The organism is Salmonella sp. NW1250, from assembly GCF_051812965.1.
GTDB lineage: Bacteria > Pseudomonadota > Gammaproteobacteria > Enterobacterales > Enterobacteriaceae > Salmonella > Salmonella enterica.
In genome coordinates this window covers 1-57,671 of record NZ_JAMNDD010000014.1, presented here as the reverse complement: position 1 = coordinate 57,671, position 57,671 = coordinate 1, and the positions used below count along the sequence as shown (strand labels likewise).

At 51.3% G+C, this 57,671-nt stretch carries 53 protein-coding genes and 1 pseudogene (1 of these 54 running past the window's edge); 32 read left to right on the top strand and 22 right to left on the bottom strand.

The window, feature by feature from the left end; translation table 11 throughout:
- On the top strand, positions 1-578 hold the 3' portion of the coding sequence (locus tag NBA72_RS20355; RefSeq protein WP_000683586.1) for an AzlC family ABC transporter permease. 82 nt of this gene lie to the left of the window's left edge; the window shows 578 of its 660 coding nt (coding positions 83-660); its start codon lies beyond the left edge, outside the window; it ends in the stop codon at positions 576-578.
- The gene (locus NBA72_RS20350; protein ID WP_000527677.1) at positions 578-901 is read left to right on the top strand and encodes an AzlD domain-containing protein; all 324 of its coding nucleotides are present in this window, start codon (positions 578-580) and stop codon (positions 899-901) included. Before NBA72_RS20355 ends, NBA72_RS20350 begins: the two co-directional genes overlap by 1 nt.
- A gap of 355 nt (positions 902-1,256) precedes the next feature.
- Here the strand turns inward: NBA72_RS20350 and NBA72_RS20345 are convergent, their stop codons facing one another.
- The 4 genes and pseudogenes from NBA72_RS20345 to NBA72_RS20330 all read right to left on the bottom strand — a co-directional run bounded on the left by NBA72_RS20345 (position 1,257) and on the right by NBA72_RS20330 (position 8,726).
- Positions 1,257-2,357, bottom strand: coding sequence for a YiiG family protein (locus NBA72_RS20345; protein WP_000828043.1), 1,101 nt, complete (start codon positions 2,355-2,357; stop codon positions 1,257-1,259).
- Positions 2,358-2,941: 584 nt separating this feature from the next.
- Positions 2,942-5,251 carry a hypothetical protein gene (locus tag NBA72_RS20340; RefSeq protein WP_042948956.1) on the bottom strand — a complete coding sequence of 770 codons (2,310 nt, stop codon included), beginning with the start codon at positions 5,249-5,251 and terminating at the stop codon, positions 2,942-2,944.
- Between the two features lie 2 nt (positions 5,252-5,253).
- A pseudogene (locus NBA72_RS20335) lies at positions 5,254-7,089 on the bottom strand (ATP-binding protein).
- Positions 7,090-7,748: 659 nt separating this feature from the next.
- Positions 7,749-8,726: a YiiG family protein gene (locus NBA72_RS20330; RefSeq protein WP_042948955.1), complete on the bottom strand. Its 978-nt coding sequence runs from the start codon at positions 8,724-8,726 to the stop codon at positions 7,749-7,751.
- 182 nt (positions 8,727-8,908) lie between these two features.
- Between NBA72_RS20330 and NBA72_RS20325 the strand changes: the two genes are divergently transcribed.
- Positions 8,909-9,940, top strand: a complete 1,032-nt coding sequence (locus NBA72_RS20325; protein WP_042948954.1) for a YiiG family protein — start codon at positions 8,909-8,911, stop codon at positions 9,938-9,940.
- Positions 9,941-10,207: 267 nt separating this feature from the next.
- Here the strand turns inward: NBA72_RS20325 and fdhD are convergent, their stop codons facing one another.
- The gene (gene fdhD / locus NBA72_RS20320) at positions 10,208-11,044 is read right to left on the bottom strand and encodes a formate dehydrogenase accessory sulfurtransferase FdhD (RefSeq protein WP_024154442.1); all 837 of its coding nucleotides are present in this window, start codon (positions 11,042-11,044) and stop codon (positions 10,208-10,210) included.
- A 194-nt stretch (positions 11,045-11,238) separates the two neighbouring features.
- On the opposite strand from fdhD, the gene fdnG reads away from it, so the two are divergent.
- The 4 genes from fdnG to fdhE are packed head-to-tail and all read left to right on the top strand — an operon-like array spanning position 11,239 to position 16,762.
- On the top strand, positions 11,239-14,289 hold the full coding sequence (fdnG, locus tag NBA72_RS20315) for a formate dehydrogenase-N subunit alpha (RefSeq protein ID WP_077917559.1): 3,051 nt from the start codon (positions 11,239-11,241) through the stop codon (positions 14,287-14,289).
- 12 nt (positions 14,290-14,301) lie between these two features.
- Complete coding sequence (gene fdxH / locus NBA72_RS20310) at positions 14,302-15,204, top strand: formate dehydrogenase subunit beta (protein WP_000331361.1); 903 nt, start codon at positions 14,302-14,304, stop codon at positions 15,202-15,204.
- Complete coding sequence (gene fdoI / locus NBA72_RS20305) at positions 15,201-15,836, top strand: formate dehydrogenase cytochrome b556 subunit (protein WP_000829025.1); 636 nt, start codon at positions 15,201-15,203, stop codon at positions 15,834-15,836. Before fdxH ends, fdoI begins: the two co-directional genes overlap by 4 nt.
- The gene (gene fdhE / locus NBA72_RS20300) at positions 15,833-16,762 is read left to right on the top strand and encodes a formate dehydrogenase accessory protein FdhE (protein ID WP_000027730.1); all 930 of its coding nucleotides are present in this window, start codon (positions 15,833-15,835) and stop codon (positions 16,760-16,762) included. The genes fdoI and fdhE overlap by 4 nt, the downstream gene beginning before the upstream one ends.
- 46 nt (positions 16,763-16,808) lie before the next feature.
- Here fdhE and NBA72_RS20295 read toward each other — a convergent pair whose 3' ends face one another.
- A complete protein-coding gene (locus NBA72_RS20295) occupies positions 16,809-17,099 on the bottom strand; it encodes a helix-turn-helix domain-containing protein (protein WP_000362050.1) in 291 nt (96 codons plus the stop codon).
- Complete coding sequence (locus tag NBA72_RS20290; RefSeq protein ID WP_023138876.1) at positions 17,100-17,411, bottom strand: hypothetical protein; 312 nt, start codon at positions 17,409-17,411, stop codon at positions 17,100-17,102.
- A 217-nt stretch (positions 17,412-17,628) separates the two neighbouring features.
- Between NBA72_RS20290 and NBA72_RS20285 the strand changes: the two genes are divergently transcribed.
- The 3 genes from NBA72_RS20285 (at position 17,629) to NBA72_RS20275 (ending at position 19,398) form a co-directional block, all read left to right on the top strand.
- On the top strand, positions 17,629-18,558 hold the full coding sequence (locus NBA72_RS20285) for an alpha/beta hydrolase (RefSeq protein WP_001127698.1): 930 nt from the start codon (positions 17,629-17,631) through the stop codon (positions 18,556-18,558).
- Between the two features lie 85 nt (positions 18,559-18,643).
- Positions 18,644-18,955: a type II toxin-antitoxin system HigB family toxin gene (locus NBA72_RS20280; protein ID WP_000558166.1), complete on the top strand. Its 312-nt coding sequence runs from the start codon at positions 18,644-18,646 to the stop codon at positions 18,953-18,955.
- The gene (locus NBA72_RS20275) at positions 18,952-19,398 is read left to right on the top strand and encodes a helix-turn-helix domain-containing protein (RefSeq protein WP_001259010.1); all 447 of its coding nucleotides are present in this window, start codon (positions 18,952-18,954) and stop codon (positions 19,396-19,398) included. The genes NBA72_RS20280 and NBA72_RS20275 overlap by 4 nt, the downstream gene beginning before the upstream one ends.
- A gap of 14 nt (positions 19,399-19,412) precedes the next feature.
- Here NBA72_RS20275 and fabY read toward each other — a convergent pair whose 3' ends face one another.
- The 6 genes from fabY to NBA72_RS20245 all read right to left on the bottom strand — a co-directional run bounded on the left by fabY (position 19,413) and on the right by NBA72_RS20245 (position 24,222).
- Entirely contained in the window at positions 19,413-20,354 is a 942-nt protein-coding gene (fabY, locus tag NBA72_RS20270) for a fatty acid biosynthesis protein FabY (protein ID WP_001518251.1), read from the bottom strand.
- A 44-nt stretch (positions 20,355-20,398) separates the two neighbouring features.
- The gene (dtd, locus tag NBA72_RS20265) at positions 20,399-20,836 is read right to left on the bottom strand and encodes a D-aminoacyl-tRNA deacylase (protein WP_000560969.1); all 438 of its coding nucleotides are present in this window, start codon (positions 20,834-20,836) and stop codon (positions 20,399-20,401) included.
- Entirely contained in the window at positions 20,833-21,705 is an 873-nt protein-coding gene (locus NBA72_RS20260; RefSeq protein WP_000921423.1) for a virulence factor BrkB family protein, read from the bottom strand. Before NBA72_RS20260 ends, dtd begins: the two co-directional genes overlap by 4 nt.
- Positions 21,699-22,298, bottom strand: a complete 600-nt coding sequence (yihX, locus tag NBA72_RS20255; RefSeq protein WP_000965695.1) for a glucose-1-phosphatase — start codon at positions 22,296-22,298, stop codon at positions 21,699-21,701. Before yihX ends, NBA72_RS20260 begins: the two co-directional genes overlap by 7 nt.
- 190 nt (positions 22,299-22,488) lie before the next feature.
- Positions 22,489-23,292, bottom strand: a complete 804-nt coding sequence (locus NBA72_RS20250; RefSeq protein ID WP_000059693.1) for a DeoR/GlpR family DNA-binding transcription regulator — start codon at positions 23,290-23,292, stop codon at positions 22,489-22,491.
- A gap of 33 nt (positions 23,293-23,325) precedes the next feature.
- A complete protein-coding gene (locus NBA72_RS20245; RefSeq protein ID WP_001520529.1) occupies positions 23,326-24,222 on the bottom strand; it encodes a sugar kinase in 897 nt (298 codons plus the stop codon).
- 164 nt (positions 24,223-24,386) lie between these two features.
- Between NBA72_RS20245 and yihU the strand changes: the two genes are divergently transcribed.
- The 14 genes from yihU to NBA72_RS20175 all read left to right on the top strand — a co-directional run bounded on the left by yihU (position 24,387) and on the right by NBA72_RS20175 (position 39,785).
- Positions 24,387-25,283: a sulfolactaldehyde 3-reductase gene (gene yihU / locus NBA72_RS20240; protein ID WP_042948952.1), complete on the top strand. Its 897-nt coding sequence runs from the start codon at positions 24,387-24,389 to the stop codon at positions 25,281-25,283.
- Positions 25,284-25,305: 22 nt separating this feature from the next.
- Positions 25,306-26,184 (top strand): sulfofructosephosphate aldolase, encoded by an 879-nt coding sequence (gene yihT / locus NBA72_RS20235; protein WP_023213020.1) that lies wholly within the window; start codon positions 25,306-25,308, stop codon positions 26,182-26,184.
- A 15-nt stretch (positions 26,185-26,199) separates the two neighbouring features.
- Positions 26,200-27,441 (top strand): sulfoquinovose isomerase, encoded by a 1,242-nt coding sequence (yihS, locus tag NBA72_RS20230; RefSeq protein ID WP_042948951.1) that lies wholly within the window; start codon positions 26,200-26,202, stop codon positions 27,439-27,441.
- 3 nt (positions 27,442-27,444) lie between these two features.
- Entirely contained in the window at positions 27,445-28,302 is an 858-nt protein-coding gene (locus tag NBA72_RS20225) for an aldose-1-epimerase (RefSeq protein WP_042948950.1), read from the top strand.
- 43 nt (positions 28,303-28,345) lie between these two features.
- Positions 28,346-30,382, top strand: coding sequence for an alpha-glucosidase (locus NBA72_RS20220; RefSeq protein ID WP_042948949.1), 2,037 nt, complete (start codon positions 28,346-28,348; stop codon positions 30,380-30,382).
- A gap of 45 nt (positions 30,383-30,427) precedes the next feature.
- Complete coding sequence (locus NBA72_RS20215) at positions 30,428-31,810, top strand: MFS transporter (protein ID WP_000084250.1); 1,383 nt, start codon at positions 30,428-30,430, stop codon at positions 31,808-31,810.
- Between the two features lie 45 nt (positions 31,811-31,855).
- The gene (locus tag NBA72_RS20210; RefSeq protein WP_042948948.1) at positions 31,856-33,277 is read left to right on the top strand and encodes an MFS transporter; all 1,422 of its coding nucleotides are present in this window, start codon (positions 31,856-31,858) and stop codon (positions 33,275-33,277) included.
- A gap of 67 nt (positions 33,278-33,344) precedes the next feature.
- Positions 33,345-34,037: a porin OmpL gene (ompL, locus tag NBA72_RS20205; protein WP_042948947.1), complete on the top strand. Its 693-nt coding sequence runs from the start codon at positions 33,345-33,347 to the stop codon at positions 34,035-34,037.
- Between the two features lie 156 nt (positions 34,038-34,193).
- The gene (locus NBA72_RS20200) at positions 34,194-35,042 is read left to right on the top strand and encodes an STM4015 family protein (RefSeq protein WP_042948946.1); all 849 of its coding nucleotides are present in this window, start codon (positions 34,194-34,196) and stop codon (positions 35,040-35,042) included.
- A 12-nt stretch (positions 35,043-35,054) separates the two neighbouring features.
- Positions 35,055-36,080: an STM4014 family protein gene (locus NBA72_RS20195; protein ID WP_077917558.1), complete on the top strand. Its 1,026-nt coding sequence runs from the start codon at positions 35,055-35,057 to the stop codon at positions 36,078-36,080.
- Complete coding sequence (locus NBA72_RS20190; RefSeq protein WP_001728059.1) at positions 36,073-36,948, top strand: STM4013/SEN3800 family hydrolase; 876 nt, start codon at positions 36,073-36,075, stop codon at positions 36,946-36,948. Before NBA72_RS20195 ends, NBA72_RS20190 begins: the two co-directional genes overlap by 8 nt.
- Position 36,949: 1 nt before the next feature.
- The gene (locus NBA72_RS20185; protein WP_042948944.1) at positions 36,950-38,191 is read left to right on the top strand and encodes an STM4012 family radical SAM protein; all 1,242 of its coding nucleotides are present in this window, start codon (positions 36,950-36,952) and stop codon (positions 38,189-38,191) included.
- Positions 38,188-39,066 carry an STM4011 family radical SAM protein gene (locus NBA72_RS20180; RefSeq protein ID WP_042948943.1) on the top strand — a complete coding sequence of 293 codons (879 nt, stop codon included), beginning with the start codon at positions 38,188-38,190 and terminating at the stop codon, positions 39,064-39,066. Before NBA72_RS20185 ends, NBA72_RS20180 begins: the two co-directional genes overlap by 4 nt.
- Positions 39,051-39,785: a Cof-type HAD-IIB family hydrolase gene (locus tag NBA72_RS20175; RefSeq protein WP_042948941.1), complete on the top strand. Its 735-nt coding sequence runs from the start codon at positions 39,051-39,053 to the stop codon at positions 39,783-39,785. Before NBA72_RS20180 ends, NBA72_RS20175 begins: the two co-directional genes overlap by 16 nt.
- Positions 39,786-39,839: 54 nt before the next feature.
- Here NBA72_RS20175 and typA read toward each other — a convergent pair whose 3' ends face one another.
- The gene (gene typA / locus NBA72_RS20170) at positions 39,840-41,663 is read right to left on the bottom strand and encodes a ribosome-dependent GTPase TypA (RefSeq protein ID WP_000572060.1); all 1,824 of its coding nucleotides are present in this window, start codon (positions 41,661-41,663) and stop codon (positions 39,840-39,842) included.
- Between the two features lie 375 nt (positions 41,664-42,038).
- On the opposite strand from typA, the gene glnA reads away from it, so the two are divergent.
- The 4 genes from glnA to NBA72_RS20150 all read left to right on the top strand — a co-directional run bounded on the left by glnA (position 42,039) and on the right by NBA72_RS20150 (position 46,413).
- Positions 42,039-43,448: a glutamate--ammonia ligase gene (gene glnA, locus NBA72_RS20165; RefSeq protein WP_001271699.1), complete on the top strand. Its 1,410-nt coding sequence runs from the start codon at positions 42,039-42,041 to the stop codon at positions 43,446-43,448.
- Positions 43,449-43,722: 274 nt separating this feature from the next.
- Complete coding sequence (gene glnL / locus NBA72_RS20160; RefSeq protein ID WP_000146190.1) at positions 43,723-44,772, top strand: nitrogen regulation protein NR(II); 1,050 nt, start codon at positions 43,723-43,725, stop codon at positions 44,770-44,772.
- An 8-nt stretch (positions 44,773-44,780) separates the two neighbouring features.
- On the top strand, positions 44,781-46,190 hold the full coding sequence (glnG, locus tag NBA72_RS20155; protein ID WP_001188782.1) for a nitrogen regulation protein NR(I): 1,410 nt from the start codon (positions 44,781-44,783) through the stop codon (positions 46,188-46,190).
- Between the two features lie 112 nt (positions 46,191-46,302).
- Positions 46,303-46,413 carry a YshB family small membrane protein gene (locus tag NBA72_RS20150; RefSeq protein ID WP_001578131.1) on the top strand — a complete coding sequence of 37 codons (111 nt, stop codon included), beginning with the start codon at positions 46,303-46,305 and terminating at the stop codon, positions 46,411-46,413.
- An 89-nt stretch (positions 46,414-46,502) separates the two neighbouring features.
- Here the strand turns inward: NBA72_RS20150 and hemN are convergent, their stop codons facing one another.
- The 3 genes from hemN to NBA72_RS20135 form a co-directional block, all read right to left on the bottom strand.
- Positions 46,503-47,876, bottom strand: a complete 1,374-nt coding sequence (gene hemN / locus NBA72_RS20145) for an oxygen-independent coproporphyrinogen III oxidase (protein WP_000003528.1) — start codon at positions 47,874-47,876, stop codon at positions 46,503-46,505.
- A 188-nt stretch (positions 47,877-48,064) separates the two neighbouring features.
- On the bottom strand, positions 48,065-48,580 hold the full coding sequence (yihI, locus tag NBA72_RS20140) for a Der GTPase-activating protein YihI (RefSeq protein ID WP_000743292.1): 516 nt from the start codon (positions 48,578-48,580) through the stop codon (positions 48,065-48,067).
- Positions 48,581-48,698: 118 nt separating this feature from the next.
- Positions 48,699-48,923, bottom strand: a complete 225-nt coding sequence (locus tag NBA72_RS20135; protein ID WP_001541209.1) for a hypothetical protein — start codon at positions 48,921-48,923, stop codon at positions 48,699-48,701.
- Positions 48,924-49,162: 239 nt separating this feature from the next.
- Between NBA72_RS20135 and yihA the strand changes: the two genes are divergently transcribed.
- Positions 49,163-49,795 (top strand): ribosome biogenesis GTP-binding protein YihA/YsxC, encoded by a 633-nt coding sequence (yihA, locus tag NBA72_RS20130; protein WP_000183327.1) that lies wholly within the window; start codon positions 49,163-49,165, stop codon positions 49,793-49,795.
- A 120-nt stretch (positions 49,796-49,915) separates the two neighbouring features.
- Here the strand turns inward: yihA and NBA72_RS20125 are convergent, their stop codons facing one another.
- On the bottom strand, positions 49,916-49,963 hold the full coding sequence (locus tag NBA72_RS20125; protein WP_071892919.1) for a spot 42 RNA, inhibition of DNA synthesis: 48 nt from the start codon (positions 49,961-49,963) through the stop codon (positions 49,916-49,918).
- Between the two features lie 166 nt (positions 49,964-50,129).
- Complete coding sequence (gene polA / locus NBA72_RS20120; RefSeq protein WP_000249972.1) at positions 50,130-52,916, bottom strand: DNA polymerase I; 2,787 nt, start codon at positions 52,914-52,916, stop codon at positions 50,130-50,132.
- Positions 52,917-53,303: 387 nt separating this feature from the next.
- Here polA and NBA72_RS20115 point away from each other — a divergent pair, with 387 nt between their 5' ends.
- Positions 53,304-54,212: an acyltransferase gene (locus NBA72_RS20115; RefSeq protein WP_000196900.1), complete on the top strand. Its 909-nt coding sequence runs from the start codon at positions 53,304-53,306 to the stop codon at positions 54,210-54,212.
- Positions 54,213-54,224: 12 nt separating this feature from the next.
- Here NBA72_RS20115 and dsbA read toward each other — a convergent pair whose 3' ends face one another.
- The 3 genes from dsbA to NBA72_RS20100 form a co-directional block, all read right to left on the bottom strand.
- Positions 54,225-54,848: a thiol:disulfide interchange protein DsbA gene (dsbA, locus tag NBA72_RS20110; RefSeq protein WP_000725364.1), complete on the bottom strand. Its 624-nt coding sequence runs from the start codon at positions 54,846-54,848 to the stop codon at positions 54,225-54,227.
- A gap of 16 nt (positions 54,849-54,864) precedes the next feature.
- The gene (locus NBA72_RS20105) at positions 54,865-55,851 is read right to left on the bottom strand and encodes a serine/threonine protein kinase (RefSeq protein ID WP_000999260.1); all 987 of its coding nucleotides are present in this window, start codon (positions 55,849-55,851) and stop codon (positions 54,865-54,867) included.
- Positions 55,852-55,927: 76 nt separating this feature from the next.
- A complete protein-coding gene (locus NBA72_RS20100) occupies positions 55,928-56,197 on the bottom strand; it encodes a YihD family protein (protein ID WP_000649858.1) in 270 nt (89 codons plus the stop codon).
- 69 nt (positions 56,198-56,266) lie between these two features.
- Here NBA72_RS20100 and mobA point away from each other — a divergent pair, with 69 nt between their 5' ends.
- A complete protein-coding gene (gene mobA / locus NBA72_RS20095) occupies positions 56,267-56,851 on the top strand; it encodes a molybdenum cofactor guanylyltransferase MobA (protein ID WP_042948940.1) in 585 nt (194 codons plus the stop codon).
- On the top strand, positions 56,848-57,363 hold the full coding sequence (gene mobB, locus NBA72_RS20090; protein WP_010989085.1) for a molybdopterin-guanine dinucleotide biosynthesis protein MobB: 516 nt from the start codon (positions 56,848-56,850) through the stop codon (positions 57,361-57,363). The genes mobA and mobB overlap by 4 nt, the downstream gene beginning before the upstream one ends.
- Positions 57,364-57,671: the final 308 nt, after the last annotated feature.

Sequence of the window (57,671 nt, the reverse complement as noted above, 5' to 3'; positions counted from 1 at the left end):
TGTCCTATGGCTCACTGGCGATGGCCTACGGTTTCCCTCTGTGGGTGCCGTTTGTCCTCTCTATTTTTGTGCTGGCGGGCGCGTCCGAATTTATGTTTATCGGCATTGTTGCCAGCGGCGGCAATCCGTTAGCGGCGGCGGCGGCAGGACTACTGGTGAATGCGCGCCACGTGCCGTTTGGCGTAACGGTGCGTGATTTGGTTGGCACCCGCGCCGCCAGCTTTTTCGGCTGCCATATCATGAATGATGAGAGCGTGGTGTTCGGCCTGTCGCAAAAAACACCCGAACAACGTAAAGCCGCCTACTGGCTATGCGGTCTGGGCGTCGCCCTATTCTGGCCGATTGGCACACTGATTGGCGCAGGTGTCGGCAAACTGCTCCCTGCCCCAGAAACCATCGGTCTGGATGCCGTATTCCCGGCAATCTTACTGGCGCTGGTGATCCCGGCGTTTAAAAACCGCACCACATTGATTCGTGGTTGCAGCGGCGCCGCGCTGTCGCTTGCCGCCGTTCCCTTTGTGGCTGCCGGATTGCCGGTGTTGCTTTCGCTGCTTGGCCTACTGGCGAGGAAAAAATAATGGGCAATATGACGCTATTTATTATCGGTATTGCTCTTTTGTCTGCGGGAACCTATTTGATGCGCCTCGGCGGCGCGAAACTTGGCAGCCGTCTGGCGCTGTCTGAGCGTTCACAGGCGCTGCTCTCGGATGCGGCAACGGTGCTGCTATTCTCCGTCGCGCTGGCGACCACCTTTTACGAAGGCGAACATTTTGCCGGAATGGCGCGCGTTCTTGGGGTTGGCTTCGCCGTATTTTTAGCCTGGCGTAAAATGCCGCTTATTGTGGTGATTATCGCCGCTGCAGTGGTGACCGCGTTATTACGAATGGCGGGTATTAATTAACGTCTTACAGAACAGTTGGACGTGACACCCTATAAGTGATGAAGGCTGGGCCGCCCTATGCTGAAGTGGCTCAGAATTTTCGCATCAGGCGGGATAAATGCTTTCCATATAAATGCCGATCCTCAATGACACTACCAGTACCTTCCAGCGTGACGTCAACATCTTGTGATAGCTTCAGATTACTGGTTTTTCTAATAGCTCTCTTTAGTTAATGTTTACGTCAGCTATTTTTACGGATATTGCCTGATGAAGAATACATAAACGAAAAAAGCGCCTGATCGGCGCTTTTTATTGGCGTTATAGCGTAATTTTATAGGCACTTGCGCCAGCCTGTGCGCAGTTAATGTGCCGTCACTCAACGCAGGCGGTTATAATCATCCACCATCTCGTTATAACTTCTCAACGACGCCGGATAAGAATCCGCAACCATCCATCCTGTTGCAGGGTCCTGCACCCGTTTCTTTTCAAAATCAGAATACTCAACATTGTCTCTGATGCGACGAATATATTTTTTAGCTTGTAGCTGATAATCAGCCGCAGAGCTGATGAAAGAAGAATTACGGCCATCAGTATTCACTTCTTTCAATTGCGCAATCATTGTTTCCAGTTCCGCGACTTTTTTCATCATCGCTTCGGCATCAAAGGTATCGGCAGAAATAACCTTGTTGATCTGCTTTGCCGAAATCATGACAGCCAGAGAATAATAGTTAAATGTTTTACCTTCCGCTTCTTCTATTCTCTTCAACTGTGTCAATTGCCGCCTGTCATTTATTTCCTGAATAGCCTCATGATATTTTTCCGAGACGGGTTTAAAATCCTCGATATTCTTCAGTAATGTCTGATGCAGCGCCTTACCTTTAGCAAAGGCATCATCTTTATAGTTTTCCTGGGTATAATATTTTTCCATTTCGTTAATGGTATTACCCAGCGCGGCGGCGCTATCAATATAGCTAACGGCAACGCCATCAATAGGCTCAAGTAATGGCGTTAAGGCGGCCACCTGTTTCATCTCTTTCTGGCAATTCGTTATGTAAGACTCCGTAATACCATAAATGCCATAAACCAGGCTCTCTTTCCCTGTCGGACCTTTTTTAAAGTCTTTCACCCAATCCGCGTAACGCGCCAGACTGTGCTGAACGGGCAATTGAAGTTTATTAAAACAATCGATATAGACATCCATTTTTTCACTATAAACTTCTTCAGCGTCAACCTCCGGCTGAGCTGGCGTTTCTGGTTTCGCCGCCGGGGGCTGAGTTGCCGTTTCTGGCTTCGCTGCTGGGGGCTGCGCTGGACTTTCGCCAGATTGCGTTTCCGGCGTCTGAGAAGGCGCTGGCGTCGCAGGCTGACTGCTGGCGGCCGGCGTCGCCTCGGTTTTAACATTATTGTCATCACATCCTGTTGCGCCCAGGGTCATTAGCGCAATGATTATCGCTGAGGATAATAAATTCCTTTTCATTTAATTGCCTTTTGTATATTTACGTTGGGGTTCTCTTATTTTAACGAATATATTGATATTGATAATGTTAATTATAATGAAATATGGATTAAGTATTTTTCGTGTTGAATAAATCACATACCTATTTTCTTCATTAAAATGAATCTGTAAATTTCAATAATGTTATTTATAGGTTACTCTAATGAAAGAGAATTTGTTATCACCAATCTGGCCGGATCTCAAAAAATGCATAGAACTAAAACGGGTCTATTTACAGTAAGACTTGCCGGGACCCAACTCTCGCCCAGCGCCTACGGTGGCGGATGTTGAATGTTGGGTTTCGCTTCGCGCCACCCTGTCTACAAAGTCCGCAATATCAATATGTTGTAAAACGATCTCGCAAGCCTTAAAGCTGCGCTCCATCAGGTACTGAGTTTGTCATCACAACAGACAGCGGGAGCATTTCCCGCTGTCTCAGATGATTGACAAGCCTTGCCTGAGTTTTGCCGGATGGCGGCGCTTGCGCCTTATCCGGCCTACAAACAACGCTAATTTCAACAAATTACACTATTTCTGACAGTATTCGGGGAATATAGCCCCGCAGGTTACATCCCGTACCGTTCAGCAATGGCGCGGTGTTTCTCTTCATTTACGCCTGCGGCCTGCGCCAGCCGCCACCAGCATAGCGGATGCTCCCAGTCGGCGGTCAAACGCGTCAGAGTTTTATCGATATCCGCCTTCGTTACCGACTGCGGCGCGCTGATAACAAAGTAAAATCCAGGGAGGGGAGCCGCATCGTCGCCCTGATGGCTATCGGTTAAGGTGTAATCATCCGGGCTACTGCTCCAGTAATACCACCCCAGCTCCCTGATAGCCTCACGGAAAGCATTGTACTGCGCTTCTTCCGGCATGACGCCGTCGCAAAACCAGGATTCGCCGTACTCCGTTGGGATCACCGTTTTCAGGCTGGCATACAAAGGCGTGAAGTTCTTCCGCTCTTCTTCGTCTTCCGGCGGCGTATTCAGCCGCTCGGCGTCAAAGACCACGATTTCACCGACATGCTGCGGGTAATCAGTACGATAAGTGGGTTCAACCACTCTTGCCGTCACCGGCCCAATGCGCTGGGCGAAATAGTATCGGTATTCGTAATCTTCGCGGAAACGCAGGTTTATTAGCCCCCAGTTTTCATCAATAAAACCTTCGCCTTCGGTGAGTTCAATCTCCAGCTCCGCCGCAAGCCTGCGCACGATATCCCATTTCTGCAAAATGCTGGCCGCCGCCATCATATCCCACTGGGTGTTGCGGGGATCTTCTTCGCGCCGTGTGAGCAGTGCCAGTAGCTGCTGTAAATATTCCAGTTGCCTGTCGTAGGCTTCCTGTTTTTGCGCCGCCCACGCGCACATCCGGTAAGCGCCAATCCACTCGCCGCCAATTTTAGTTTGCAGCAGTTTTTGCCCTGTCGTTTCCAGCTGCGCCCAGTCTTCCTGCGAGCCGAGAACCCGCGCACGGAACCACAGCGCCATATGCTCCTGCCCGGATGCGTCATACTGCCGGGCCAGTTGTTCAATCTCCTCCAGTTCGTCTTTCGCCAACAGCAGGTCCAGCAGATCAAAAGGAAGGCCGTTGTCCTCTTGCAGATGGTTTTCAACATAATGGCGCAAAAGCGCGATCGACTCGTCCCGCGCGTAACAGGCGTTCAGCGCATTGACCAGTCGGCCAAGTAACTCCGCATCCTCAGGTGACTGCATAAAGGCGCGGCGGAACTCTTCAACATCTTTTTCTGGATCGGCCTCTGCGTCTTCCGCCGTATTTTCAGTTTGTGGCATAACGGGGCGCGCCGACAGTTCTGCTTCTTTGGCGGCAATTTTCTCGCTGAGTTCCAGATACTCCCGGTCAACGCCCAACAGGGTGCGCAGTTTTGGCATATGCCGCTGGGCAAGTTTAAACGCCTGCTTCGCGACCCAGACGGATTCACGATCCAGCGCCAGGTTAATCTGCATTTTCGCCAGATCCACCAATTTACGGTGCGCCCCCACCTTAGAATAGTGTTCCAACATGTGCTGGAAAATTCTCGCCAGCCGCCAGTGGTTACGTTCCGGATAACGGGGAAGCAACACAATCAAAATATCCAGCCACAGATCCCAGGAGTAAGGCGTAAGGTCCGACCAGGCGGGTAACGCTTCCCAGACCTCCTCGTCCTGCCCGCCGCTCAGCGCCATGATGTACAGCTTTTTCAGCGGATAACCGATGCGATCGCGCCCCCAGTAGTCATTTTCAGCGATCAAATGTTCAACCAGCTCACGCGCCTCTTCATAGCGTTGCAGCGCGATCAGGATATCGACTCGCGTCGAGAGCAATGCCTCAACGTATTCCTCTCCTGAATCCTTCACCGCCGCAATCTGTTTATCCACATACGCTAACGCTTCTTCGTGCCGATGGGTGTCCATCAGGGCGCTGGCATATTCCGTGGACAAACACTGAAAACAGTTCCAGGTGGGGTCGATGCGCGCAATCGTCTCTTCGCAGACCGCCATTCGCTCTGCCGCCCAGCCAGGGCCATCTATGTTTTCATAGCAGGCGGATAAATCCTGGGTGACGCAGATGGATTGCGGACAATCTTTCGCTTCTTCCCGGTGCGCTTTTTCAAACAGGGCGACAACGTCAGGCAGAACTTTTTCGCCTTCGCTATAATTCGTCAGGCGGTGACGCATCTCCCAGTGCCCGATAAATATCTCCAGCCACGGATTTTTGGCGACCTGATTCAGGGCTTTCATTTCTGGCAACAGCGCATCACACTTTTCCAGTTGTAAATTTAGCGCGCCTTCAGAAAAGTCATCAATTATCTGGGGAATATATCCCTGCCCGGCATCCCGCAACTCTTTACTGTAGTTGTTGTACCACTCCCATGTATCCATTCTTACATTCCTTGCTTAATTAATGAGGGGATAATCTGCGTGAAATCTTCCAGTGCCTGATGCAAATCCCATTGCTGTTCTTTATTCCCATTACTACATAAAATAACTTTCAGGGATTTTAATAACCGCAGCGCCGCCACCGGTTGCTGATGATTCTACAATGCCGTAACTAATTGTTTGACGCAGGCGTTATTCAAATTGAGATATAAGCTGGAGGTTTTGGTTTGTTTAATCTGCGAAGTAAACTGGCGCGCCAGCATTAATGCGGCGGTACTCATTCGCTTGTCCGCATCGTCCTGTTCAAGGATTTGTTTTAATTCGGCTTCACGATCGAGGGTCACCACCAGCGGCAAAACATCCGGGTCAAAGCGGGAGATAATTAATTGCTCGCCGTCGCATAAATGCGCTTCCAGATAATCGACCTGTTCCGCCGGTAAATCGGCGAGCGTAAAGAGTTGCTCGTTGCCGCTTTGCGTGCCGACTTCAATAATCCGACAATGGTATAACAGCGCCCAGCGTCGTAAAAACGGGACCACAGCATAGCGATCGCCTCTGGCGACGGGCCGTTGCAGAATATGGAATAGCATCTCTTCAAAGCCGCCATCAGCGCCCAACAAAATATGGATGCTGTTATTAATGCGGAGTTCCTTCGCCAGCACCGCGCCTTTCGACGTGGGCACCTGCAACCGATCCTTCAGCAGATCAAAAAGACGATCATCACACAGCGCCGCGCCCAGCAGCGCTTCGTTATGACGCATTAAAACGCGTCGCCATATCTCCGGCTGGTTTTGCGCGAGATCCGACAAACCGGTAATCAGCGCTTCTTTCAATGCCTCCTGTACCGCAACCCAGGTTTCGTCCCGCTGCAAATCTTCCCGGCTTGCCGTCGGCGTGAGTTTCGACGATTCAATCACGCCGCCAATAAACCCCGCCCACGGCGGCAGGAGTTCACGCGCTTCGTCATCAAGCAGCATTCCGCGTAAAAAGAGGGATAGATTACGGTTGTCGCTGGTGCCGTAAGTCGCGCCGTCCTGAATCCACAGAATGCCCACGGCATCGCTGCCCCCCTGCGGAACCACCGGCAGGGTGCAGATAGGTTCGAAGGACGATTCGAACTGCGCGGCGAACGCGAGGTTTTTACGCTGGACCAACGCACGGTGCATCGTCACGCCTTCCGGCGTCGATTCGCGCCAGGGCGGCTGGAGTTTATTTACCGGTTCGGTCGCATCGCCGACAAAAACTGGTTCATGCAACAAAATGCAGTACCTTGAGAGTACGCGATTAAGCAGATTATTACTGGCAAGATGGCTGTATTCTTCTTTCAGCGTCAGGATCACCTGGGTTCCCGGCGCGACGGCGTCAGAAGGCGTAACGGTATAGCGCTGCCCATCAACAGAGTGATATTTCCAGCCCTGGTCCGGCGTTTGCCAGGACGTAGTCAGCACGGTGACATCTTTCGCCAGCACAAACGCCGACAAAAAGCCCAGCCCGAACATGCCGATTAACCCTGTGTCATCATCCTGCTGGCGCAGCATCCGGGTATAGCCCACCCCGACGGTCGCCAGAAAACCATGAATTTCGCTTTCCGTCAGGCCCGCGCCGGTGTCAGATATCGTTATAGTCGATTTTGCCACATCCGCCACAACGCGGATGTGGTTATCCTGCGGGGCATCGGGCTGTTCGATTCGTCTGCGGACAATCGCATCGTGCCCGTTCTGCACCAGCTCCCTTATCGCAACAACGGGCGTTGAATAAAGATGCTTACTGAGAACTTCTATTAATCCATTTAAATTGACTTCAGTAGAAAAAGAACTGTCGGATAGCTGCAATGCACTCATTTTTCAACACTCATAATCCATCACCTGCTGTTGAAAAGTTTTATTTTTACAGTCGGTGCGTAACTTTCGGTTTAACACGCAATCATCGCATCCAGCTCATATTCATTATTGATACGATGATTGTTTCTTGGCTATACATTTCATCCTTCAAGCTGCCTCTGCGTTGGCTGCGCTCATTCACCCCAGTCACGTACTTATGTACGCTCCAGGGGATTCATTCCCTTGCTGCCTTGATGCAACTTGAATGATTTCGTGTATATGTAAAAATCGGACAAATAATTAATGTTACCGTCATGATGCTAAAGCATCATGACGAGGCGCAATGAGTATATACATAATCGGGAATAGTTACGATATTAACGATTGTATTAATAATGTAAAAATTATTGTAACTTATTCAACATAATTATATTTTCAAAAAAAAATAAACAATATAAATCACATGAATATCATTAACAAATTTCAATAAAAAATAAAATCGTTCATTAACCAAGCCGTGCGGAAATGCTGATATTGTCACAATAACCAAATAATATTTAATGTTTTTTAGTCGCTGGTACATTCCGTTCTATTTACGAGGTTAACGGACCATCAGACGTTTATCACGTTGCTTAAGTAATTCTTCCCAATAAAAACACTTTACCTGAAAGTTTAATCATTCAGTTCATTAAATTAAACCTTGTCACTAAATCATTATAACCTCTGATTACCTTATCAAAAGAACCCTCAGCCCATGCCGGATTCTCTTTATCGCTGTCGGTCAAAGGGATGTGATCTCGTTCACGACGAACTCGCGTTTTTACAGCCAGCACATATTTGTCTGCAGCCTCAAGAAACTGCTCGCGCTGAAAAGAACCACTTTTGGTGTCATTTTGTTTGGCTTTCAGTTGCGCAACATGCTCATTCAACGCCTGTACTTGCTTCATCGCGTCATCCACATTAAACCCGTCATTTTGCAAAAGCTGATTAGTTTTCTTACTAATTAACATCATTGACAGTGAATAGTAGTCAAACGACTTACCTTCTTTAGCTTCAATCTTCTTCAACTGTAACATCTGGCGTTGGTCATTCATTGTACGAATAGCATCTTCATAGGCCTCTGATGCCGGTTTGAATACCGATAATGTCTGCATAAACTGAGTATGCAGAGTTTTCGCTTTCGTGAAAGCATCATCCTTGTAGTCTTCCTGGGTATAGTAACTATTCATTTCACGTATTATTTTCTTCATGTCTATTGAAGAATTAATATAGTTTAGCGCCAGAGTATCGATGGGCTTTAGTTCAGGTTTCAATGATGAAACTTTTGTTATTTTTGCCAGACATCTATCTAAATCGACAGTAACATCTCCCATCCCTCTGATATACCGTTCTTTACCCGTTGGACCTTTATCCATGTCCACCCAATCGGCATAGCCTTTAACACTCGAAAGAATCATGGGATTAATATCATTATAGCATTCAACATAAACATTCATTTTTTGTGCCAATATTGCATCCGAATCATTCTGATTCACGGAGGTACTGGTGGCTGAAGAGTCTGTTAACGTACTTTTCTGGGATTTTTGGTCGTCGCATCCCGTTGTCCCTAACGCTATTAATGCAATGATTATCGCTGAGGATAATAAATTCCTTTTCATTTAATTGCCTTTTGTATATTTACGTTGGGGTTCTCTTATTTTAACGAACACATTGATATTGATAATGTTAATTATAATGAAATATGGATTAAGTATTTTTTGTGTTGAATAAATCACATACCTGTTTTTTTTCATTAAAATGAATCTGTAAATTTCAATGATATTATTTATAGGTTATTCTAATGAAAAAGGATTTGTTATCATCAATTATTATCGCTATGCTGATGACTGCCGGGCTAAGCGCTTGTGATGAAAAAAAAGCGGACGAACAACCTGTAGCTCAAAGTGCGGATTCATCAGCGAGCAATACACAATCCACATCAGCGGAAAGCGCAGATGCGAACGATGTTCTTAACCAAAAGCTGAATGTTTACATTGATTGTTATAATAATCTCCAGGCAGATATTTACCGTGCTGTAAATCGTTATGCTAACACATTCGACGATTTCCGCGCCGGCCCTACCGGTAAGGAAGACGATCCCTCTCCGCTGGTTCCTGTGTATCCTGCATTTATCCAGGACTGCCGGAAAGACATCAAGGCGGCGGCTGAATTAAAGCCGGCGTTTGCCTCTCTGGATAGTGCTGCTCTGGCATTTATTAATGCGGCTGGGCCACTAGCTGAAACAATCAATAGTATGAATAAATACTATGATCAAGATAACTTCAAGGATGATGCCTTTGCTGGCGCTAAAGCGTTCCATAAAACGTTTATAAAACAGTTCGATGAGTTTGATCCCATTGCGAAGAAATATATCGCCGAGATTACCATTATGAGTAAGCAGCATGCGGCTAATGAAATTAAGGTGACCGAGAAGAAAGAAGGTAAATCCATTAAGTACTATACGCTTTTGACGATGCAGGAAGCCGAGACGCTTAATGACGCTGTAGCTGATGCTTCTTTTGATGTGGCGGCAGTAAGCAAACAGCTCGCTGATTTTGAAGAGCATACTCAGAAGCTAAACGAGAAGATCAACGTTGATATAGATAAACATCGTAGCTTCCCTGGTTTTATTTCTGAGCTGGAAAAATTCCAGGGCAAGGTGAAAAAACGCATTCGGCGCGTGCGCGATAACGTGGCGTATACCTCGCATGAGCAGGACTACCTCAATAGCGGCAGCGGCGATATGGTAGATGGTTCTTATGAGGCTGTGGTTAAAGCTTATAACGAACTCATCGATACCTATAATGGCTATCATCTTGAGCGTGAGTTCTAAGCTTTTCACGCTGCAAATCGCGTGCATATGACCGCTAAACTGAGCAAATAAGTCGTTAGCGACTGCCGAAAGAGCGCCCCAGGGGCGCTTTTTTCGTTCGAAGTATTACCGGGTAGCAAGCGCCTCGTGAATGGCTGGAATAAGCTGCGGCCCAGCATAAAAACGATTAAAACCTGTATGGCCTCGCCACTATACGTGATTCCGTTATCAAGAGAGGCTGTAAAATTGAGAAAATATATATTTTACGCAAATGTAGAGGGTACTATTTTAGTCTGCGACTAACCGCTGCGGATGGGTATAAATCGTCGCCCGACCCGGCTTACAGAACCCCACCAGCGTCAGATTACACCGTTCAGCGACGTCAACCGCGAGCGTGGTGGCAGCAGAAACCGCAAACAAAATTTCCACACCGCACATCGCCGACTTCTGCACCATTTCGTAACTCGCACGACTGGAAACCAGCGCCGCGCCTTGCCGCCATTCCTCACCTTCCGTAGCGCGGCGGCCGAGCAGTTTATCCAGCGCAACGTGGCGTCCGACATCTTCATGGCCCCCCGCCAGTTCACCCGACGGCATGACCCACGCCGCAGCGTGCGTACAACCCGTCAGCTTACCCGTCGGTTGAAAATCATTCAGATGTTTTAACGCGCGATCAAGGTTACCGAGATTAAACGTTTGGCTAAACGGCAGCGGTTGCACCGGCTTACCAATGTCATTGAGCTGTTCCACGCCACACACGCCGCAACCGGTGCGTCCGGCCAGCGCGCGACGACGCGCTTTCAGCCCCATAAATCGACGGCTGGAAAGATCAATCTGCACTTCAAGTCCGTTACAGGACGGCACAACGTCCATGCCATAGATTTCACGCGGGCTGTCAATGATCCCTTCCGACAGAGAAAACCCTATTGCGAAATGCGTCAGATCTTTCGGAGAGGCCATCATAACGACATGCGAAATGCCGTTATACACCAGTGCCACTGGCACTTCCTCGGCAACATCATCAAGTTGGGGGGACTGCAAATCCTCGCGTTTCCAGAGAGTCAACTGGCGTGAGGTTGTGAAATCAGTCACATTTAGGACTTCTTCAGACAGTATATTGTTCACTTTCTTTTAACCATATAAGAACACACACACCAACATTATGGTATTCTGTTACAACTCCTCCCGGATGGAGGAAAATTTATCCAATTCTGAACCTTTGCGGGCCCGTCCGCAAAGAAAAATAACAACCACTCCCTGAGCGTTTCAGATAGAGAAATGTGAAAGAGAAGTGACAATGTCGAAACAAGGAGCAAACCATGCAGGTCAGCAGAAGGCAGTTCTTTAAGATCTGCGCTGGCGGTATGGCAGGCACCACGGCGGCGGCACTGGGCTTCGCGCCCGGCGTAGCGCTAGCGGAAACACGGCAATATAAACTGCTGCGCACCCGCGAAACCCGTAACACCTGCACCTACTGTTCCGTTGGCTGCGGGCTGTTGATGTACAGCCTCGGCGACGGTGCGAAAAACGCCAAAGCATCTATTTTCCATATCGAAGGGGACCCGGATCATCCGGTAAGCCGTGGCGCGCTGTGCCCGAAAGGGGCCGGTCTGGTGGACTTTATCCACTCTGAAAGCCGCCTGAAATTCCCGCAATACCGCGCGCCGGGTTCAGATAAGTGGCAACAGATCAGTTGGGAAGAAGCGTTTGACCGAATCGCTAAACTGATGAAGGAAGATCGCGACGCCAACTATCAGGCGCAGAACGCCGAAGGCGTTACCGTTAACCGCTGGCTCACCACCGGGATGCTGTGCGCTTCCGCATCCAGTAACGAGACGGGTTATTTAACGCAAAAATTCTCCCGCGCGCTGGGTATGCTCGCGGTCGACAACCAGGCGCGTGTCTGACACGGACCAACGGTAGCAAGTCTTGCTCCAACATTTGGTCGCGGTGCGATGACCAACCACTGGGTCGACATCAAGAACGCCAACCTCGTCGTGGTGATGGGCGGTAACGCCGCAGAAGCTCACCCGGTCGGGTTCCGCTGGGCGATGGAAGCCAAAATTCACAACGGCGCGAAGCTGATTGTGATCGATCCGCGCTTTACGCGTACCGCGTCGGTGGCCGATTTCTATGCGCCAATACGCTCTGGTACTGACATTGCCTTCTTGTCAGGCGTGATGCTGTATCTGCTGACCAACGAAAAATACAACTGTGAATACACCGAGGCCTATACCAATGCCAGCCTGATCGTGCGTGAAGATTTTGGCTTCGATGATGGTCTGTTCACCGGCTATGACGCAGACAAGCGGCAGTACGATAAAACCAGTTGGCACTATGAGCTGGACGAAAACGGTTTTGCCAAACGCGATACGACACTGCAACACCCGCGCTGTGTCTGGAATCTGTTGAAACAGCATGTCTCACGCTATACGCCGGACGTGGTAGAAAATATCTGCGGTACGCCGAAAGCGGACTTCCTGAAAGTGTGCGAGTACATTGCAGAAACCAGCGCAAAAGATAAAACCGCGTCGTTCCTGTACGCGCTGGGCTGGACGCAGCATTCCATCGGCGCGCAGAACATCCGTACTATGGCGATGATCCAGCTTCTGCTCGGCAACATGGGGATGGCGGGCGGCGGCGTTAACGCCCTGCGCGGTCACTCCAATATTCAGGGACTGACCGACTTAGGACTGCTGTCGCAAAGTCTGCCGGGCTACCTGACGCTGCCGAGCGAAAAACAGACCGACCTGCAAACCTATCTGGCTGCCAATACGCCGAAGCCATTGTTGAAGGATCAGGTCAACTACTGGGGCAACTATCCGAAATTCTTCGTCTCGATGATGAAGGCCTTCTTTGGTGATAAAGCGACAGCGGAAAATAGCTGGGGCTTTGACTGGCTACCGAAGTGGGACAAAGGGTACGACGTGTTGCAGTACTTCGAGATGATGAAACAGGGTAAGGTCAACGGCTATATCTGCCAGGGCTTTAACCCGGTGGCCTCATTCCCGAACAAAAACAAAGTGGTCGCGTCGCTTTCCAAACTGAAGTACCTGGTGACTATCGATCCGCTCAACACCGAAACGTCCACCTTCTGGCAAAACCACGGTGAGTCGAACGACGTTGATCCCGCGAAAATCCAGACCGAAGTGTTCCGTCTGCCTTCCACCTGTTTTGCCGAGGAAAATGGTTCCATCGTTAACTCCGGTCGCTGGTTACAGTGGCACTGGAAGGGCGCGGACGCCCCGGGAATTGCCATGACCGACGGCGAAATCCTCGCCGGTATCTTCTTACGCCTGCGTAAGATGTACTCTGAACAGGGCGGCGCCAACCCGGAACAGGTGCTGAATATGACCTGGAACTACACCAAACCATACGAACCCGCCTCTGAAGAAGTGGCGATGGAAAGTAACGGTAAAGCGCTGGCCGATCTTATCGATCCGGCAACCGGCGCGGTGGTGGTGAAGAAAGGCCAACAACTCAGTTCGTTCGCGCAACTGCGCGATGACGGTACGACGTCCAGCGGCTGCTGGATTTTCGCCGGTAGCTGGACGCCGGAAGGCAACATGATGGCGCGTCGTGATAACGCCGACCCGTCTGGTCTCGGCAACACGCTGGGCTGGGCATGGGCATGGCCGCTTAACCGCCGCATCCTCTATAACCGCGCCTCCGCCGATCCGCAGGGTAATCCCTGGGACCCGAAACGTCAGCTACTGAAATGGGAAGGCGGAAAATGGGCCGGATGGGATATTCCGGACTACAGCGCCGCCGCGCCCGGCAGCGACGTCGGACCGTTTATCATGCAGCCGGAAGGGATGGGCCGCCTGTTTGCTATCGATAAGATGGCGGAAGGGCCGTTCCCGGAACACTACGAGCCGTTTGAAACGCCGCTGGGCACTAACCCGCTGCACCCGAACGTTATCTCTAACCCTGCCGCCCGTATCTTTAAAGACGATGCCGACGCGCTGGGTAAAGCGGATAAGTTCCCGTATGTCGGAACCACTTACCGTCTGACCGAGCACTTCCACTACTGGACCAAGCACGCGTTGCTTAACGCTATCGCCCAGCCGGAACAGTTTGTGGAAATTGGCGAGAAGCTGGCGAATAAGCTCGGTATCGCGCATGGCGATACCGTGAAGGTCTCCTCGAACCGCGGCTATATCAAAGCCAAAGCGGTGGTGACCAAGCGTATTCGCACGCTGAAAGCGGACGGCAAGGATATCGATACCATCGGTATTCCTATTCACTGGGGCTACGAAGGCGTGGCGAAAAAAGGCTTTATCGCCAATACGTTAACGCCTTTCGTCGGTGATGCGAACACGCAAACGCCGGAGTTTAAATCCTTCCTTGTGAACGTGGAAAAGGTGTAACGGAGACGACCTATGGCTTATCAATCGCAAGACATCATTCGTCGTTCCGCCACTAACGGTTTCACCCCCGCGCCCCAGGCGCGGGACCACCAGGAAGAGGTGGCGAAACTCATCGACGTCACCACCTGTATCGGCTGTAAAGCGTGTCAGGTGGCGTGCTCCGAGTGGAACGACATCCGTGATGAAGTGGGCAATAACGTCGGGGTGTATGACAACCCGGCTGATTTGACCGCGAAATCCTGGACGGTGATGCGCTTCTCGGAAGTGGAACAGAACGACAAACTGGAGTGGCTGATCCGTAAGGATGGCTGTATGCACTGCGCCGATCCCGGCTGCCTGAAGGCATGTCCGGCGGAAGGGGCGATCATTCAGTACGCTAACGGTATTGTCGACTTCCAGTCCGAGCAGTGTATCGGCTGCGGCTACTGTATCGCTGGCTGCCCGTTCAACGTGCCGCGCCTTAACCCGGAAGACAACCGCGTCTATAAATGTACGCTGTGCGTTGACCGCGTGACCGTGGGGCAAGAACCGGCCTGCGTGAAGACCTGTCCAACCGGCGCCATTCATTTTGGCTCGAAAGAGGATATGAAAACGCTGGCGGGCGAGCGTGTGGCGGAACTAAAAACCCGTGGTTATGACAACGCGGGTCTGTACGATCCGGCGGGAGTAGGCGGTACGCATGTCATGTACGTGCTGCATCATGCCGACAAGCCGAATCTGTATCACGGTCTGCCGGAAAACCCGGAAATCAGCGAAACCGTTAAGTTCTGGAAAGGCGTCTGGAAACCGCTCGCCGCGTTCGGTTTTGCCGCGACCTTTGCCGCCAGCGTCTTCCACTATGTCGGCGTCGGCCCGAACCGTGCGGAAGAGGAAGATGACAACCTGCATGAAGAGAAAGACGAGGTGCGCAAATGAAACGACGTGACACCATCGTGCGCTATACGGCGCCGGAACGCATCAACCACTGGATCGTCGCCTTCTGCTTCGTGCTGGCGGCGGTGAGCGGGCTGGGCTTTTTATTCCCATCCTTCAACTGGTTGATGCATATCCTGGGCACCCCACAACTGGCGCGAATTCTGCACCCGTTTGTGGGCGTGGTTATGTTTGCCTCGTTCATCATCATGTTTTTCCGTTATTGGCACCACAATCTAATCAATCGGGATGATATCTTTTGGGCGAAGAATATTCGTAAGATCGTCGTCAACGAGGAAGTGGGTGACACCGGGCGTTATAACTTCGGTCAGAAATGCGTATTCTGGGCGGCGATTATCTTCCTGGTGCTGCTGCTGGTGAGCGGGGTAATTATCTGGCGTCCGTACTTTGCGCCTGCTTTCTCAATCCCGGTGATCCGATTCGCGTTAATGTTGCATTCTTTTGCCGCAGTAGCGTTAATTGTGGTTATCATGGTGCATATCTACGCCGCCCTTTGGGTGAAAGGCACCATTACCGCGATGGTGGAAGGCTGGGTAACCCGGTCGTGGGCGAAGAAGCATCACCCACGCTGGTACCGAGAAGTCCGCAAGACAACGGAAAAAGAAACTGAATGAGTATTCGCATAATCCCGCAAGATGAGCTGGGGTCGAGCGAGAAACGTACGGCGGATATGATTCCGCCGTTATTGTTCCCCCGACTCAAAAACGTCTACAACCGCCGCGCCGAACGTCTGCGCGAGCTGGCTGAAAATAACCCGCTGGGCGATTACCTGCGCTTTGCCGCGCTTATCGCGCACGCGCAGGAAGTGGTGCTGTACGACCATCCGCTGGAGATGGATCTGACCGCACGTATTAAAGAAGCGAACGACCAGGGCAAGCCGCCGCTGGATATCCACGTGCTGCCGCGTGATAAGCACTGGCAAAAACTGCTGCATTCGTTGATTGCCGAGCTAAAACCCGAGATGAGCGGCCCCGCGCTGGCGGTGATTGAGAACCTGGAGAAAGCCTCAGAGCAGGAGCTGGAGCAGATGGCCAGCGCGCTGTTTGCCTCGGATTTTGCCTCCGTCAGCAGCGATAAAGCCCCGTTTATCTGGGCCGCGCTCTCCCTTTACTGGGCGCAAATGGCCAGCTTGATTCCAGGCAAAGCCCGCGCGGAATACGGTGAAGCGCGCCAGTATTGCCCGGTGTGCGGTTCGATGCCGGTCTCCAGCATGGTGCAGATCGGCACCACGCAGGGGCTGCGTTATCTGCACTGTAACCTGTGCGAAACCGAATGGCATGTCGTGCGCGTAAAATGCAGTAACTGCGAACAGAGCCGCGACTTACACTACTGGTCGCTGGAAAATGAGCAGGCTGCGGTGAAAGCCGAAAGCTGCGGCGATTGCGGAACTTACCTGAAGATTCTCTATCAGGAAAAAGACCCGAAAGTGGAAGCCGTGGCCGACGACCTCGCCTCGCTGGTGCTGGACGCGCGCATGGAACAGGAGGGCTTCGCCCGCAGTTCCATCAACCCGTTCCTGTTCCCGGGGGAAGGGGAATAAGTTCTCTGGTATACCGGCTAGCAATCTACGTTAGCCGGATCATTGCTCAATAACGCAATGCTTGTATAACGTTTCTCGGGTCGTTGGCAATGGCGCGAAGTAACGCTTTGGCTGGCCCTGTCGGTGAACGTCTTCCTTGCTCCCAGTTGCGCAGCGTATCCACGTTGACCGAAATCAGCTCTGCAAACTTAGATTGCGACAACCCAGATGCCTGCCGTATTTCTTTAATCTTCATTGCATCAATATGAAAGGTACGAGAAGGTTCACGGGTCCCTTCAATGATTTCATTCATTTGAGACATACTTTGAGTTAATCGCTCAAATAACACTTTATCCATCTACCACCTCTCATTCAGCATACGAAGCACCGCTTTTTCCTGCGGCGTGAGATCATCTTTAATGCCTTTTTGATAAATCAGAAGCAAGCGAATCTCATACCGTTGACTACGGTGAAAATAGATAATTCGCACGCCACTACGCTTTCCTTTGCCTCGCGATCCCCAGCGCATTTTTCTCAGGCCGCCCGTTTCCTGAATGACATCACCACAATCTGGATGCTGAGCCATAAAAACCTGAAGCTTATGGTATTCATCCTCATCGAGCAGTTTTTTAACATCTTCAGTAAAGAGTTCCGTTTCTATAAATTGCATATTCCATACGCCATTGGCTTATAGTAGTGAAAATAATCTATACGTCAATGGCGTATAGCATCATCGTTTCACAGTACAAAAATTAAAAACCCAGCGCCAACCGCATTCCATTTTTTGCGAACCTCTATCCAGAATCATCATCCCCTCGTTTCACCACTTTCCATCCCCAACGAACCAGGTTATAAACTGTACATACATACAGTCAAAGGAGCGTTATATGCCACTGGAAAAAGGAATTGCCGAACTGGTCGCTGGGTTTATCGCCGCGGGCCGTCCCTCTTCACGAGAGCAGAATATTGATGACCGGAGAGCGGGCTATATTGCCAGCACGACGCTGGCGGGTGAGAAAGAAATTCGGGTGAGTTCGGAAGATATCGTGCTGGAAGGGATGACATTTCGCGTCGTTTCGCCGCCAAACGCATCCGGTTCTCTACCCTGTATCCTCTACTATCACGGCGGCTGTTTTGTTAGCGGCGGCTTTCTGACTCATGACCCCCAGCTACGGCAACTGGCCTGGAAAAGCGGCTGTAAGGTGATTGCCATTCAGTATCGCCTTGCGCCAGAGCACACCTTCCCTGCGGCTCATGACGACGCTGAACGCGGGGCCAATATCGTCCATCAATACGCGGAGCAGTTAGGCATCGATCGTGAACGTATCACGCTTGCTGGCGATAGCGCAGGCGGGCATTTGGCATTGGTCAGCGCGCTACGCCTGAAATCCACCGCCCACTGGTCTCCGGCGAAGCTGCTGTTGATCTACCCGATGCTTGACGCTACCGCCAGTTTCCCCAGCTATGCCAGCAACGGGCAAGACTACATCATCACCCGCGATACGCTGTTATCGGGTTTCGAAATGTATCTCCAGGGTACCGACCTCCGCCACCCGGAAGCCAGTCCGATATGGCGTGAAGATTTTGCCGGTTTACCGCCGGTGCATATCCTCACCGCAGAGTTCGACCCACTGCGTGATGAAGGCGAAGCGCTATATCACCGTCTGAACGACCAGGGCGTGGCGTGTACTTGCCAGCGCTATCTCGGCGTTATCCACGGGTTTTTCCAGCTCGGAGGCGTGAGCCAGGCGGCACGAAGCGCCATGCGAGATGTGGCCTGGCGTGTTGTAAGTCCATCAACAGGCAAAATGACCTAAAATTCAATTTTGTTTTCAACTTGAAAACTGGATAACGTTGCACTAAATTGTTTTCAGGTTGAAAACTTTGTAATGGAACTACATTGTGCATGTTATCAGCCGAAAACCGTTCAATGAAGCGATGCTCATGTATCCAAACCATGAGCTTGCCCTCACTGAGTTGCTGAATGTTCTTGAGAAAAAAACATTCACTCAGCCTGAAGAGATGAAGCGGTATATTCCTTCACTGGATAATTTTAAGTACAGAGATAAATGGTGGGTGATTGATGTTTCTGGTAACAGCCTGAGACTCATTTCCTACATAGATTTCAGGTTACATAAGATATTTGTGAAACATATCGTTTCCCATGCCGAATATGACAAACTGACCGCATATTATCGGGGTAATAAAGAATGAGAACTCATCGCCAGATGGATGCAACCAGCGCAAAAAAGATCGTTGATACCTTCAGCGATGCGGTAAAAACCGTCCCACTGATGGGGGAAGACCGAAATGACAATGAGTATCGCAGGGCACTAGCGCTAGTGGAGTTTCTGGTCGACCACGACGATCTTGAAAACCCACTATTTGAATTGCTCTGTGCCCGAATCAGTGAATACGAAAAACATGCGCCGGAATTCAAAGCACTCAACCAACATCTGGAGGAAACGCCCCCTGGCGTTTCAGTATTGCGAACGCTCATGGATCAATACGGTCTCAAAGCAGCAGATCTTGCCAACGAACTTGGTTCTAAATCGAACGTCAGCAACATCTTAAATGGCCGCAGAGCACTAACGGTTAATCATATTAAAGCGCTTACACAACGCTTTAAACTACCAGCGGATGCCTTCATCGAGTAGTTGGATATGTCCAGCTACTCCTCCTCATTCCCGCCCTCTTCATACGGGCCGAACGGTTTCGCAGGTAGTACGATATAAATGCCTTCGAAAATTGCTCCGGCGGTCTCGCCGCCCAACAGTTCAACCTGCAACTGGACACGCGCTTTTTTACCCCGCGCCAGCCTGTCCAAATCACCGCTTAGCGACCCCAAATCAGCCACGGCGTTTGGCTTTCCGCTAATGGGTTTACTGTAGCGAATATGGGCGTCAGCAAGAATAATCGTCCCGCCAAGATGGCGTTCACGGAGCATCAGCCAGATAAGTCCCCATCCGGTCAGCGTCGCCAGGGAGAACAGGCTGCCGGCAAACACCGTGTGATGCGGATTTTGATTACCGGTTTCCGGCATCGTGGTGATAAATTTTTGCCCGGTGTACTGCTGAATGCGCACCCCCATCTTTTCACTCAATGGAATGTGCTCATACCAGGCCTGCTGAAGCTGCCCGCACCAGTCGCCGCGATGCAGGATATCATCCAGCGATGCTACCGGTTTAATCATCAGAAAATGGCGGATTGGCGTGGTTGTGGGCGTAGTAATCTCCCCCTGATTGACAAATCCGAGTTTGGCAAAGAACTCAACCGCATCTTCGCGCGCGCTGCAGGTGACGCGCTTAACGCCTTCCTGGCGGGCGACAGACTCCAGGGTCATCGCCATTAATGTCCCCAGCCCTTTATCCTGTACCGAGGGATGTACAGCCATAAAACGGATAGACGCCTCGTTATCTGCATTGATATACAGGCGGCCCACTGCAACTAAATTTCCTTCTTCATCCACCACCATTTGATGGTGCGCCAACGCATCCCAGCCATCCCGTTCCGACCCTTTCGGCTGGTGCAGCGGTTTACGCAGCATCTCCCAGCGAAACTGGTAGTAACGTTCTAATTCTTCTTCTGTTTGCGGAACTCGAAGGTGATACATAGCCGTACTCTCTCTTGTTATCCGCGGCCACGCCGGAAGCTGACTCATACCTGGAGCCAGAATGTCACGGGACCGTCATTAACCAGCTCAACCTGCATATCGGCAGCGAAGCGTCCGGTTTGCGTGTTTATCGCCTGCTGGCGGCAGCGTTCGACAAAATATTCATAAAGCGCCTGCGCGCGATCCGGCGCAGCCCCGCCAGAAAAGCTTGGTCGCATACCGCGCTCGGTATCTGCCGCCAGCGTAAACTGCGACACCACCAGCACGCTGCCGCCAGCCTGTTGTACATTCAGATTCATCTTGCCGTCAGCATCGCTGAAGATACGGTATCCCAGCACGCGCTCGCACAGACGATTCGCTTTTTGTTCGTCATCTTCTTTTTCGACACCCAATAACACCAAAAGTCCTGGGCCGATTTCACCCGTCACCTCGTCCTCCACGGTGACGCTGGCACGGGTTACGCGTTGAATTAATGCAATCATGGTTGGTCAGCTTCTTCTTGTTCTGCGGCTTGTTTGAGTTTTCGGTATTCCCCGAGAGTGACAGTTATTTCTGCGCCAAGCAAGACTATACACCAGGTCCAGTATACCCAGACAAACAGGATAGGGATCACTGCCAGTACGCCATAAATGAGCTGATATGACGGGAACATGGTGATATAAAGCGCGAAACCTTTCTTTCCGGCCTCGAACAGCAACGCTGCGACAAACGCGCCGACAAGGGCGTCACGGTTCGGTACGCGAGTTGTTGGGACAATACTGTAAAGTAACCAGAATGAGATCCACGAGAGCAGCAGCGGAAGGATGCGCAATACATTGTCGATGACCGTATTCAGATCGCTGGCCCAGCGTAAAGAAAGCAGGTAGGAGCTGATCGCCAGGCTGGCGCCAGCGAGAAGCGGGCCGAGCGTGAGGATCATCCAGTACACCGCAAAAGAGTACACTTTTGGCCGTGTGCGTTTGCTGCGCCAGATAGTGTTTAAGGCGCTATCAATGGCGTACATCAACAGCAATGCCGTCACAATCAGTCCACAGGCGCCCACCGCCGTCATTTTGTTGGAGTTAGCGACAAACTGCTCAATATAGCGCTGAATCACGTCTCCGGTGGCTGGCATAAAGTTAGCAAAAATAAAATGGCGTAACTGAATGCTGACATCAGAAAACATCGGAAAAGCAGCGAAAAGGGCAAAAACGACGGCAATAAGCGGTACTAAGGAGAGTAATGAGACATAGGCGAGATTTCCCGCCAGAGTCGTCATATTATCCTCATCGATACGCTGCCATAATAGCTTGAGCCAGGCCCGAACAGGGCGCGTATGGCGTCCAGCTTTTTGGTGAACGGTTTTTAGCATAACAGCTTCGCGAAATAGTCAGGGATGGTGGCTTTATCCTTCACCAGAATGCTGGTGATCCCCAACTGGTTGGCCCCTTCTATATTATCGGCATTGTCGTCGAAAAAGACCGCATCGGCAGCGGAAAAACCTTCTTTCTGCAGGACGTGCTGATAAATACGCGCTTCCGGCTTACGCATTCCCAAGTCCTGCGATAAATAGATATGGTCGGCGGCAGCGCGCACCTCCGGGTATTCCTCCGGCCAGAAGTGGGTATGCAGTCGGTTAGTATTGGATAGCACCACCACGCGATGCCCCTGCTCGCGCAGTTTATGCATGATAGCAATCACTTCGGGCCGTAACCCGACAAATACCGCCTGCCAGCCGTGCGCAAATTGTTCATAACTGAGCGATAACGCCATTTCATGACAGAAAGCTTCAGCAAACGCTTCGTCCGTTATCTCACCGCGTTCATGTTGGTGAAAAGTCTCGCCCATCGTAAATTTTTGCTTCAGCGAAGCCAGCGGTACTCGACTCAGATCGCTCCACACACCTAATACGCGGTTAAAGTCGATGTCGACAATCACATTACCTAAATCAAAGATGTAGAGCATGTCATTCTCCTTGCTAACCGGGGATGAATAACTGTAGCGGGAAAGGAGAAGTTTGACTATGTATCCCTTTATAAATCAATTAACAAAAAGACAATAGAAACGCAGACGATGCCCAATATCGCCTGCATCACAGCGCCGTTTTATTGGCCGGATAAAGCGCTGACGCGACCCTCCGGCGCAAGGGCGCTTGTCACGCTGAAACGGCGTCGTCCAGCGAAGGACTCACCTGAACCACTTCGATTTGCTGGGATTGAAGTAAATTCTGTAATGCCGGACCGGGATACTCGTCCGTAAACAGAGCGGTAATCTGTGACACATTGCCGATCTCAACCGCCGCAGAAGCATGGTATTTCGTATGATCGGCGGCCAGCAGAATATGTCGCGAGTGGGCCATCATGGTTTTCACTACGCTGGCTTCGTTGACATCAAACTCCAGTAACGCGCCATCGCTCTCTATCGCGCCTACGCTGGTGACGAGATAGTCAGCCCGGAACCCCGCCACAAACGCCGCCGCGGATGGCCCGATAATGCCGCTATTATGCGGGCGCAGCGTGCCGCCAGGCACCATCACTTCAAAACGAGGGTTATTATAAAGAATGTGCGCAACGCGCAGGCTATTGGTGATAATGCGCAGATGATTATGGTTGAGCAGCGCGCGCGCCACCTGCTCAACCGTCGTTCCAATCGTGATAAATATCGTGGAGCCATCCGGAATATAGTCAGCCACGGCTTCCGCAATGGCTTTTTTCTCTTGCGTCCAGGAGACCTCTCGCTGCTCAAAGGCGGTATTGACCACACTGGACGCTCTGCCAGCGCCGCCGTGATGACGCGTAATCAGCCCCTGCTCGCTTAATTTACGAATATCGCGGCGAACCGTCTGGGTAGAGACCTCCAACAAACTGGCTAACTCATCGATATTCATATAGCCGCGCTCATCAATAAGCATTAACAGCCGATCGTGTCGCGGATTACCGGTCAGTTCGGTAAGACTCATGAGCATTCCTCTAAAAGCTTCCTACTGCTCATATTATACAAAAAGTGACAAGAAAGATCGGGTTTGCTCACAATCAGGGATACCCGCCCGGCCACCCGGGCGCGTACACTTCAGCGCGGCAACGCCGCTGGCGAATCTGACAGCCTCTTCGATGGCGTATCCGCTTGCCAGGCCAAATGCCAGTGCGCCATGAAAAACATCGCCCGCGCCAGTAGTATCCACCACCTCCACGGTAAAACCCGGTTGGTGGCGTACCGCCGCTTTTTCCAACCAGTTGCAGCCTTCGCTGCCTCGCGTGACATAGACATGTCCATTTGTGAGCATTTGTGCTTTTTTTAGCGCATCAATGGCTTCGCTCATCCCCGTCAGGCGTGCCAGCCCTGGCTCGGAGAAGGCGGCGTGGTCGCTTAACGCCACCAGCTCGCTAATATCCTGTGGCGTAATATCGCCATCAAGAACAGTCATGACGCCAGCCTGACGCGCCAGCGTAAACGCCTGTTTTGCGCCGTCATGCCAGCGCACATCCGCCAACACCACATCCCACTGCGAAAAATCGATGTCGTTAAGCCAGTCGGCGTCAGGTAATAAATCCGGGCTGGGATAATTAACGATAATCCGCTCTCCTTTGGCATCCACCATAATCGCTGACTGCGACGACATGGCCTGCGTGTAGCGGCGGGTATAACGGGTATTTACCCCCAGGGATTCCAGTTCCGCCAGCAGGCTGTTTCCGGTGTCGTCATCGCCCACACGGCCAATAAAGTCCACCTGCGCGCCCAATTTCGCCGCAGCCACGGCAGCGGTCGCCGCAGGCCCGCCGCCCACTTCCGTATAGCGCTTCGCCACATATTTACCCCCTTCTGTCGGTAATCCTTCCACGTAATAGATGCGATCCATCACGGTAATACCTACACAAGCAATACGAACCATGGTCATTCCTCAAGCATTTTCGATGTGCTCATTTTAATTTCACGAAATGTTTAAAAAGTGACGGCTGTCAATTTTTTGACCATAAATTACAAATACGATCACAAACAGACAGAAAAAGGCTCATTAATGACAAAAAATGACACCACCGTGTTCAGGAGAACGATATGGCAGTTATAGCATTTATCGGGTTGGGACAGATGGGCTCCCCTATGGCGAGCAATCTGCTAAAGCAGGGCCATCAACTCAGCGTCTTCGATGTTAATCCCGACGCCGTACAGCGTCTGGTAGACAAAGGCGCGCAACCTGCAAGCAGCCCGGCTCAGGCAACCATCGGCGCTGAATTTGTTATCACCATGCTCCCGAACGGCGATCTGGTTCGTTCCGTTTTGTTTGGCGAGCAAGGCGTTTGTGAAACCCTTTCCCGTGAAGCGCTGGTCATTGATATGTCCACTATTCATCCGTTGCAAACCGATAAGCTGATTGCCGACATGCAGAGCAAAGGGTTCAGCATGATGGATGTGCCGGTAGGCCGGACATCCGACAACGCGATTACCGGCACATTGTTGCTGCTGGCAGGCGGTACGGCGGAGCAAGTAGAGCGTGCTACCCCTGTTCTGATGGCGATGGGTAATGAGCTGGTCAACACCGGCGGCTCGGGAATGGGTATTCGCGTAAAACTGATCAACAACTACATGAGTATTGCGCTAAATGCGCTCTCCGCCGAAGCCGCCGTGCTGTGTGAAGCGCTGGGGCTTTCCTTCGACGTGGCTTTAAAAGTGATGAGCGGCACTGCCGCAGGCAAAGGGCATTTCACCACCACCTGGCCGAATAAAGTGATGAAAGGAGATCTGTCTCCCGCCTTCATGATCGATCTGGCGCACAAAGATCTTGGCATCGCGTTGGATGTCGCCAATCAACTGCACGTACCGATGCCGCTCGGCGCCGCCTCCCGTGAAGTTTATAACCTGGCGCGGGCCGCAGGCCGCGGTCGGGAAGACTGGAGCGCCATCCTGGAACAGGTGCGCATCAGCGCCGGGCTGACCGCCAACGTAAAAAAGTAACGACTGTATAAAGGAAAATTGAATGAACAACTACACCATCAAAGACATTACGCGAGCGTCCGGCGGGTTTGCCATGCTGGCTGTCGATCAGCGCGAGGCGATGCGTTTAATGTTTGCTGCTGCTGGTGCGAAAACACCCGTTGCCGATAGCGTGCTGACGGATTTCAAAGTGAATGCGGCGAAAATTCTTTCCCCGTATGCCTCTGCCGTTCTGCTGGATCAGCAGTTCTGTTATCGCCAGGCCGTAGAACAAAACGCGGTCGCTAAAAGCTGCGCCATGATCGTCGCGGCGGATGATTTCATCCCGGGCAACGGTATTCCCGTTGATAACGTGATCATTGATAAAAAAATTAATGCGCAGGCGGTAAAACGGGATGGCGCGAAAGCCTTAAAACTGTTGGTGCTGTGGCGCAGCGACGAAGACGCGCAGCAGCGTCTGGATATGGTCAAAGAATTCAATGAATTATGCCACTCCAATGGTTTGCTGAGCATTATCGAACCGGTTGTACGTCCGCCGCGCTGCGGCGACAAGTTCGATCGTGAGCAGGCGATTATCGATGCGGCCAAAGAGCTGGGCGACAGCGGCGCCGATCTTTACAAAGTTGAAATGCCACTCTACGGCAAAGGCGCGCGTTCCGATCTTCTTACCGCCTCACAACGCCTGAATGGGCATATCAATATGCCGTGGGTCATCCTCTCTTCCGGTGTGGACGAAAAACTGTTCCCTCGCGCGGTCAGGGTCGCCATGGAAGCTGGCGCATCCGGGTTCCTGGCGGGACGCGCGGTCTGGTCATCAGTGATTGGTTTACCGGATACCGAGCTGATGCTACGTGATGTTTCCGCGCCTAAATTGCAACGTCTGGGCGAGATCGTCGATGAAATGATGGCAAAACGTCGTTAATACGAGGATGAAAGAATGAAATGGTTTAACACGTTGAGCCACAACCGCTGGCTGGAGCAGGAAACCGACCGCATCTTTAATTTCGGTAAAAACGCCGCGGTGCCGACAGGCTTCGGCTGGCTGGGAAATAAAGGGCAAATCAAAGAAGAGATGGGTACCCATCTTTGGATCACGGCGCGTATGCTGCACGTTTATTCCGTGGCGGCGTCGATGGGCCGACCGGGCGCTTATGATCTGGTCGATCATGGCATCAAAGCCATGAACGGCGCGCTGCGCGACAAAAAATACGGCGGCTGGTATGCCTGCGTTAATGATCAGGGCGTGGTAGATGCCTCTAAACAGGGTTATCAACACTTCTTCGCCTTGCTGGGCGCGGCCAGCGCCGTCACGACCGGGCATCCTGAAGCCAGGAAATTGCTGGATTACACCATAGAAGTGATTGAGAAATACTTCTGGAGTGAAGAAGAGCAGATGTGCCTGGAGTCCTGGGACGAAGCCTTTAGCAAAACCGAAGACTACCGTGGCGGCAACGCCAATATGCACGCCGTCGAAGCGTTCCTGATTGTTTATGACGTTACCCATGACAAAAAATGGCTGGATCGCGCGCTGCGTATCGCGTCGGTAATTATTCATGATGTGGCGCGCAACGGTGATTACCGCGTCAATGAACACTTCGATTCACAGTGGAACCCTATCCGCGACTATAACAAAGATAATCCTGCCCACCGTTTCCGCGCCTACGGCGGTACGCCAGGTCACTGGATTGAGTGGGGCCGTCTGATGCTCCATCTCCATGCTGCGCTGGAGGCCCGCTTCGAAACGCCGCCCGCCTGGCTGCTGGAAGACGCGAAAGGTCTGTTCCATGCCACTATCCGCGACGCCTGGGCGCCAGATGGCGCAGACGGTTTTGTCTACTCAGTCGACTGGGACGGTAAACCTATCGTACGTGAACGCGTGCGCTGGCCGATTGTGGAAGCGATGGGTACGGCCTACGCCCTCTACACCCTGACGAGCGATAGCCAGTATGAAGAGTGGTATCAGAAATGGTGGGACTACTGCATTAAGTACCTGATGGACTATGAAAATGGTTCCTGGTGGCAAGAGCTGGACGCCGATAACAAAGTGACCACCAAAGTGTGGGACGGCAAGCAAGATATTTACCATCTGCTGCACTGCCTGGTCATTCCTCGTCTGCCACTGGCGCCAGGCCTGGCTCCAGCGGTCGCGGCGGGTCTCCTGGATATCAACGCGAAATAGGTCATGAGGATGGCAGCCATGCACAGCGGTGGAAAAACTATTCAGCTTAATGCGGGCCATTACCAGGCGAAAATCGTCACGGTTGGCGCAGGTCTGGCGGAACTGACCCATCATGGACGCCATGTGGTCATCCCGCATAAACCGGAAGAAATACCCATGGCGCATCTGGGGAAAGTATTGATTCCCTGGCCCAATCGCGTGACAAATGGCTGCTACTCCTATAACGGCAAGGTTTTCCAGCTTGCCGTTAACGACCCGGTTTCGCAGACCGCCATTCACGGTCTGTTAGCCTGGCGAGACTGGCAGATTAATTATCAGTCGGCGACGGAAGCGTCGCTAACGATTTTTCTGCCGCCCTCTTACGGCTATCCCTTTGCGTTGATCTCGGAAGTGATTTATCGGTTAGATGCCGCCAGTGGGCTGCACGTATCGATTCGTACGCAAAACATTGGCGATGAATCAGCCCCTTATGGCGCGGGCGCACATCCTTATTTGACTTGTAATCTGCAAAGCATCGATAGCTGTGTATTAACACTGCCTGAAAGCGAAGAATTGCCCGCAGGAAGAGATTTTTCCGCATCATGCCTGCTCGGCGAAACGCGCCTTGATCATGCGGTTAAGACCGCGACTGCCCCGGCTGAGTGGGAGGTCAGACTTACCAGCCCAACGCAGAACATGTCTACATTTTTACGCAGCAATCAACCCTGGCTACAGATCTATACCGGCGAAAAACTCAGCCGAAAAGGTCTCGCGGTAGAGCCTATGAGCTGCCCGCCCGATGCATTTAATTCCGGGATCGCACTGATTCATCTTGCCCCAAAAGCGATCCATCAATTGCATTTTTCCATCGGCTGCGACTAGCCCAAATGGATTACCGAATTACCCTACATTCACGGAGATTACAATGAATTCTCTACCACAACGGTCAACCGATTTTGAACTGACAACATCACAGGATGGTTTTGCACTTAGCTGGCAGCAGCGCCTGATTTTACGCCACAGCGCCGAAAACCCCTGTCTGTGGATTGGCGCGGGCGTTGCCGACATTGATATGTTCCGCGGCAACTTCAGCATCAAAGACAAACTTAACGAGAAGATTGCATTAACGGAGGCCACCGTCAGCGAGCTACCTGACGGCTGGCTGGTACAATTCAGCCGTGGCGCAACAATTAGCGCCACCCTTCGCATCTCCACCGATGAGGCGGGACGCCTGCAGCTGGATCTGCAAAACGACGACCTGCACCATAACCGTATCTGGTTACGCCTCGCGGCTAATCCAGACGACCATATCTACGGCTGCGGCGAACAGTTCTCTTATTTCGATTTGCGCGGCAAGCCGTTCCCGCTGTGGACCAGCGAACAGGGCGTTGGCCGTAATAAAACCAGCTATGTCACCTGGCAGGCAGACTGTAAAGAGAACGCCGGCGGCGACTATTACTGGACCTTCTTCCCGCAACCGACCTTTGTCAGCACGCAGAAGTATTACTGCCACGTCGATAATAGCTGCTATATGAATTTCGACTTCAGCGCGCCGGAGTATCACGAACTGGCGCTGTGGGAAGATAAAACTACGCTGCGTTTTGAGTGTGCCGACACCTACATCGCCCTGCTGGAAAAACTGACTGCGCTGTTAGGCCGCCAGCCGGAGCTGCCGGACTGGGTTTATGACGGCGTCACGCTAGGCATTCAGGGCGGTACGGAAGTTTGCCAGCAAAAACTGGATACCATGCGCAACGCAGGCGTAAAAGTGAACGGTATTTGGGCGCAGGACTGGTCCGGTATCCGCATGACCTCCTTTGGCAAGCGCGTGATGTGGAACTGGAAGTGGAATAGCGACAACTATCCACAGCTGGATAGCCGTATCAAACAGTGGAAAGAAGAAGGCGTCCAGTTCCTCTCTTATATCAACCCATACGTCGCCAGTGATAAAGACCTCTGCGCTGAGGCGGCGAAACACGGCTATCTGGCGAAAGACGCCACGGGCGGCGACTATCTGGTCGAGTTTGGCGAATTCTATGGCGGCGTGGTCGATCTGACCAATCCTGAAGCTTACGACTGGTTCAAAGACGTCATCAAAAAGAACATGATCGCGCTCGGCTGCAGCGGCTGGATGGCGGATTTCGGCGAATATCTGCCGACCGACACGTATCTGCACAACGGCGTCAGCGCCGAGATCATGCATAACGCCTGGCCTGCGCTGTGGGCGAAATGTAACTACGAAGCGCTACAGGAGACCGGCAAGCTCGGCGAGATCCTGTTCTTTATGCGTGCGGGTTACACCGGCAGTCAGAAATATTCCACCATGATGTGGGCAGGCGACCAGAACGTTGACTGGAGCCTTGATGATGGTCTGGCCTCTGTAGTGCCTGCGGCATTGTCGCTGGCGATGACCGGCCATGGTCTGCATCACAGCGATATCGGCGGCTACACCACCCTGTTTGACATGAAACGCAGCAAAGAGTTGCTGCTGCGCTGGTGCGATTTCAGCGCCTTTACGCCGATGATGCGCACCCATGAAGGCAACCGCCCCGGCGATAACTGGCAGTTCGACGGCGACGCGGAAACTATTGCCCACTTTGCCCGCATGACCACCGTCTTTACCACGCTGAAACCGTATCTCAAGCAGGCGGTGGCGCAAAACGCGGCTACCGGTCTGCCGGTCATGCGTCCGCTATTCCTGCACTACGAGAACGATGCCACAACCTACACCCTGAAATATCAATATCTGCTCGGTCAGGATCTGCTGGTCGCGCCGGTTCACGAGCAGGGGCGTTGCGACTGGACGCTGTACCTGCCGGAAGATCACTGGGTGAATATCTGGACCGGCGAAGCTCACCACGGCGGTGAAATTACCGTGGATGCGCCGATTGGCAAGCCGCCGGTCTTCTATCGCGCGAAGAGCGAGTGGGTTTCACTTTTTGCTTCTTTACGGAATATCTAATACGGCTCGCCCGCAGGGAAACCTGCGGGCAGATGGAGAAGAATAATGAGTCAAACATCATCGAATCCGGCAACCCTACGCTTGCCGTTTAAAGAAAAACTTGCCTATGGACTGGGGGATTTAGGTTCCAATATCCTGTTAGATATCGGGACCCTCTATTTACTCAAATTTTATACCGATGTGCTGGGTTTACCAGGGACTTACGGCGGGATCATTTTCCTGATCGCCAAATTTTTTACCGCATTTACCGATATGGGTACCGGCATTATGCTCGACTCGCGGCGTAAAATTGGTCCGAAGGGCAAATTCCGCCCGTTCGTGCTTTACGCGGCATTTCCGGTAACGCTACTGGCGATTGCTAACTTTGTCGGCACACCGTTTGAGGTGACGGGAAAAACCGTCGTCGCAACGATGCTGTTTATGCTGTACGGGCTGGTTTTCAGCATGATGAACTGCTCGTATGGCGCGATGGTGCCCGCGATTACCAAGAACCCGGATGAACGCGCCTCGCTTGCCGCCTGGCGTCAGGGCGGCGCCACTCTCGGCCTGCTGCTGTGTACCGTTGGCTTTGTGCCGGTCATGAACCTGATCGAAGGCAATGCCCAACTCAGCTATATTTTCGCCGCCACGCTATTTTCATTGTTTGGCCTGCTATTTATGTGGCTGTGCTACGCCGGCGTTAAAGAGCGCTACGTCGAAGTGAAACCTGTCGATAACGCGCAAAAGCCCGGATTATTGCAGTCGTTCCGCGCCATCGCCGGTAACCGTCCGCTGTTTATTCTGTGTATCGCCAACCTTTGTACTCTCGGCGCCTTCAACGTCAAACTGGCGATTCAGGTTTATTACACACAGTACGTTCTTAACGACCCGATCCTCCTCTCCTGGATGGGCTTCTTTAGCATGGGCTGTATTTTTATCGGCGTCTTTTTGATGCCCGGCGCAGTCAGGCGTTTTGGCAAGAAGAAAGTCTATATCGGCGGGCTGTTAATATGGGTGGCGGGCGATCTGCTCAACTACTTCTTTGGCGGCGGCTCGGTCAGTTTTGTCGCCTTCTCCTGCCTGGCGTTCTTCGGTTCCGCCTTCGTCAACAGCCTGAACTGGGCGCTGGTTTCCGACACGGTGGAGTACGGTGAATGGCGCACCGGCGTCCGCTCGGAAGGGACGGTTTACACCGGCTTCACGTTCTTCCGTAAGGTCTCCCAGGCGCTGGCAGGGTTCTTCCCCGGCTGGATGCTGACGCAAATCGGTTATATCCCGAATGTGGTGCAATCGGCAGGCACCGTCGAAGGCCTACGCCAGTTGATCTTTATTTATCCTTGCGTGCTGGCGGTCATCACCATTATTGCGATGGGCTGTTTCTACAACCTCAACGAGAAGATGTACGTGCGAATTGTGGAAGAGATTGAGGCCCGGAAACATACGGTTTAACAACAATAAAATATAACGCCCTGCGGGGCGTTTTGAGAGGCGATTATGTCTAATCATGATCCGCTAACGCTAAAGTTGAGCCTGCGGGAAAAATGCGCCTATGGCGTGGGCGATTTCGGCTCAAATCTGATGCTATGTATCGGTACGCTGTATCTACTGAAGTTTTATACCGATGAACTCGGGATGCCTGCATATTACGGTGGAATTATCTTTCTGGTGGCGAAATTCTTCACCGCTTTTACCGATATGCTCACCGGCGTATTGCTGGACTCACGCCGTAATATTGGCGCAAAAGGAAAGTTTCGGCCTTTTATTCTGTATGCGTCATTTCCGGTGGCTCTGGTTGCTACTGCGCAATTCTTTGCCACTCACTTTACTTTACCCGTTAAAACAGCCTTCGCGACGGTGCTGTTTATGTTGTTCGGTCTGTTCTACAGCCTGATGAACTGCTCATACGGCGCGATGGTACCCGCTATTACCAAAAATCCGCATGAGCGGGCCCAGCTCGCCGCATGGCGACAAGGCGGCGCTACCATTGGCCTTCTTCTTTGTACCGTAGGTTTTATGCCCATTCAGGCGCTGTTTACCCGTTCCCCTTCGCTGGGTTATCTGATTGCAGCAGTCATTTTTTCGGTCTGCGGGCTGTTCAGCATGTGGTGGTGCTTTAGCGGGGTGAAAGAACGGTATATCGAAACCGTACCTGACACGCATAAACCCAGCGTATTGAAGTCCTTCTGCGCGATTTTTCGTAATCCGCCGCTGCTGGTGCTCTGCGTTGCCAATTTGTGCACGCTGGCCGCCTTTAATATCAAGCTGGCCATTCAGGTTTATTACACTCAATACGTGCTGAACGATATTCATTTGTTGTCATGGATGGGTTTTTTCAGCATGGGCTGTATCCTGATTGGTGTTTTATTAGTACCTGCTGCGGTAAAACGCTTCGGGAAAAAACAGGTTTATCTTGGTGGTCTGATATTGTGGGCCGTTGGCGATATCCTGAATTTTATCTGGGGTGGAACGTCATTCCTGTTTGTTATTTTCTCTTGTATCGCCTTCTTCGGTACCGCTTTCGTCAACAGCCTGAACTGGGCACTGGTTCCGGATACGGTTGACTACGGTGAATGGAAAACGGGTATTCGCGCTGAAGGCTCGGTGTATACGGGTTACACCTTTTCCCGCAAAATTTCCGCTGCGCTTGCTGGCTTTTTGCCAGGTATTATGCTGACGCAAATCGGTTATATCCCCAACATAGCTCAAAGTGACACCACGCTGCTTGGTTTGCGTCAGCTCATTTTTTTATGGCCTTGCGGTCTTGCCATTATCGCAGCACTAACGATGGGCTTTTTTTATAAGCTCAATGAACAACGTTTCGCTTTTATTATCGAGGAAATTGCCCAACGAAAGAAAACAGGTAATCAAATTGTCGCGACTAATAATAAACAAAGTATTTCTACTGTAAATAATTAAACGACGCTTGCCGCTTTATCCATCCCGATGGATGGCGGCTTCCCTATATTTGAAAAATGGATTTATTATGAAATCTCTGAATACTCTAGTGATATTAACTTCAGTAATATCCACCTCTGTTTTTGCTGGCGCTTATGTAGAAAACCGTGAGGCCTATAACCTGGCGTCTGACCAAATGGAGTTTATGCTGCGCGTCGGCTATAACTCCGATATGGGTGCCGGAATTATGTTGACCAATACCTATACGCTACAGCGTGATGATGAATTAAAGCACGGTTATAATGAGATTGAGGGCTGGTATCCGTTATTTAAACCTACAGATAAATTAACCATCCAGCCTGGCGGGTTAATAAACGACAAAAGCATTGGTTCCGGCGGCGCCGTCTATCTGGATGTTAACTATAAATTTACCCCGTGGTTTAATCTTACGGTACGTAACCGATATAATCACAATAATTATAGTTCAACCGATTTGAATGGCAAACTGGATAATAATGACAGCTATGAACTCGGTAACTATTGGAATTTTATCATTACCGATAAATTTTCTTATACCTTTGAACCCCACTATTTTTATAACGTTAATGATTTTAATAGTAGTAATGGTACGAAGCATCATTGGGAAATCACTAATACCTTCCGGTATCGTATCAATGAACACTGGCTGCCCTATTTTGAATTACGCTGGTTAGATCGTAACGTGGGCCCCTACCATAGAGAGCAAAACCAGATTCGTATCGGGGCGAAGTATTTCTTCTGATATTATCGCCTCTATTTTCCGAATCTGCATCACAGCGGGTAGTTGTTCTGCCCGCTCATTCATCCTGAATCAGACTCCCGATATCCCGCCCCTAAGCGCCATGATAATATTCGCAAAGCGTTTTACCATATTCATGCTTATAGAGAAGGGAAACAAATGAATAAGCGATTTAATATTGATTGGGACAATGAATTAACCCAGGAACAGCTCATTAATTTAATTTTAACCGATGAAGATCTGCCAAAGCTTCGCTCACTGACCATTGGTAACTGGGGTGATTGTTGGGAAGACGAAACCTGCCAGCCTATTATTGATATGATTGTGGAGAACGCCTCCCGCTTTGCTCACCTGGAATCACTGTTTATCGGTGATATGGAGAGCGAAGACTGCGAGATCTCCTGGATTAAACAAGGTGACTATTCCAGGCTCTATGCGGCGTTACCCAATCTGAAAGAACTGATTATTAAAGGCGCGTCGGATCTGCGACTGGGCGCTATACATCATGAGAAACTGGAGCACCTGGAAATCATTTCCGGTGGCATCCCTTCTAACGTGCTTGCCGAACTACAAAATGCGCAGCTCCCTGCATTAAAAACGCTGAAGCTCTTCCTGGGCGTAGAGGAATACGGTTTTGACGGTTCGCTGGATGACGTGATGGCGCTGGCATCGAAAGATCTTTTCCCTCAGCTCACCCATCTGGGGTTGATGAACAGCGAAGAGCAGGATGATATCGCCCGCCGGGTGCTGGAAAGTAATATCCTGCCGCAGCTTGAAGTGCTGGAACTCTCATGCGGTACCTTAACGGACAACGGCGCAGAGGCGCTGCTGGAGCATAAAGACCGAATTGCGCATCTGGAAACACTCGATCTCCACCACCACTATTTGACGCCGGAGATGCAGGAAAAGCTAAAAGCGGCGCTGCCGATACCGCTGAATCTTTCAGAAGCTCTGGAGCCTGATGATTACGATGGCGATATTTATATGAATGCGATGTACACCGAGTGATTGTGTTGGGGAATGTGCACATTCCCCTACTCAACGATAAAGGGATTTATTGTGATTACGCTCATTGGCCCCCATCAGAGCAAGCGCACGCATTATTTTATGCAGGCTGCCGCCGTACTTGGGGAACCCGTCACGGCGCTGACTCATCCGCACGCGCTGGACGCTTCTCTGACCTCTGGCATCGTTAAAATCGACCCGCCAGTACACAGTGAAACAGACATCCGCAAAATAAACGCGATCGGTCTGGACTATATCCATTTTTTGCAGAACATGGCGGCGCGTCCTGGCGTCACCTGGCTTAACCATCCGGCGGGCCTCATTCACCTGTTGGATAAAAAACGCTGCAAGCGGCGCTTACTGGAACACGGCATCCCCACGCCGCCGTTGGTAGCGGAAGACGTAAAAAGTTTTACACAGCTCACCGCCATCATGGAGGAAAAAAGGGTCGCCAGCGTGTTCATTAAGCCCTCGCTGGGTTCTGGCGCGGCGGGCGTTATCGCTTTGCGCCGCCACCCCGATGGCATAAAGCAGGTGCTTTACAGCGCGATTGCCATATCAGGACAACAGCTATTTAACAGCAAAAAAATCCAACAGTATCGTCAGAAAGAAGATATCCAGCTCATTATTGATGGCGTTCTTCAGCAGGAAAACCTCGTCGAACAGTGGCTGCCCAAAGCCAGCGTAAAGCATAAAACCTATGATTTACGCATCGTCTGCCTGGATGGCGAAATTATCTGGCGAGTGGTCAGAACCTCCTCGCAGCCCATTACTAACTTACATCTGCAAAACCAGGCTTACTGCTTCGAAAGTCTGGAGTTATCTGCCGCAAAAGTGACTGAGATCGATACGCTCTGTCAAAATGCCATGCGGCTTTTCCCTGGCATTCGCTTAGCGGGTATTGATGTTTTACTTACCACCAGCCTGACGCCTTATATTATTGAAATTAATGGCCAGGGTGATTTGATTTATCAGGATGCGCAGCAGAATAATCTAATTTATCAGGCGCAAATCCGGGCCATGAGGAAGCAAAATGTATAATTCAATGGATGAAGTCCCCGTCTCGCTACACGCGTCGATTGACACAGGCGATGGCGAATTCGATATGAATACGCTAATTAGTAATAACGCTCATATTCTTTTTATTGTGCTGGACTCGTTACGCTACGATATTGCGCTTCAGGAACAAACCGCCGGAAATACGCCCAACCTTAATCATTATGGACAATGGACGAAATGCGAGGCGGCCGGTAATTTTACCTGGCCTTCGCATCACGCCATGTTTTCAGGTTTTATGCCAAAACCTATTGATGATACCGTTAATCAGACCATGCTGTTTTTCCCAAAAGATATCGGACTTGGTCGTAAAGGGCCGAAAAATGCATTTGCCTTTGATGACGCAACATGGATAAAAAGTCTGGAAAATAAAGGCTACCAGACCATCTGTATTGGCGGCGTCTCTTTCTTTAATAACCGCTCCGGCATGGGAAAAGTGTTCCCGTCGATGTTTAAAGAGAGTTACTGGCATCCACGCTTTGCCTGTACGGTTAAAGAAAGTATGGATAACCAGATCCATTATATCCAGAAAATCATGGCCGAACGTGCTGGCAGCCAACCGGTCATGATGTATATCAATATCGACACGATTCATTACCCTAACCATTTTTACGTGGAGGGCGCGGCCCCTGGCGATACCGTTGAGACCCATGCCGCCGCGCTACGCTATATCGACGCCCGCATCGACGGATTACTGAACATTTTCCGCCAAACCGGCGGCGAAACGTTCGTTATTATCTGTTCCGATCACGGTACCTGCTATGGCGAAGACGGGAAATATTTCCATAGTTTTAATCATCCGATCGTTAATACCGTTCCCTATATGCATTTCTTGCTGAGCTGTAATCATTAATATGAATAACAATGATATTTATCGTCAGTATATGTACAGTTATCCGCATAAGACGGCTTATCGGGAGCTGGAGAACGTCAGCTTTAGCGAAGTAAAACCGCGGATTTACGAGCACGACACACATCTGTATGTTCATATGCCGTTTTGTCAAAGTCGCTGCGGGTTCTGTAATTTATTTACCTGCACTGGCGCAGAGAATACGTTCATTGATAGCTATATCGACGCGATTATTACCCAGGGCCAACAAATGGCGCTGGCGCCCGTCCACTGGGCAAGCTTTACCGTAGGCGGCGGCACACCTCTGCTATTAAACATTGCGCAATTAGAGAAGTTATTTTTTTCCGTCTTTGATGTGCTCAATGTTGACTGGAATATTTATAAAACAATTGAAACTTCCCCTACGGATACCACGGCAGAAAAAGTAGCGCTATTAAACGCCTTTTCCGTTAATCGCGTCAGTATTGGCGTACAAAGTTTTCATGATAGCGAGTTACATACGCTGCACCGCCGCCACAATGCCGCCAGCGCGCACCAGGCGCTGGAATGGCTAAAGGCAGGTCATTTTCCATCACTCAATATTGATATTATTTACGGCATTCCCGGCCAGACTCACGCAAGCCTGACGGAATCGTTACATCAGGCGCTCGTTTATCAACCGGAAGAGCTGTTCCTTTATCCGCTTTATAATATGCCTCGCCAGGAAAATATGCATAGCTACTACGTTTTAGCCCGCGATCTTTTACGCAACGCGGGCTATACCCAAACGTCCATGCGCCGTTTCGTCCTTAATCCAGTGCCATCCGCCGCGGCGGAAAGCTGCGGATTTGAAAACTCACTGGCGCTCGGCGCGGGCGGCAGAAGTTATCTTGGCAATCTGCATTACTGTTCACCGTGGTCGTCGAACCTGCAAACATCACGAAAAATCATTCAGGCGTTTATCGACAGCCCGGATAAAACCGTCATTAATCACGGTTATCTGCTCCCCCCTGATGAAATGAAACGCCGCTTTATCATTAAAAATCTATTTTTCTGGCAGGGACTTTCTCTTAGCGACTATCAGCAATATTTTGCCAGCGATGCGCTAAGGGATTTCCCCGACCTGGAACTCTTTATACGGCAGGGCTACTGTTATCAGAATGGCAGTCGCCTCCGGCTAACGGAGACCGGTATGGCATTATCCGATTGCCTTGCTCCTGTGTTCGTTTCGCCTGAGGTGATGCTACGGGAGAATCGGCAGAGATGAGCATCCCCGCCCTGCGCGATATTCACACGCTGTTTTATCGCGGCTATCTTAAATCGTGTAATTATCATTGCGGCTATTGCCCGTTCCATAAACACGCCCGTAACGATAAAAAACGCGACGAAGCCGCGCTATGGCGCATGGTTGACCATTTGCCTCTTTTAGGTACGCCGTTGAATGTGATGATTACGCCTTATGGCGAGGCGCTACGCTTGCGTTATTACATGGCGGCGCTGGCAGAAATTAGCCGCTATCCTCATGTTCAGGCGTTAGGCATACAAACTAACGCCTCTTTTTCGTTAATGTCATTGCTGGAGGCATTTCGTGCCGGCGGCGGAGATATCTCAAAGCTTCGGTTATGGTGTTCTTTTCATCCCTCACAAATTACCGCTGAGCGCTTTCTCCAGCAGTGTTTAGCGCTCTCTGCCGCCGGAATAACCTGGTGCGCGGGGGCTGTCGCCAGTATGAAAGATATCGACCAGTTTCGTTGGCTACGCCAGCGGTTGCCTGACCAGAATTATTTTTGGTTTAACGCCAACGAGTGTGCCAATACCCGGCATACCGTTGAGGAAACCATCGCCTTCGGCGAACTCGATCCGCTGTATGTGGTTGAAACGCAGCAGTGGCCAGCGCAGCTGGATATCTGTACCGCAGGAAGAAAAAGTATTTTTATGAATGCAGAAGGCGATCTTTTTGCTTGTCATATCAGCAAAATTAAAATGGGTAATTTATATCAGCAACGGCTTAATTCTCCCGCCTGCCAGGCAAAACAATGCCACTGTTTTCTCGCTTATCAGCACCGTCTCGATATTCCATTGCTGAATCACCTGGATGCCTCACGCTGTTTTAGGATCGGGCGCTCATGCGATATCGTTTAATCGCTTTTGATCTTGATGGAACGCTGCTAAACCGTAATAAACAAATTCTGCCAGAGTCGCTAACCGCTATCCGTCAGATGCAGGACATGGGCTGCCGAATAATGCTTGTCACCGGTCGCTCTCATCGTGAAGCCTATGCGTATTATCAAACGCTGGCGCTCACCGAACCGATGATCTGTTGTAACGGAAGTTATATTTATCAACCGGCTCAACAGCAGATCCTTGATCCGCTGCCGCTGACGCACTTACAAACGGAAAAAATACTGGCGCGGGTATATCCGCTTAAACCGACAATTCGTGCTGATGATAAAATAATCTTTCAGGCTGATGAGCTAAGCAGTAGGGAGAATATTTGGCAAATCAGCGTCGTTCATCGGCACATAAAACAACTACAAAATATTGCTGAGTTTATACAGCATGAATTACAGCTAAGCTGTACCTGGTCCTGGCATCATCAACTGGATATTCTCCAGAAGGGATGTAGCAAAGGACAAAGCCTCGCCAGATATGCACAGCAACAGCATATCGCAATGCGCGAAGTGATGGCGTTTGGCGATAATGATAACGATGCGGAAATGCTACGTTTAGCCGGATTGGGCGTCGCGATGGGGAATGCCAGCGCTCGGGCAAAGGTGTATGCGGATAGCGTCATTGGTCGGCATAATACGCCAGCGATTGCTGATTTTTTGGCAACCTTATCTCTTTATCAATGTGAATAAAAAAACCCCGCCGAGTTTTCATTTCGACAGGGTTTTTATCCGTAAGAACGTTAATTACTCTTCTTTCTGACCACGGTTCGCACGGCGGCGATCGTTTTCCGTCAGGTGACGTTTACGGATACGGATAGAGGTTGGGGTGACTTCTACCAGTTCGTCGTCATCAATGAACTCCAGCGCTTGCTCAAGGCTCATTTTAATTGGCGGAACCAGAATCACCGCTTCATCCGTACCAGACGCACGCATGTTGGTCAGTTTCTTACCGGTCAGGCAGTTTACCGTCAGGTCGTTGGAGCGACTGTGAATACCAATAATCTGGCCTTCATAAACTTCCGCGCCGTGACCCAGGAACAGCTTACCGCGATCCTGCAAACCGAACAGCGCAAACGCCACCGCTTTACCCTGACCGTTGGAGATCAGTACGCCGTTCTGACGCTGGCCCACTTCACCCGGACGAATATCGTCGTAATGGCTGAAGGTGGAGTACAGCAGACCCGTACCGGAAGTCATGGTCATGAATTCTGAACGGAAACCAATCAGCCCACGGCTTGGGATCACGTAGTCGAGACGTACGCGGCCTTTACCGTCCGGATTCATGTTTTTCAGGTCGCCTTTACGCTCGCCCAGCGCCTGCATGACAGACCCCTGGTGCTGCTCTTCGACGTCCAGCGTCACGTTTTCGTACGGCTCTTGTTTACGACCGTCGATTTCACGGAAGATAACTTTCGGACGGGAAACCGCCAGTTCGAAACCTTCACGACGCATATTTTCAATCAGCACGGACAGGTGCAGTTCGCCACGACCGGATACACGGAACGCATCCGCATCTTCGGTTTCTTCAACGCGCAGCGCCACGTTATGCACCAGCTCTTTGTTCAGACGGTCAAGAATCTGACGAGAAGTCACAAACTTACCTTCTTTACCGCAGAACGGCGAGGTGTTAACGCAGAAGAACATAGACACGGTCGGCTCATCAACGGACAGCGCCGGCAGCGCTTCAACGTTCTGCGGGTCGCAGATGGTGTCGGAAATGTTCAGCTCGCCCAGACCGGTGATCGCAATGATATCGCCCGCTTCGGCGATATCGCTGTCGATACGCTCCAGACCCAGATGCGTCAGCACTTTACCTACTTTCGCGTTACGGGTTTTCCCTTCACTATCGATGATAGTGACCTGCTGGTTCGGCTTCACTTTGCCGCGTTTGATACGGCCGATGCCGATAACGCCAACGTAGTTGTTGTAGTCCAGCTGGGAGATCTGCATCTGCAACGGACCATCGAGGTCAACGTCCGGCGCCGGAACATGATCAATGATCGCCTGATACAGCGGGGTCATGTCTTCCGCCATATCTTCGTGGTCCAGACCCGCGATACCGTTCAGCGCCGAAGCGTAGATGATCGGGAAGTCCAGCTGTTCGTCGGTCGCGTCGAGGTTAACAAACAGGTCGAATACCTGGTCAACAACCCAGTCAGGGCGCGCGCCAGGACGGTCAACCTTGTTGATAACCACAATAGGTTTCAGGCCATGAGCAAAGGCTTTTTTGGTCACGAAGCGCGTTTGCGGCATCGGGCCGTCAAATGCGTCAACCACCAGCAGCACAGAGTCAACCATGGACATGACGCGCTCTACTTCACCACCGAAGTCAGCGTGCCCGGGAGTATCAACGATGTTGATACGGTAATCATTCCATTTAATAGCGGTGTTTTTAGCGAGGATAGTAATACCACGCTCTTTCTCCAAATCGTTGGAGTCCATCACTCGCTCTTGAGTTTCGGCACGCGCGTCGAACGTACCGGATTGCTGGAGCAGCTTATCAACCAGGGTAGTTTTACCATGGTCAACGTGCGCGATGATGGCGATGTTACGCAAATTTTCGATCACAACTTTGCCTCAGGCATTAGAAATAGCGCGTTATTGTACACGGATTAATCGCACTACAAAACAGGATCACAAACATCCTCCGCAAACAAGTATTGCAGAGTCTCTTTGTGATCGCTTTCACGGAGCGTTAAAAGGGTGGCTTGCGTTCTATTGCACCAATGTGGTGCTTAATGTTCACATTGAAGCACTATTTTGGTGCAACATAATCACCGTGGTGCAGCCCTTTTGCACGATGGTGCGCATGATAACGCCTTTTGGGGGCAATGTGAAAGTTGGCACAGATTTCGCTTTATATTTTTACGGCGACACGGCCAGCAGAATTGAAGATCTCGTTACCACGACGACCGACCATGACCAATCCGGGAGAGTACAAGTATGTCCGCTGAACACGTTTTGACGATGCTGAACGAGCACGAAGTGAAGTTTGTCGATCTGCGCTTCACCGATACCAAAGGCAAAGAACAGCACGTCACGATTCCTGCTCATCAGGTAAATGCCGAATTCTTTGAAGAAGGCAAAATGTTTGACGGCTCCTCTATCGGCGGCTGGAAAGGCATTAACGAATCCGACATGGTGCTGATGCCAGACGCATCCACCGCAGTGATTGACCCGTTCTTCGCGGACTCTACCCTGATTATCCGTTGCGACATCCTGGAGCCTGGCACTCTGCAAGGTTATGACCGTGACCCACGTTCCATCGCAAAACGTGCGGAAGACTACCTGCGCGCGACCGGTATCGCCGATACCGTCCTGTTTGGGCCGGAACCTGAATTCTTCCTGTTCGACGACATCCGCTTCGGCGCATCTATCTCCGGCTCACATGTGGCGATTGACGATATTGAAGGCGCCTGGAACTCCTCTACCAAGTACGAAGGCGGCAACAAAGGCCATCGTCCGGGCGTGAAAGGCGGTTATTTCCCGGTTCCGCCAGTTGACTCCGCGCAGGATATCCGTTCTGAAATGTGTCTGGTCATGGAGCAGATGGGCCTGGTCGTTGAAGCGCACCACCACGAAGTAGCGACCGCAGGTCAGAACGAAGTGGCGACCCGCTTTAACACCATGACCAAAAAAGCCGACGAAATTCAGATTTACAAATATGTCGTGCATAACGTGGCTCACCGCTTCGGTAAGACCGCGACCTTTATGCCAAAACCGATGTTCGGCGATAACGGTTCCGGTATGCACTGCCACATGTCGCTGGCGAAGAACGGCACCAACCTGTTCTCTGGCGACAAATATGCCGGTCTGTCTGAGCAGGCGCTGTACTACATCGGCGGCGTCATCAAACACGCCAAAGCCATCAACGCCCTGGCGAACCCGACCACCAACTCCTACAAGCGTCTGGTCCCGGGTTACGAAGCGCCGGTGATGCTGGCCTACTCCGCCCGTAACCGTTCCGCCTCCATCCGTATTCCGGTGGTGGCGTCTCCGAAAGCGCGCCGTATCGAAGTTCGCTTCCCGGACCCGGCGGCTAACCCGTATCTGTGCTTTGCCGCCCTGCTGATGGCCGGTCTGGACGGGATTAAGAATAAGATTCACCCGGGCGAAGCCATGGACAAAAACCTGTATGACCTGCCGCCGGAAGAAGCGAAAGAGATCCCACAGGTAGCGGGTTCTCTGGAAGAAGCGCTGAACGCGCTGGACCTGGACCGCGAGTTCCTGAAAGCAGGCGGCGTGTTCACGGATGAAGCGATCGATGCGTATATTGCGCTGCGTCGCGAAGAAGATGACCGCGTGCGTATGACCCCGCACCCGGTAGAGTTTGAGCTGTACTACAGCGTTTAATCGTATATTAAAAATCCGACGAATTTCGCGTTGCGGCAAGGCGGCAACTGAGCACATCCCCAGGAGCATAGATAGCGATGTGACTGGGGTAAGCGAAGGCAGCCAACGCAGCAGCAGCGTGAAAGGCGTCAGGAGTTTTTGAGTTGCCGTGGAAACTTTCAGCCCATCCCTGGATGGGCTTTTTTCTCCACCAACAATCTGATCTCACGCGCTTTTTAGTGGTAAAAAGCTATAATGCACTAAAATGGTGCAACCTTTTCCAGGAGACTGCTGAATGGCAAGCGGCATACAGCCCGATGCTGGGCAGATCCTCAATTCGTTAATCAACAGCGTGCTGGTGGTCGACGACGCGCTGGCAATCCATTACGCCAATCCTGCCGCGCAGCAGTTGCTCGCGCAAAGCTCACGCAAACTGTTCGGGACGCCGTTACCTGAACTGTTGAGCTATTTTTCGTTAAACATTGACCTGATGCGCGAAAGTTTAGCGGCAGGGCAAGGCTTTACCGATAACGAAGTGACGCTGGTGATTGATAGTCGCTCGCATATTCTCTCTTTGACCGCCCAACGTCTGCCCGACGATTTTATACTGCTCGAAATGGCGCCGATGGATAACCAGCGTCGTCTGAGTCAGGAGCAGTTGCAGCACGCGCAGCAAATCGCCGCCCGCGATCTGGTGCGCGGTCTGGCGCACGAAATCAAAAATCCGCTCGGCGGCCTGCGCGGCGCGGCGCAGCTACTCAGCAAGGCGCTGCCCGACCCGGCGCTAATGGAATATACCAAAGTCATCATTGAACAGGCCGACAGGCTACGCAACCTTGTCGATCGTTTGCTGGGGCCGCAGCACCCGGGAATGCACATTACCGAGAGCATACATAAAGTCGCGGAGCGCGTGGTGGCGCTGGTGTCGATGGAACTGCCGGATAATGTCCGGCTTATCCGCGATTACGACCCCAGTCTGCCAGAACTGCCGCACGATCCGGAACAAATTGAGCAAGTACTGCTGAATATTGTCCGCAATGCCTTGCAGGCGCTGGGGCCGGAAGGCGGCGAAATTACGTTGCGTACCCGTACCGCCTTCCAGTTAACGCTGCATGGCGAACGCTATCGCCTGGCGGCGCGTATAGACGTTGAAGACAATGGGCCGGGCATTCCTCCCCATTTACAGGATACGCTGTTCTACCCGATGGTCAGCGGTCGCGAAGGCGGCACCGGGCTTGGGTTATCTATCGCCCGCAATCTTATCGATCAACACGCCGGCAAAATTGAATTTACCAGTTGGCCGGGGCATACCGAGTTTTCGGTTTACCTGCCGATTCGGAAATAGAGGTGTTTATGCAACGAGGAATAGTCTGGGTCGTCGATGATGATAGTTCCATCCGTTGGGTGCTTGAGCGTGCTCTCGCCGGGGCAGGGTTGACCTGTACCACCTTTGAGAATGGTAATGAAGTACTGGCTGCGCTGGCCAGTAAAACGCCGGACGTCTTGTTGTCGGATATCCGAATGCCGGGAATGGACGGGCTGGCGCTATTAAAGCAGATTAAACAGCGTCACCCGATGCTTCCGGTCATCATTATGACCGCGCATTCCGATTTAGATGCCGCCGTGAGCGCCTATCAGCAGGGGGCGTTTGATTATCTGCCTAAACCGTTTGATATTGATGAAGCCGTCGCTCTGGTCGAGCGCGCGATTAGCCACTATCAGGAGCAGCAGCAGCCGCGTAATATCGAGGTTAACGGCCCGACAACAGACATGATAGGCGAAGCGCCCGCCATGCAGGATGTGTTTCGCATTATTGGTCGGCTGTCGCGTTCTTCGATTAGCGTGCTGATTAACGGCGAATCAGGAACCGGTAAAGAACTGGTCGCCCATGCGCTACATCGCCATAGCCCACGCGCCAAAGCGCCGTTTATCGCGCTCAATATGGCGGCCATCCCGAAAGATTTGATTGAATCCGAACTGTTTGGCCATGAGAAAGGCGCTTTTACCGGGGCGAATACCATCCGGCAGGGCCGTTTCGAGCAGGCTGACGGCGGCACGCTGTTTCTGGACGAAATTGGCGATATGCCGCTGGATGTCCAGACTCGTCTGTTACGCGTGCTGGCTGACGGACAGTTCTACCGCGTGGGCGGGTACGCGCCGGTAAAAGTGGATGTGCGCATTATCGCCGCCACCCACCAGAACCTCGAACGACGCGTTCAGGAAGGGAAATTCCGCGAAGACCTGTTCCACCGCCTGAACGTGATTCGTATCCATCTTCCGCCGTTGCGCGAGCGCCGTGAGGATATTCCGCGCCTGGCGCGCCATTTTTTGCAGGTCGCCGCCCGTGAATTAGGTGTGGAAGCCAAATTATTACATCCGGAAACCGAAACGGCGTTAACGCGCCTGGCATGGCCTGGTAACGTGCGTCAGTTAGAAAATACCTGCCGCTGGCTCACCGTCATGGCCGCCGGACAGGAGGTATTGATTCAGGATTTACCGGGCGAACTGTTTGAAGCCTCGGCGCCGGATAGCCCGTCCCACCTGCCGCCGGATAGCTGGGCGACATTACTGGCGCAATGGGCGGACCGCGCCTTGCGATCCGGTCATCAAAACCTGCTTTCTGAAGCGCAGCCAGAACTGGAGAGAACGCTACTGACCACGGCATTACGCCATACGCAGGGTCATAAACAGGAAGCCGCCAGGCTGCTCGGTTGGGGGCGAAACACCCTAACGCGGAAGTTGAAAGAGCTGGGAATGGAGTAAACATTACCCGCGAGTGTAAAGATTAATAATTGAGCGCAAAACGCTGCTATTTTGCGCTTTACTGTTCCGATGAGTTCAGTATGATCATGCCCGGCAAACGGGGGGATTCATTATGTTAGAATCTATTATTAATCTGGTATCGAGTGGAGCGGTCGACAGCCACACGCCACAAACTGCGCTAGCCGCCGTGTTGTGTGCCGCGCTGGTAGGACTGTTCAGCTGACAATGTGCCGGATGGCGCTAATGCTTATCCGGCCTACAGGTTGTCGCAACGTGTAGGCCCGGTAAGCGCAGCGCCACCGGGCAACCCGGCTAAATGACGCGCGAGAACTGCTGCATCCGCGCTTTCTGGCGCAGATACGCGTCAAAGCACATGCAGATATTGCGGATCAGCAAACGACCTTTCGCCGTCACCTGAATTCCCTTCTCGCTAATATCCACCAGCCCATCTTTCGCCAGCGGCGACAGTAACTGCAAATCTTCGGCAAAATACTCAGCGAAATGCAAACCCCACTGCTGTTCGACAGCGTTAAAATCCAGGCGGAAGTTACAAATCAGCGCCTTGATAACATCGCGACGAATGCAATCATCACGGGTCAGCGTAATACCACGCCATAGCGCATTGCCCCGCTCATCCACTTGCTGGTAATAACGCTTCAGCTCTTTCTGGTTCTGCATGTAGCCATCGCCAATCATGCTGATAGCAGAAACCCCCATCCCCAGCAGATCGGTATCGCCCTGGGTCGTATAGCCCTGAAAATTACGGTGCAGCACGCCTTCGCGCTGCGCGACGGCCAGTTCGTCGTCCGGACGGGCAAAATGGTCCATCCCGATAAACTGATAACCGGCCTGAGTAAGCGATACGATCGTCTCCTGCAAAATATCCAGTTTCTGCTGCGCGCTGGGTAAATCGGCATCTTTAATTTTACGCTGGGCGGCAAAAAGCGTTGGCAGATGCGCATAGTTAAAGACACTCAAACGATCGGGGTTCAGTTCCGTCACACGCTTCAGCGTGAAAGCGAAGCTTTCCGGCGTCTGTTTCGGTAGACCGTAGATCAAATCGATATTGGTCGAGGTAAAGCCGATATCGCGGGCGTGATTAAGCAGCGCAAAGATGAATTCTTCATCCTGCTCGCGGTTAACCAGGCGCTGCACCTCTTTATTAAAGTCCTGCACGCCCATACTCAGGCGGTTAAAACCTTCCGCACGTAAATGATCGAGCACATCCAGCTCAATTTCACGGGGATCGACTTCGATCGAGATTTCCGCGTCGGTATTAAAGTGGAAATTTTCACGCAACAGCGTCATTAAGCGGCTGATTTGCGCTTTATTCAGGTAAGTAGGCGTACCGCCGCCCCAGTGAAGCTGGCTGACATGACGGTTTGCAAACAGCGGCGCGCGATGGCGAATTTCCTGCTCAAGCGCGTCAAGATACTGGTCAGCTTTATGCTGTTGGCGGGTGACAATCTTGTTGCAGCCGCAGAAATAACACAACTTGTGACAAAACGGGATATGCACATACAGCGAGAGCGGACGTTCAGGATAACGCGCCACAGCCTGCAAGAATGCGGCGTCCTCGAAGTCTTCAGAAAACTCCAGCGCGGTTGGGTACGAGGTATATCGTGGCCCGGAATAATTATATTTCTGGATCAGGGCCAGATCCCAGTCTATTTGCTGTTCAGACATGCTCACTCCTTCCGATGGCGTCTCTGGCGGGTACGGCGTACCGGCTTCACGCCATGACGGGCGGCAAGCCGGCTGCGCAGCCATTTCTGTCGCCGCGACAATCGCTGTAGTTTAACGAATAACCACACCAGATAACATATAACCGGAAGGGTTATAAGCAGGACGGGCAAGCCCACGGTGTAAACCCGTTAGTTGCCGCCTCTTAGCAGGCGCATCATATCTTCCTGCTTCTCGTCCTCTTCGTCGTCTTCTTCGTCGTCATCGTAAGACAGACCAAGCTTCTGCATCAGTTCATCAATACGATCCAGTTTGGCATCTACCCAGGCTTGATCTTCCGCACTCAGGGTTTCGCCCGCTTCCAGACGTTCTAACAGCGCATCCAGGCGCTCATCCGTTTCCAGTAAATCCAACTCCGCCTGCGGTGAAAGCATAGGTTTCTCACTTTTCGGTTTATGCTGTTGGGTCACTTTTTCAGTCACGCCCAATGGAACAGGTGTTTTACTGCCAATACGTGGATCTTTTTGTTGATTCTGATTGCCGCCGCCCGAAGCGGAATTGCCGCCCGCCGCGCGACTTCCCGGCGCATGACCGCGATGTTTTTTCAGGCGTTTACGGTCGCGCGCCTCCTGGTTTAACTCTTCACGCGTTTTACGACGCTGTTTGCCAAAGGCTTTACTGCGCGGTGCAGAGGTTGGTTTTTTCATGATGTCAGATCTTTAAGCCGTTTTATTCAGTATAGAATTGAGGCGGAATCTAGCAGAAAGCAAGCAAAGAAAAAAGGCGACAGAGTAATCTGCCGCCTTTTTTCTTGACTCACGACCCTTAACGGGTTCCACCATCCCTGTTGGCTATCAACACGCCCTGTTTTTCCCTTAGCCTGGAACATTCCATGTTGTTTCCATTTCCTTTTACTAACGTCTCCGGACGTTTGTCTTCCTGACAATCCTGTGTCTTCGCCTCCTGGCGCTCCTGACCCTCATCCTGAGTCGTTGATCCTGTTAGCGTCCTCGCTATGTGCATTACTTTACTCTTTTGGGGTAAACTCACAAGATACCGACACGGCAAATCCCTTTTTTTCAGACAATTACCTTTCTATAAATTCATGATTTAACTATATTAACTGGCTTTGAGCCTGACAACGACTCTGTCATGTCGCATAAGTGCAATGGACAATGTCTCACAAAGCGTATGGCTTTTGCTTACAGCACCGACGCGCCGAAAAATCCGTCTTTTGCTGGCGTTCAGGTATAATCGCCACAATGCTTTGACTGACGGAGACGACCGCTTTGACTAACCTGAATTATCAACAGACGCATTTTGTGATGAGTGCGCCTGATATTCGCCATTTACCTTCCGATTGCGGAATTGAAGTGGCTTTTGCTGGCCGTTCCAATGCAGGCAAATCCAGCGCCCTGAACACATTGACCAACCAAAAAAGCCTGGCGCGTACCTCTAAAACGCCGGGCCGTACCCAATTGATTAACCTGTTTGAAGTCGTAGATGGCAAACGGTTGGTCGACCTGCCGGGCTATGGCTACGCGGAAGTCCCGGAAGAGATGAAACGCAAATGGCAACGCGCGCTGGGGGAATATCTGGAGAAACGTCAAAGCCTACAGGGCTTAGTCGTTTTAATGGATATCCGCCATCCGTTGAAAGACCTCGACCAACAGATGATCCAGTGGGCTGTAGAGAGCAATATCCAGGTTCTGGTTCTGCTGACCAAAGCGGACAAACTGGCCAGCGGCGCGCGCAAGGCGCAGTTGAATATGGTACGTGAAGCCGTGCTGGCTTTTAATGGCGATGTGCAGGTAGAAGCGTTTTCCTCGCTGAAAAAGCAGGGAGTGGATAAGTTACGTCAGAAACTGGATAGCTGGTTTAGCGAACTGGCACCGGTCGAAGAGATTCAGGACGGGGAATAATCACCCGCTATGCCGGATGGCGCCGCTGCGCGTCTTATCCGGCCTACGGTGTGAGCGAAACTTTTCTTACGCCCAATAAAAAACGCCCCAGTCATAAACTGACTGGGGCGGCTAAAATATTCAGCCAAATCCGATTACGTGAAGTAAAAGGTCTGAAAGATAGAACATCTTACCTCTGTACCCTACGTGAATAACTTTACTCTTTTTTGAGCAACACAGAAAGACCTTTTCGTAATTTTTTTTCATTCTTTACATAGGGAATTCTAATACCCATCACAAAACCCCCGTGCTTATGTTGCTTAATTACGAAAAAAGCGCGTTATTCCTTAAATGCTTAGTGCGCTTGATCCCAATTTTCTCCGCTACCGACTTCCACCAGCAACGGCACATCAATACGCGTGCAGTTTTCCATCAACTGATGGATACGTTTTGCTACCGCATCTAAGTCGTCTTTATGCACCTCGAACACTAATTCATCGTGTACCTGCATAATCATCCGCACGCGTGGCTGCTCGGCCTGTAGCCAGGCATCGACGGCAATCATGGCGCGCTTGATGATATCGGCAGCCGTTCCTTGCATGGGAGCATTGATCGCCGCGCGTTCCGCCCCCGCGCGCCGCGCCGCGTTGCTGGATTTAATATCCGGCAGGTAAAGGCGGCGTCCCTCCAGCGTTTCCACATAGCCTTGTTCTTTTGCCTGAGCGCGGGTGCGCTCCATATATTCCAGCACGCCAGGGTAGCGTTCGAAGTAGAGATCCATATACTTCTGCGCCTCTTTACGCGGAATATTAAGCTGGCGAGAAAGACCGAAGGCGCTCATCCCGTAAATCAGGCCAAAGTTAATGGCTTTCGCACTTCGGCGCTGTTCCCCGGTCACGCTATCCAGCGGCAAGCCAAAGACTTCCGCCGCCGTTGCACGGTGAATATCTTTCCCTTCGGCGAACGCCGTGAGCAGCCCTTTATCACGGGAAAGATGCGCCATAATACGCAGCTCAATCTGTGAATAGTCCGCAGACACGATGAGATAATCCTCAGGCGCAATAAATGCCTGACGAATGCGGCGGCCTTCTTCATTGCGTACCGGAATATTTTGCAGGTTCGGATCGGTGGACGATAAACGTCCCGTCGCCGTTACCGCCTGATGATAGGACGTATGGACGCGCCCGGTTTTCGGGTTAATCATCAGCGGCAGCTTATCGGTATAGGTGGATTTTAGCTTCGCCAGACCACGATACTCCAGAATCACTTTCGGCAGCGGATAGTCCAGCGCCAGCTCTTCCAGCACCTCTTCCGACGTTGACGGCGCGCCGCCAGGCGTTTTCTTCAGCGGCTTAATACCCTGCTTTTCAAACAGGATGGTCTGCAACTGCTTCGTCGAGGACAGGTTGAACGCCTCGCCCGCAATGTCATGCGCTTTCTTTTCCAGTTCCGCCAGACGTAGCGTGATTTCTTCCGAATGTTTGTGCAGGACGGCAGGATCGATTTTTACGCCATTGCGCTCAACGCGTGACAGTACAGGCACCAACGGCATTTCGATGTTTTCGAAAACATTCAGCGGGCCTTTGTGCTGCTGGAGCTCAGGCCACATTTTGAGATGCAACTGTAACGTGACATCCGCATCTTCTGCCGCATAGCGCCCCGCTTCCTCCAGTGCGATCTGGTTAAAGGTGAGCTGGTTTTTACCTTTACCGGCAATGTCTTCAAAGGTGATAGTTTTGTGCTTCAGCCAACGATCGGACAAGCTGTCCATATCATGGCGTCCGGCGACGCTGTTCAGAATGTAAGACTCAAGCATGGTATCGAAGGCGATACCGCGCAGCTCAATACCGTAATTTTGCAAGACGCCGCGATCGTACTTGAGGTTTTGCCCCACTTTGCGCACTTTTTCATCTTCCAGCAGCGGCTTCAGCAGTTCCAGAGCACGCTGGCGGGAGATTTGATCCGGAGCGTCCAGATAATCATGCGCGACAGGTACATACGCGGCAACGCCAGGTTCGATGGCAAACGAGAGGCCCACCAGGTTGGCGGCGATATTATCCAGGCTGTCGGTCTCCGTGTCGAAAGCAAAAACTGGCGCTTTTTTCAGCTTTTCAATCCAGCTTTCCAGCGTAACGTCGTCCAGAATCGTGACATAATTTTCATAAGAGAGCGCCGCTGCCGGTTCGCTGGGCGATTCATCAATAACGACCGTTTCCTGCGGTTTGGCCGCCGGTTTCGCGCCCTTTGCCTGTAGCCACTTGCCTGACTCAACGTCCGCCGTCCAGCGCTTAAACTCATATTTTTTAAACAGGCCCAGCAGTTCATCCGCAATCGGCTGCTGCACTTCAAGCTGTTCGCAGGTCAGCTCCAGCTCAACATCCGTTTTAATGGTGGCGAGTTTATAAGACAGGTACGCTACGTCTTTATTCTGCGCTAATTTACCGGCCATGGTTTTGGCGCCGCGGAAAGTGAGACCGGCAATTTTTTCCGGCTCGGCGTACAGCGTATCCAGGCCGCCCAATCCCTGAAGCAAGGCTTGCGCCGTCTTCTCACCCACGCCTGGTACGCCTGGAATATTATCCGAGGAGTCCCCCATCAGCGCCAGAAAGTCGATAATCAGCTCAGGCGGCACACCGTACTTATTAACGACTTCATCCGGGCCGAGGATGGTGTTAGTCATGGTGTTGATCAGCGTAATATTCGGCGTCACCAACTGTGCCATATCTTTATCGCCGGTGCTGATTAATACCGGACGCCCCACCTTCTCCGCTTCTCGCGCCAGTGTACCGATAACGTCATCCGCTTCTACGCCAGAGACCGCCAGCAGAGGTAACCCCATGGCTTTAACCATGGCATGTAACGGCTCTATTTGCGCACGCAGATCATCCGGCATCGGAGGACGATGCGATTTGTAATGTTCAAAGAGCTCATCACGGAAGGTTTTTCCTTTGGCGTCAAACACCACCGCAGCATGCGTCGGCTGATACTGCATGATCAGGCTGCGCAACATGTTGAGGACACCATACATTGCGCCCGTAGGTTCTCCCGCGCTGTTGGTTAACGGCGGAAACGCATGATAGGCGCGATAGAGATAGGATGAGCCATCTACGAGAATAAGTGGGTTTTCTGGGATCTGAACCATAATGTCCGTGCCTGTTTAACAGATTATGGTTAAAGGATGCCACATACAGGAGGAAAACTTGAGTTTTTCGCCGCATTTGCGGAAAAGTTTTGTCGATCTTCAGGATCGCTCGCAAAAAAACCTGTGGATAACTTTGTGTGTAAATTCTTACCATTACTTTAAAATCAGCGCGATAGCCTTCTCCTCTTAATAATTACCCATTATTTTCAATGAGTTGTTAACATCACGTTTTTCTGATTATCTGATTCATGCCGTTATCATAATGTGGATAGTTGTTACGAGTGTTTCTATTTCACTCAGCGCCATCATTAGCATCGTTTTCTGATAGAATCAGCCCCTTGCGCCCTTTTCGCGCACCGTTTATGGCTAACTTTTGAATAATTTATTATGACGAGAATACTCGCGGCTATCACGCTCCCATTGAGTATCGTATTGACCATCCTGGTCACTATTGTTTGCTCAGTACCGATCATCGTTGCCGGTATGGTAAAGCTCCTTTTGCCTGTTCCCGGTATCTGGCGCAAGGTCTCCATTTTCTGCAATTTCATGATGTATTGCTGGTGTGCTGGTCTTGCAGCGCTGTTACGCCTTAATCCGCACTTGCAATGGGATGTAGAAGGGTTAGAAGGGCTGAGCAAGAAAAATTGGTATTTACTGATTTGTAATCATCGCAGCTGGGCCGATATCGTTGTGCTTTGCGTTCTGTTCCGCAAGCATATCCCAATGAATAAGTACTTTCTTAAACAGCAATTGGCCTGGGTGCCGTTCATCGGCCTGGCGTGCTGGGCATTAGATATGCCGTTTATGAAGCGCTACTCCCGTAGCTACCTGCTCCGACACCCCGATCGACGCGGCAAAGATGTTGAAACAACTCGTCGCTCTTGCGAAAAGTTTCGTCGGTATCCCACCACTATCGTTAACTTTGTTGAAGGCTCGCGATTTACGCATGAGAAACGTCAGCAAACGCATTCACCTTATCAACATCTGTTGCCGCCAAAAGCAGCCGGTATTGCAATGGCGATTAATGTTTTAGGCTCACAGTTCGATAAGCTGCTTAATATTACGTTGTGTTACCCAAACAACGATCGTCACCCCTTCTACGATATGCTAAGCGGTAGGCTGACGCGTATTATTGTTCGGGTGCAACTGGAACCCATAAATGAAGAACTGCACGGCGATTACGTGAACGACAAAACATTCAAACGCCGTTTTCAACGTTGGCTTAATACGCTGTGGGATAAGAAAGATATACAGATAGAAGAGATTAAAACATCTTATAAAAACGCCGGTCAGTGACCGGCGTTCTTTTTATTTTTTATCAACCAAATATTTCACGGTATCAGCATACTGCTGAACAAAAACATCCATGCTGCTGGTATCCATGCCTTGTGGGTTAATCTGGTATTTGCCATTGACGAACATCGCCGGAACGCCCTGCAGTTGCAGGTCAGCCGCGGCTTTCTCCTGTTGCGCAACCAGTGATTTCACCACGAAGCTGTTCCATGCCGCATCGTAATCTTCGCCTTTGACGCCTGCATCAACGAACACTTTACGGATATCCGCGGCAGATTGTACTGTCTGGGTTTTCTGTACGGCTTCAAACAGCGGGACCGTGACTTTATCTTCTACACCCAACGCCATCGCCACCGCCCATGCCTGGGTGAGCTCCTTGCCCAACGGCCCCAGGAACTCAACGTGGTACTTGGTCATTTTGGTGCCTTCCGGCAGCTTTTTCTTCACATTGTCAGACACATGAAGCACTTCTTCAAACTGATAACAATGTGGGCAGTAGAAGGAGAAAAACTCCAGTACCTGGGGTTCGCCAGCGACCGGTTTATCCAGCGTGATATACTGTTTACCGTCGCTGATCTGTGCTGCCGAGGCGCTAAAAGCTAAAACCATACCAGCCAGCGCCAGCCAAATCTTTTTCATGATCAACTCTCTCCGATTAATACATTGGCGTTAATTGTAAAGGGGGTTCGTGCAAAATTTTAGTCTGCTCAATAAAAGTCGTTGTCTGTCGCTGCCAGTAATCTTCCCCTGTTAACCAGGGAAAGTTTTTTGGAAACGCAGGATCGCCCCAACGACGAATCAACCAGGCAAGATAATAAACTAAACGCATGGCGCGTAAAGGTTCAATGAGACCAATTTCAGCCGTATCGAACTCACTAACTTCTTCATAAGCTTCAATAATGGTTTCAAGCTGCATTCGCTGTTCGGCTTTGTCGCCGTTCAGCAGCATCCATAAATCCTGTATCGCCGGGCCGTTACGGGCATCATCTAAATCGACAAACAGCGGTCCATCACGCCATAGAATGTTGCCGGCATGACAATCGCCGTGCAATCGCAGCGTGGCGAAATCGGGGCGCCAGCATTCGGTAACTGCAGACAGTAGAGTATCAGTGGCTTTCAGGAAAGCCGCTTTTTGCCCGGAGGGAATCAGTGCGGCATCTTCGAATACCTGGCGAGGTTCAAAAAGATACTCAGCAAGCCCAATGTCAGGCCGGAAAGTGAAAGGACGTTTTCGCCCCGTCTGATGCAATCGACCAAGATAACGCCCTACCGCCTCCATCTGATCGATATTATCTGCTTCAAACTGACGACCGCCTACGCTGGGGAAAATGGCATAATGATAGCCCTGATGCGCTAACAGTGTCTGGCCATTAAACGCGAGCGGAGCAGCAACCGGAACCTCATCCTTCACCAGTTCAAGCGCGAATTGGTGTTCTTCCCGAATTTGATCAACAGACCAGCGTTCAGGACGATAAAACTTAACGACAAAACGTCGACGGTCTTCATCCTGAAACTGATAGACGCGGTTTTCATAACTGTTTAGTGGAGTCAGCCCGGAATCCACCCTGATCCCCTGTTCAAACAGCGCATCCATGATGGTTTCCGGGTGTAGCGTCTGGAAAGTAAAAGCGTTGTCGTTCATCCCATCATCCGGAAAATACTACGAATGATTCAGGATATCATTTCGTGGCGATTTCGGTGGCGCCGCTTACAAGGTTTTACTCTTTAATAACGCCGCGGGCGCGTAAAAGCGCCGTTTTAAAGTCCTCTTCATAGTCTTTTTGAATCCCTGGAATGGCGGCGTCTTTGGCGGAATCACGCATTTTCAGATGGTAGATCAGGATATCATCAGTTAAATCTTCCAGTTTGCCGTCAAAACCTGACTCTTTCGCCAGTTTCTGCAAAAATTGCGTCAGATTAAGATCAGGCTCTTTCTGCCAGGCTGGCTGGAGGAGTTCAATGACTTCATTCAGGCGTTTACATTTCATAGCTGTGCTCCTTATTCTTGATACAGACACGGTAGCAGGGTCAATCCCACAATAAAAGAGGCGATATCGGTGAATCTGGATGAAGTAATAACCGGCGTGGTGCTGGCAGGCGGTAAAGCCAGGCGGATGGGAGGTGCGGATAAAGGTCTGCTTGAACTGGACGGGAAACCGCTCTGGCGGCACGTTGCCGATGCGCTCGCGCCGCAACTGGCTACGGTCGTCATTAGTGCTAATCGCCATCTGGATATCTACCAGGCCAGCGGCCTGAAAGTCATTCCGGATTCAATCGCTGACTTTCCCGGTCCGCTGGCGGGTATGCTTTCCGTTTTTCAGCAGGTAGCAGGCGACTGGTTTCTGTTTTGTCCCTGTGACAATCCCTGTATCCCCCCCACCCTGGTCGATCGTTTAGCAACGCAGCGTCATGGTGCACCCGTGGTTTGGGTTCATGATGGAGAGCGCGATCATCCAACGATCGCGTTGATTAATCGTGCCGTTGAGCCCCAGTTGACAGCTTATTTGCAAGCAGGCGAGCGGCGGGTAATGATTTTTATGCGCCAGGTAGGCGGACACGCCGTTGATTTCAGCGATTGTAAGGAGGCATTTGTGAACGTCAACACGCCGGAGGAACTCGCGAAATGGCAAAAGAGACCATGATACCGCTACTCGCCATTGCCGCGTGGAGCGGCACGGGAAAAACAACACTGCTGAAAAAACTGATCCCAGCACTTTGTGCGCACGGTATTCGGCCAGGGCTAATTAAGCATACCCATCATGATATGGATGTCGATAAACCGGGTAAAGATAGCTACGAATTACGTAAGGCCGGGGCGGCACAGACGCTGGTTGCCAGTCAGCAGCGCTGGGCGTTAATGACTGAAACGCCGGGGCAAGAAGAGTTGGATCTGGCATGGCTGGTGAGCAGGATGGATGCTTCAAAGCTAGATATGGTGCTGGTAGAAGGGTTTAAACACGAGGCAGTTGCGAAGATCTTACTTTTTCGTCAGGGATGTGGGCACAGCGAGGAGGAATTGATTCTTGATGAGCATGTTATTGCGGTTGCCAGTGATATTCCACTTGCCGTAGCGGTACCCGTTTTGGATCTTAATGATGTATCGCAGATTTCTGCCTTCATTTTGCGGTGGTTAGAGAAAGCACGTTCCTTGTAGGCCGGATAAGGCGAAGCTGCTATCCGGCGGTGCCGGTTGCCTGATGGCGCTGCGCTTATCAGCGCCTACATTTTTACAGTTACCGCACACGCAAAGAAGCCCGTCCGTCAGAACGGGCTTCTTCACTTGTCTGATGCCTGGCAGTTTATGGCGGGCGTCCTGCCCGCCACCCTACGGGCCGTTGCTGCGCAACGTTCAAATCCGCTCCCGGCGGATTTCTCCTCCTCAGGAGAGTGCTCACCGACAGACCACAGATAAAACAAAAGGCCCTGTCTTCCGACAGGGCCCTTCGTTTTATTTGATGCCTG

Excerpts from the sequence above, each read along its gene's own strand:
- NBA72_RS20285 (WP_001127698.1), top strand. The coding sequence starts at position 17,629 with ATGCCACTGGAAAAAGGAATTGCCGAACTGGTCGCTGGGTTTATCGCC.
- glnL (WP_000146190.1), top strand. The coding sequence starts at position 43,723 with ATGGCAAGCGGCATACAGCCCGATGCTGGGCAGATCCTCAATTCGTTA.
- NBA72_RS20245 (WP_001520529.1), bottom strand. The coding sequence starts at position 24,222 with ATGGTTCGTATTGCTTGTGTAGGTATTACCGTGATGGATCGCATCTAT.
- NBA72_RS20250 (WP_000059693.1), bottom strand. The coding sequence starts at position 23,292 with ATGAGTCTTACCGAACTGACCGGTAATCCGCGACACGATCGGCTGTTA.
- NBA72_RS20100 (WP_000649858.1), bottom strand. The coding sequence starts at position 56,197 with ATGAAATGTAAACGCCTGAATGAAGTCATTGAACTCCTCCAGCCAGCC.
- NBA72_RS20220 (WP_042948949.1), top strand. The coding sequence starts at position 28,346 with ATGAATTCTCTACCACAACGGTCAACCGATTTTGAACTGACAACATCA.
- fabY (WP_001518251.1), bottom strand. The coding sequence starts at position 20,354 with ATGTATCACCTTCGAGTTCCGCAAACAGAAGAAGAATTAGAACGTTAC.
- polA (WP_000249972.1), bottom strand. The coding sequence starts at position 52,916 with ATGGTTCAGATCCCAGAAAACCCACTTATTCTCGTAGATGGCTCATCC.
- dsbA (WP_000725364.1), bottom strand. The coding sequence starts at position 54,848 with ATGAAAAAGATTTGGCTGGCGCTGGCTGGTATGGTTTTAGCTTTTAGC.
- glnA (WP_001271699.1), top strand. The coding sequence starts at position 42,039 with ATGTCCGCTGAACACGTTTTGACGATGCTGAACGAGCACGAAGTGAAG.
- hemN (WP_000003528.1), bottom strand. The coding sequence starts at position 47,876 with ATGTCTGAACAGCAAATAGACTGGGATCTGGCCCTGATCCAGAAATAT.
- glnG (WP_001188782.1), top strand. The coding sequence starts at position 44,781 with ATGCAACGAGGAATAGTCTGGGTCGTCGATGATGATAGTTCCATCCGT.
- NBA72_RS20275 (WP_001259010.1), top strand. The coding sequence starts at position 18,952 with ATGAGAACTCATCGCCAGATGGATGCAACCAGCGCAAAAAAGATCGTT.
- NBA72_RS20180 (WP_042948943.1), top strand. The coding sequence starts at position 38,188 with ATGAGCATCCCCGCCCTGCGCGATATTCACACGCTGTTTTATCGCGGC.
- NBA72_RS20290 (WP_023138876.1), bottom strand. The coding sequence starts at position 17,411 with ATGCAATTTATAGAAACGGAACTCTTTACTGAAGATGTTAAAAAACTG.
- yihT (WP_023213020.1), top strand. The coding sequence starts at position 25,306 with ATGAACAACTACACCATCAAAGACATTACGCGAGCGTCCGGCGGGTTT.
- NBA72_RS20175 (WP_042948941.1), top strand. The coding sequence starts at position 39,051 with ATGCGATATCGTTTAATCGCTTTTGATCTTGATGGAACGCTGCTAAAC.
- yihS (WP_042948951.1), top strand. The coding sequence starts at position 26,200 with ATGAAATGGTTTAACACGTTGAGCCACAACCGCTGGCTGGAGCAGGAA.
- NBA72_RS20340 (WP_042948956.1), bottom strand. The coding sequence starts at position 5,251 with ATGGATACATGGGAGTGGTACAACAACTACAGTAAAGAGTTGCGGGAT.
- NBA72_RS20295 (WP_000362050.1), bottom strand. The coding sequence starts at position 17,099 with ATGGATAAAGTGTTATTTGAGCGATTAACTCAAAGTATGTCTCAAATG.
- NBA72_RS20215 (WP_000084250.1), top strand. The coding sequence starts at position 30,428 with ATGAGTCAAACATCATCGAATCCGGCAACCCTACGCTTGCCGTTTAAA.
- ompL (WP_042948947.1), top strand. The coding sequence starts at position 33,345 with ATGAAATCTCTGAATACTCTAGTGATATTAACTTCAGTAATATCCACC.
- NBA72_RS20150 (WP_001578131.1), top strand. The coding sequence starts at position 46,303 with ATGTTAGAATCTATTATTAATCTGGTATCGAGTGGAGCGGTCGACAGC.
- NBA72_RS20185 (WP_042948944.1), top strand. The coding sequence starts at position 36,950 with ATGAATAACAATGATATTTATCGTCAGTATATGTACAGTTATCCGCAT.
- NBA72_RS20115 (WP_000196900.1), top strand. The coding sequence starts at position 53,304 with ATGACGAGAATACTCGCGGCTATCACGCTCCCATTGAGTATCGTATTG.
- fdhE (WP_000027730.1), top strand. The coding sequence starts at position 15,833 with ATGAGTATTCGCATAATCCCGCAAGATGAGCTGGGGTCGAGCGAGAAA.
- NBA72_RS20105 (WP_000999260.1), bottom strand. The coding sequence starts at position 55,851 with ATGAACGACAACGCTTTTACTTTCCAGACGCTACACCCGGAAACCATC.
- NBA72_RS20225 (WP_042948950.1), top strand. The coding sequence starts at position 27,445 with ATGAGGATGGCAGCCATGCACAGCGGTGGAAAAACTATTCAGCTTAAT.
- yihI (WP_000743292.1), bottom strand. The coding sequence starts at position 48,580 with ATGAAAAAACCAACCTCTGCACCGCGCAGTAAAGCCTTTGGCAAACAG.
- NBA72_RS20260 (WP_000921423.1), bottom strand. The coding sequence starts at position 21,705 with ATGCTAAAAACCGTTCACCAAAAAGCTGGACGCCATACGCGCCCTGTT.
- NBA72_RS20200 (WP_042948946.1), top strand. The coding sequence starts at position 34,194 with ATGAATAAGCGATTTAATATTGATTGGGACAATGAATTAACCCAGGAA.
- mobB (WP_010989085.1), top strand. The coding sequence starts at position 56,848 with ATGATACCGCTACTCGCCATTGCCGCGTGGAGCGGCACGGGAAAAACA.
- fdoI (WP_000829025.1), top strand. The coding sequence starts at position 15,201 with ATGAAACGACGTGACACCATCGTGCGCTATACGGCGCCGGAACGCATC.
- fdxH (WP_000331361.1), top strand. The coding sequence starts at position 14,302 with ATGGCTTATCAATCGCAAGACATCATTCGTCGTTCCGCCACTAACGGT.
- NBA72_RS20190 (WP_001728059.1), top strand. The coding sequence starts at position 36,073 with ATGTATAATTCAATGGATGAAGTCCCCGTCTCGCTACACGCGTCGATT.
- NBA72_RS20350 (WP_000527677.1), top strand. The coding sequence starts at position 578 with ATGGGCAATATGACGCTATTTATTATCGGTATTGCTCTTTTGTCTGCG.
- NBA72_RS20330 (WP_042948955.1), bottom strand. The coding sequence starts at position 8,726 with ATGAAAAGGAATTTATTATCCTCAGCGATAATCATTGCATTAATAGCG.
- NBA72_RS20345 (WP_000828043.1), bottom strand. The coding sequence starts at position 2,357 with ATGAAAAGGAATTTATTATCCTCAGCGATAATCATTGCGCTAATGACC.
- NBA72_RS20325 (WP_042948954.1), top strand. The coding sequence starts at position 8,909 with ATGAAAAAGGATTTGTTATCATCAATTATTATCGCTATGCTGATGACT.
- dtd (WP_000560969.1), bottom strand. The coding sequence starts at position 20,836 with ATGATTGCATTAATTCAACGCGTAACCCGTGCCAGCGTCACCGTGGAG.
- NBA72_RS20195 (WP_077917558.1), top strand. The coding sequence starts at position 35,055 with ATGTGCACATTCCCCTACTCAACGATAAAGGGATTTATTGTGATTACG.
- yihX (WP_000965695.1), bottom strand. The coding sequence starts at position 22,298 with ATGCTCTACATCTTTGATTTAGGTAATGTGATTGTCGACATCGACTTT.
- yihU (WP_042948952.1), top strand. The coding sequence starts at position 24,387 with ATGGCAGTTATAGCATTTATCGGGTTGGGACAGATGGGCTCCCCTATG.
- NBA72_RS20210 (WP_042948948.1), top strand. The coding sequence starts at position 31,856 with ATGTCTAATCATGATCCGCTAACGCTAAAGTTGAGCCTGCGGGAAAAA.